This window comes from Pseudomonas sp. RA_15y_Pfl2_54 (assembly GCF_963971015.1).
GTDB lineage: Bacteria > Pseudomonadota > Gammaproteobacteria > Pseudomonadales > Pseudomonadaceae > Aquipseudomonas > Aquipseudomonas baetica_A.
In genome coordinates, this window is sequence record NZ_CAXAPN010000003.1 from 55,284 (window position 1) to 112,182 (window position 56,899).

The window sequence follows — 56,899 nt, forward strand, 5'->3', positions numbered from 1 at the left end:
GGCGTTGCCCGGATCGATGCTGACCTGCTGCTCGCCACTGAGCACCAGCACCGCCGCCCGAGCGACGATCAACGGCCACAAGGCTTGCAGCTCTTCGTGTTGCAGCGGATTGACCGCGTGATAGGCCTGAACCGCCGGCAGAATGACAAACGGATCGCCACCGGCGTGATGCAGCAACGCCGCACAGGTCACCGACAAATCGGTGATGCGCCAGGTGCGGACCAGATCACCGAAATCGATCACCCCCTGCAACTGCCAATGACGCTGGGCGTCGCGTGCCCACACCGCGTTGTCATCGGTGATGTCCATGTGGATCGCCTGCACCGGCAGCTTGTCTGCCAGCGGCTGCAAACGGCGCTCGGCCTGTTCGGCGGCGTCGGCGATCAAGGTGCGCTGCTGATCGTCCCTGATCACTGGCAGCAAATGGCTGATCAAAGCGCTGGCATGGCGCGCGTCCCACTGCAACGTGCGTTCCAGGCCCGGATGGTCGAAGCCTGCCAGCGCCAGGTCCATCTCGCCACAAAGCCTGCCAAACCCGGCGACCACGTCATGGCCCAGGTGATCGAGATGCGTGAGCGGCTGGCCTTCGATGTAATCGAGCAGCCGCACATGCACTGCTTCACCGTCGACATCCAGCGTCAGCAAGTCCTGACCGTTATGGGCGGCAATTACTCGGGGCACGCTCACGTCACAGTGTTCGGCCAGATGTTTCAGGCCGGCGTGCTGGGCTTGTAGCTCCACGAGGGCGTAATCGCCACGGCAGATTTTCAGGACAAACCGCCCCCGCTCAGTGTCGACGCGGTAGTTGAGGTCTTGCTGGCTGCCGAGGGCCTGCAACGTGCCGCTGAGCCCGTAGTGCTCGGCCAGCCATTGCAGGGCCTGCGCCTGCGAAACCTGCGGGCTGGGCAAACTGGCGCGATGAATCAACGTGGCGAGCGACATGAAACGACCCCTGAAATTTTATTAGGCGCCTATATCGCCACTGCAGCAGAGGATGCGCAACCCCTGATCGTGGTTATTCGAGCGCTCGCATCTGTCGGCACTTTGCGCAAGAATGTCGGCCATTCACATCTGCCTATGGAAATTCTCATGAATGTCATCACCACCGATCTGCCCGGTGTTCTGATCATCGAACCCAAGGTGTTCGGTGACGAGCGCGGTTTCTTCTACGAGAGTTTCAACGCCAAGGCGTTCCAGGACGCCACCGGTCTGGACACCCAATTCGTCCAGGACAACCACTCGCGCTCGCAAAAAGGCGTACTGCGTGGCCTGCATTACCAACTGCAAAACACCCAGGGCAAACTGGTTCGCGTCACGGTCGGTGAAGTGCTCGATGTGGCCGTGGACATCCGCCGCAGCTCGCCGCACTTCGGCAAGTCGGTAGCGGTGCGCCTGTCGGCTGAAAACCATCGTCAGCTCTGGGTGCCGGAAGGTTTCGCCCATGGTTTCGTGGTGCTGAGCGAGTTCGCCGAGTTCCTCTACAAGACCACCAACTACTACGATCCTTCTTCCGAACGCAGCATTCGCTGGGACGACCCTGCTCTGGGCATCGACTGGCAACTGGACGAGGCGCCAAAACTGTCCGCCAAGGATCAGGCAGCAGCGCTGCTCAAGGACGCTGACGTCTTTTCCTGAGGCCGGGCATAATGCGCCTGTTCACTCAGGCGCATCCGGCTTATGAAACCCTCTCTCCCTCGCAGACCCCGCTGGCGCAGCCTCGCCCTTCTGGCCCTGTGCCTGGCGCCACTGCTGTGGCCGCTGGAGCATCTGGCTGAGCGCTATTACCGCAGCGAACTGGCCGGCCAGAACCGCCAGACCCTCGACCTGTACGTCGCCAACCTGTTGGGCACCCTGCACCGCTATGAAGTGTTGCCGCAGATCCTCGGCCAACTGCCGGCCCTGCGCGCTGTGCTCGGGGCGCCAGACGATGGGGTGACCCAAGGCAACGCCAACCGCCTGTTGAAAAACATCAGTGCGCAGACCGGTGCCGAAGTCATGTACCTGATGGACACAACCGGGAAGACGCTGGCCGCGTCGAACTGGGACAAGCACGACAGCTTTGTCGGCCGTAATTTTTCCTTCCGCCCCTATTTCAGCGAAGCCATGGCCGGACGTCTCGGGCGCTTCTTCGGTCTGGGCACCACATCGGCCAAGCGCGGCTACTTTTTCGCCGCCGCCGTGCACGATGGCGAGAGAATCCTGGGGGTGCTGGTGATCAAGGTCGATCTCGATCACACCGAAAGCCTGTGGGGCAAAACCCCGGAACAACTGCTGGTGACCGACCACAACGGCGTGGTCATCCTCACGTCGCGCCCGCAATGGCGCTTCCGCTCGACCCGCGCGTTGAGCGACGCCGAACGTGCCGCCATCAGCGCGATCCAGCCCTACCCGACCCGAGAACCGCGCCCGCTTAACCTCAGCCCCACCGCCTGGCTGACCCAGACTCACGACATCGCCGAAACCGGCTGGAGCGTCAGCATCCTCGCCCCGCGCACCCTGATCGACCGCCCGGTGCGCACGGTGGTGGCCATTGGCGGCGCCACGCTGTTGGTGTTGATGCTGTTGCTCGGTCTGATGATGCAGCGCCGTCGCCACTATCTTGAGCGCATCGCGTTTGAAGCCAAGGCGCGGCGAGAACTGGAAGGTCGCGTCGCCGAACGCACCAGCGATCTGGAAGGCCTCAACCGTCGTTTGAAGCAGGAAGTGCTGGAGCGGGAAACGGCCCAGCAGGAACTGGTACGTGCCCAGGACGATCTGGTCCAGGCCGGCAAACTGTCGGCGCTGGGCACCATGTCGGCGAGCATCAGTCACGAACTCAACCAACCCCTGGCGGCCATTCGCAGCTACGCCGAAAACGCCGAAGTGCTGCTTGATCATCAACGCACCGACGACGCACGCGGCAATCTCAAACTGATCAGCGAGCTGACCGGGCGCATGGCCTCGATCATCGCCCACTTGCGTGCCTTCGCCCGTCGCGACCGCCATGCGCCGGAAAGCGTGGCCCTGCAACCGGCGCTGGACGATGCGCTGGCCTTGCTGGCCAAACGTCGGCGCAGCATGGAGGTTGAGCTGATCCGCGACCTGCCCGCCGCCACGCTGTGGGTCGAGGCCGGGGAAACGCGCTTGCGTCAGGTGCTCGGCAACCTGTTGGCCAACGCCCTCGACGCGCTCACCGAAAAAGGCCCGCCACGCAAATTGTGGCTGAGTGCCGAATCAACCGCCGAGGGCGTCAATCTGTACATTCGCGACAACGGCCCGGGGTTCTGCATGGAAGCCCTCGGCCGCGCCAGTGAGCCCTTCTACACCACCAAGACCCGCACTCAGGGCCTGGGGCTGGGCTTGGCGATCTGTGAAACCCTGATGCGCGCCTTCGGTGGAGAACTGTCGTTCGCCAACCACAAGCAAGGTGGCGCCTTGATAACCCTGCGCCTGCGCGCCGGCGCGCCCGGGGTCAGCCTGCAACCGTCCGAGGATCGAAGTGCATGAGCATCGACAATCGCATTCAGGTGGTGTTGATCGACGACGATCCGCACCTGCGTCAGGCCCTTGGCCAGACGCTGGATCTGGCGGGGCTGAAAATCCTGCCGCTGTCCGAAGCCAAAGGTTTGGCCGCACAACTGGAGCGCGACTGGCCGGGCGTTGTCGTCAGCGACATTCGTATGCCCGGCATGGATGGTCTGGAATTGTTGAGCGAGTTGCACGCCCAGGACCCGGAATTGCCCGTGCTGCTGATCACCGGCCACGGCGACGTGCCTCTGGCGGTGCAAGCGATGCGCGCCGGCGCGTATGACTTCCTCGAAAAACCCTTCGCCAGCGACGCCCTGCTCGACAGCGTGCGCCGCGCCTTGGCCCTGCGCCGACTGGTGCTGGACAACCGCAGCCTGCGTCTGGCCCTCAGCGACCGCAACGAGTTGAGCGCGCGTCTGGTCGGCCACTCAAAACCGATGCTGCGCTTGCGTGAACAGATCGGGGCATTGGCAGCGACCAAGGCTGACGTGTTGATCCTCGGCGAAACCGGCGCCGGCAAAGAAGTCGTCGCCCGCGCGCTGCACGATTTGTCGAGCCGCCGTAACGGCCCGTTCGTGGCGATCAACGCCGGGGCATTGGCCGAGTCCGTGGTGGAAAGTGAACTGTTCGGCCACGAACCCGGCGCCTTCACCGGCGCGCAAAAACGCCGGATCGGCAAGTTCGAATTCGCCAACGGCGGCACGCTGTTCCTTGATGAAATCGAAAGCATGAGCATGGACGTGCAGGTCAAACTGCTGCGCATGTTGCAGGAGCGCGTGGTCGAGCGCCTGGGTGGCAACCAACTGATCCCGCTGGATATCCGCGTCATCGCCGCGACCAAGGAAGACCTGCGTCAGGCCGCTGATCAGGGGCGTTTCCGCGCCGACTTGTATTACCGCCTCAACGTCGCGCCGCTGCGCATCCCACCGCTGCGCGAGCGTGACGAAGATGCTCTGGTGCTGTTCCAGCACTACGCCGATGAAGCCAGCACTCGCCACGGTTTGCCGCCTCACGAACTGCAACCGGCACACCGCGCCTTGCTGCTGCGCCACACGTGGCCCGGCAACGTGCGTGAACTGCAGAACGCCGCCGAGCGGTTCGCTCTCGGTCTTGAATTGGCACTGGATGACACCGGCGTCGAGGGCGGCGGCACGACCGTGAAAGTCATCAGCGGAGGGCTCAGCGAGCAAGTGGAAAACTTCGAAAAATCGTTGATCGCCGCCGAACTGGCGCGCTCCCACAGCTCGGTACGCAGCCTTGCCGAAGCCCTCGGCGTTCCCCGCAAGACCTTGCACGACAAACTGCGCAAACACGGCTTGAGTTTTGCCGACAGTGGCGCCCAAGGAGACGAAACCGAATGAACCGTGACAGCCGCTATCTGCAATCGGTCCTGCATCACGACATTCCCCTGACCCAGGCGATGGGCCTCAAAGTGCTCGACTGGCAGGCGCAGCAGTTGCGCCTGCACTTGCCGCTGGACGCCAACGTCAACCACAAGAGCACCATGTTCGGCGGCAGCCTCTACTGCGGCGCGGTGTTGGCCGGCTGGGGCTGGTTGCATTTGCGGCTGAAGGAAGCAGGGATCGAAGACGGGCACATCGTCATTCAGGAAGGGCAGATCAGTTATCCGCTGCCAGTGACGGGGGATGCCACGGCGATCTGCCTGGCGCCGGATGCGGCGGTGTGGAAGAGGTTCGTGGCGATGTATCAGCGTTATGGCCGGGCGCGATTGACCTTGAATACGCGGATCGTCAATGCCGGCAGTGATGAGGATGCGGTGACATTCAGCGGGCAGTACGTCCTGCACCGCTAACCCGCAGGAACTCACCATGCGGTTGCGGCGAGGGAGGGCTCGCCACAACGGTTCGTTCACCGCTCAGGAACGGGCGAGCTCCAGCAATTTTGAACGCCACGCGGCCTTCGCCGGCAGGGCCAGAAACGACGTATTGAGCAGCGATTCGCGCGCCGGGTAACAGAACGCCTCACCCTGCAAGTCCAGCACCTCACCGCCCGCGCCTTCGAGCACGCCTTGCGCCGCCGCCGTGTCCCATTGCGAAGTCGGCGCCAGGCGCGGATAGCAATCCGCCGCGCCTTCGGCCAACAGGCAGAACTTCAGCGAACTGCCGATATTGGCCAATTGCAGCTCACCCAGACTGGCGCTCAACCCGGCCAGCAAGCGTTCCTGCTCAGGACTCGAATGCCTGCGGCTGGCCACCACCGTGAACGCCTCACCCGGTCCCGGCACATCACGCACCTGAATCGAAACCGGCGTACCGCCCTTGTCACAACGCCAGGCACCGAGCCCGGCACCGCCGACATAGAAACGACCGTTGGTTGGCATCGACACCACGCCAAACACCACCCGACCGTTGTCGATCAGCGCAATGTTGACGGTAAATTCTTCACTGCCGCTGATGAACTCTTTGGTGCCATCGAGCGGGTCCACCAGCCACCAGCGCTGCCACCCGGCGCGAACGCCTTGCGCGATGTCGGCGTCCTCTTCGGACAATACCGGGATGCTTGGATCGAGCGCCTTCAGCCCGGCGACGATCAGGTGGTGTGCGGCCAGGTCGGCCGCCGTAACCGGCGAATCATCCGACTTGGCGGTGACTTCAACACCTGATCGCCAAAACGGCAAAATCGCCTCACCGGCCTGCAATGCCAACTCGACCACCGGCGCCATCAACGGATGGGGAAAATTCATCGACACTTCACTCATGATTGAAAGGATCCACGCTGGGTCAGCAGGTCACGGGTCAGATACAGCGCGGCCAACGCGCGGCCTTCGGAAAACTGCGGATTCATTGCCAATGCCGACAACTCGCGCAGATTGACCTTGTCGACCCGCATCAGCTCGGGCTCGTCGCCCTCAAGCCGCTCCTCGTAAAGATCAGTGGCCAGCACCACTTGAATCTTCTGGCTCATGTAACCGGGCGACAGCGACAACTCGGTCAGATGTTCCAGTTGCCGCGCGCCAAAACCGGCCTCTTCCTTAAGCTCACGCTCAGCCGCCGCCAGCACATCTTCGCCCGGCTCGATCAAACCTTTGGGCAAGGACAATTCGTATTCATCAGTACCGCCGCAATACTCCTCGACCAACACCGCGTGTTCGGCGTCGAGCATGGCCACGATCATCACCGCGCCGTAACCCGCGCCCTTGCCGACCAGCCGCTCATAAGTGCGCTCCACGCCATTGGAAAAACGCAACTTCAATTCTTCGACGCAAAACAGGCGACTGGTGGCGACGATCTCGCGGGCGAGTACGGTGGGTTTCTGGCGCATGCAAAGCTCCTTGGCGTGAACGCGCTACTATAACGCGGCTTTCCCGATTGTTTACGTCGGATATCTTTCTACCGCTCGAGACGTTGCCATGCCTTCTTTACCGTGGTCTGACATCGATACCGTTCTGCTGGACATGGACGGCACGTTGCTGGATCTGCACTTCGACAACCATTTCTGGCTGGAACACCTGCCCCAGCGCTACGCCGAACTGCACGGCGTGAGCCGCGCCATGGCCGAGATGGAGTTGCAGCCGCTGTTCGAGCGACATGCCGGCCAATTGCAGTGGTATTGCCTGGATTTCTGGAGTGCCGAGCTGAAACTGTCAGTGCGTGAACTGAAACAGGAAACCGCGCACTTGATCGCCCTGCGCCCGGATGCCGATACCTTTCTGGCGGCGATAAAGCAGGCGGGAAAACGGGTGATCATGATCACCAACGCGCACCGCGATTCGTTGTCACTGAAACTGGAACGGGTCGAACTGGCGCCGTACTTCGAGCGGCTGATCAGCTCGCACAATTACGGTTACCCCAAGGAGAATCCGCAGTTCTGGGACGCCTTGCAGGCCGATATCGGCTTTGATCCGGCGCGCAGCCTGTTTATCGACGACACCTTGCCAATCCTGCGCAGTGCGCGTGATTTCGGCGTGACACATTTACTGGCGGTGAAGGAACCAGACAGCCGCAAGGGGCCTAAGGACACCGCTGAGTTTGCGGCGGTCGAGGACTACCGCGATTTGCTTGCAGGGCTATAGAGCGAGTCGCCTGCTTCGCGAGTTCAAGCCCGCTGCCATATTGGAATACGTTCCTCTGTGGGCGCGGGCTTGCTCGCGAAAGCGGCCTTGAGTCTTACTCGGGAATACGCAGCACCTGCCCCGGATAGATCTTGTCCGGGTGTGTGAGCTGAGGCTTGTTCGCCTCGAAAATCTTGTTGTACTTGTTGGCATCGCCGTACTCACGCTTGGAAATCGCGCTCAGCGTGTCACCCTTCTTGACGGTGACAAATTTCGCGGCGGTTGCAACACCACCGGTCACGGTGATCTGGTCGTCTACGCCACTGACGCCGTCGACGTTGCCAAGCGCCAGGAGGATTTTTTCTTTTTCTTCCTGGCTGGCCGCTTCACCCGTGGCAATGACTTTCTCGCCTTCAACCTTGACCTGAATCTTCGACGTGTCGATTCCCGTCAGCGCGTCCTGCACATGCTTGGTCAGCGCCTCGCCATTGGCTTGGGCCTTGTCCGGCGTGAGCGCATCAAGGATTTTTTCACCGGCATCTTTCAAAAAGCTGAATAGGCTCATCGTGTTTCACTCCATGGAATAAAAGGGGTCAGACGTCAAAGCCTAGACCACCTTCGCCAAATACGGTTCCACGCCGACCAATGACCCACCCCAGCCACAAGCGTTAGAATCGTCCACCCCTGCCAACACCCTTCGGAGCGAAGATGGACATCAAGCAACTGAAATTCCTCATCGCCCTCGACGAAACCCGCCACTTCGGCCAGGCCGCCGCGCGTTGCCACATCACCCAGCCGACCCTGTCGATGCGTCTGCGCAGCCTTGAAGAAGAACTCGATTTGCCGCTGGTCAACCGGGGGCAACGCTTCGAAGGCTTCACCGCGCCGGGGGAGCGCGTGCTGGCGTGGGCGCGCACGGTGCTGGCGGCTTATGACGGCTTGCAGGCGGAAGCGGCGGCCTGTCGCGGCAACCTCATCGGTACGTTGCGTTTAGGCATCGTGCCGCTGTCGAGCTTCGATCCACTGCCGCTGATACAGCGTTTGCACAGTGCGCACCCGAACCTGCGTTTCGAAATGTCGGCGTTGAGTTCCGAGCAGATCCTCGAACAGTTGGCGAACAACCGTATCGACCTTGGCGTGTCCTATCTCGATCGTCTGGATAATGAGCGTTTCGACTCCCTGGCCTTCAGCGAAACCCACATGGGCCTGCTCTACGATCAGCGCTCCTTCACCTTCGGCGAAGCGCCGTTGAGTTGGGAGGCGTTGATCGAACTGCCGTTGGGGATGCTCACCAGCGGCATGCATTTCCGCCAGTCCATCGACCACAACTTCCACAGTCGGAACCTGACCCCACAGCCGTTGTTGCAAACCGACGCCGTGCATCAATTGTTACAAGCGGTGCACGGCGGGTTTTGCTGCGCGATCATGCCGCTCGACGCCGGCCTGGAAAAACTCACCGACCACCTGCGCCTGCAACCGATCGAAAGCGCCCAGACCCTCGCCCCGCTGGGCCTGATCATGCGACGCGGCGCCCCGCGATCGGCGCTGGCAGAAGCCTGTTTCGCGCTGTATCAGAAATCACCAGTTACCTCTTGATCGACGTCATCTATCGGTAGATCGAAAGTAGCGATTAGACGCGACATCTTGCCGCGCCTAGTCTTAGCGTTGATCAATCCGTTGGTGATGCCATGAACGCCAAGCGCCCAGCCTGCGCGGCGCCTGCACTCGAAACGCCCGCGCCCGCAGCCAGCCAGACCTACAGCTACAGCGATCTGCCCCTACAGGAATCGGCCAGCACCGCGCTGGCCGAGGAAGTGGCGTTGGCGATTGCCTACAACGGCATCAGTCAGGCAGTCATGCTGGTGACGCCGACCGACCTTGAGGACTTCATCGTCGGTTTCAGCCTCGGCAGCGGCATCATCGAAGACGCCAACGACATTTATGACCTGCAACTGACCGGCGCTGGTTCTGCGCAATATGCACAGGTGACCATCGCCAACCGCGCCTTCTGGAACCTCAAGCAACAGCGGCGCCAGTTGGCCGGCACCAGTGGTTGCGGCCTGTGCGGCGTCGAAGCGGTGGAACAGGCGCTGCCTGACCTGAAGGTGTTGCCCGGCGCACCGTTGCCGCCGAGTGCATGGCTCGACGGTCTGCGCCAGCGCATCGGCGCGTTCCAGCCGCTGGGTCAGCACTGCGGTGCGGTGCATGCGGCGGTGTTCATGAATGCCAGCGGCGAGCTGCTGCTCGGTCGCGAAGACATCGGCCGGCACAACGCCCTCGACAAACTGATCGGCGGGCTGATCCGCCAGCAGATATCCACAGAAGGCGGGCTGGCGATTGTCACCAGCCGTTGCAGCCTCGAATTGATCCAGAAAGTGTTGCGCGCCGGCATCCAGACCCTGGTCAGCCTGTCCGCCCCCACGGGCCTTGCCGTGCAATGGGCCCGTCGGCACAACCTCAATCTCATCCACCTGCCGCACAAAAGTGCGCCGCGGGTGTATAGCCCCGCGATGGAGAATCAAGCGTGAGCCAACATCATCAAGCCGACCAGAAACCTGTCCCGCGCTACAAGCCCTATAAAGGCGCTGCCGGCGGCTGGGGTGCCCTGATCAGTGTGGCTCAGGCCTGGTTGACCAGCGACAACGCGCTGAAAAACCTGCGCATGATGCTCAAGACCAACCAGAACGGCGGCTTCGACTGCCCGGGTTGCGCCTGGGGTGATTCGCCGGAAAGCGGCATGGTCAAGTTCTGCGAGAACGGCGCCAAAGCGGTGAACTGGGAAGCGACCAAGCGTCGCGTGGATGCCAAGTTCTTCGCCAAACACAGCGTGACTTCGCTGCTGGAACAGAGCGATTACTGGCTTGAGTATCAGGGCCGCCTGACCGAGCCGATGGTCTACGACGCCCAGACCGATCGCTACAAACCGATCAGTTGGGACGACGCCTACGCGCTCATCGCCAAACACCTGCAGAATCTGCCAAGCCCGGATCTGGCCGAGTTCTACACCTCGGGTCGTGCGAGTAACGAAGCCGCCTACTTGTATCAGTTGTTCGTGCGCGCCTTCGGTACCAATAATTTCCCTGACTGTTCGAACATGTGCCACGAAGCCAGCGGCGTGGCGTTGGCGCAAAGTGTCGGCGTCGGCAAAGGCACCGTGACCTTCGATGACTTCGAACACGCCGACGCGATTTTCGTCTGGGGCCAGAACCCCGGCACCAACCATCCACGAATGCTCGAACCCCTGCGTGAAGCGGTGAAACGCGGCGCGCAAGTGGTGTGCATCAACCCGCTGAAAGAGCGCGGTCTGGAACGTTTCCAACACCCACAGCACCCGATCGAAATGCTCACCAACGGTGACAAGCCGACCAACACCGCGTACTTCCGTCCGGCCTTGGGCGGTGACATGGCGGTGCTACGCGGCATGGCCAAGTTCCTGCTGCAATGGGAGCGCGACGCGCAGAAGGCTGGCGCGCCTGCGGTGTTCGATCACGACTTCCTCAATGCACACAGCGCCAACGTGCTGGAATACCTGGGCGTTGTCGACGACACGCCGTGGGAGCAGATCGTCGAGCAGTCCGGCCTGACCCTGGTCGAGATCGAGCAAGCGGCGCGCATGTACGCCAAAGGCAAGAACGTGATCATGTGCTGGGCGATGGGCATCACCCAACACCGTCATTCGGTACCGACCATCCAGGAAATCGCCAACCTGATGCTGCTGCGCGGCAACATCGGCAAGCCCGGCGCAGGCCTGTGCCCGGTGCGCGGTCACAGTAACGTGCAGGGCGACCGCACGATGGGCATCAACGAGCGCCCGCCCGTGGCGTTCCTCGACTCCCTTGAGCGGCGTTTCCAGTTCAAGGTGCCGCGTGAAAACGGCCACAACGTGGTCGAGGCGATCCATGCCATGGCCGAAGGTCGCGCCAAGGTCTTTATCGGTCTGGGCGGCAACTTCGCCCAAGCCACACCGGACAGCCCTCGCACGTTCGCGGCGCTGAGCAATTGCGACCTGACCGTGCAGATCAGCACCAAACTCAACCGCAGCCATTTGGCCCACGGTAAAGACGCGCTGATCCTGCCGTGCCTGGGCCGCACCGACATCGACATCCAGACCGAAGGCCCACAAGCCGTCACCGTGGAAGACTCGTTCAGCATGGTTCACGCCTCCAACGGCCAATTGCAGCCGCTGTCGAACCAGATGCGTTCGGAACCGTCGATCATCGCCGGCATCGCCGCTGCCACGCTGGGCAGCAAACCGGTGGACTGGAACTGGCTGGTGGCCGATTACGGGCGCATTCGCGAGCTGATCGCCGACACCATCCCGAACTTCAAAGACTTCAATGAGAAGATCAAAAACCCGGGCGGCTTCTACCTCGGTAACAGCGCCGGTGCACGTAAGTGGAGCACCCCGTCGGGCCGCGCCAACTTCCGCGCCAACATGCTGCCCAAGGATCTGGTCCACGAACGCACCCGCGCCACCGGGCAACTGCCGGATCTGATCCTGCAGTCGATGCGTTCCCACGATCAGTACAACACCACGATTTATGGTCTCGACGACCGTTATCGCGGGGTGAAAGGCCAGCGCGACGTGCTGTTCGTCAATGAAGCCGACATCATTCGCCTGGGCTTCCGGCCGGGGCAGAAGGCCGACATCGTTTCGATCTGGGACGATGGTCGTGAGCGTCGGGTGAAGGGCTTTACGCTGCTGGCGTTTGATATTCCGGCCGGCCAGGCCGCCGCGTATTACCCGGAAGTGAATCCGCTGGTGCCGCTGGAAAGCACTGGGGATGGCAGCCATACGCCGACGTCGAAGTTCATTGCGATTCGCCTGGAAGCGGCGAGCGAGACCGGGTTGATCATGGCCAAGTCGGCTTGATACGGCGTCTGTTCCGGCCTCTTCGCGAGCAAGCCCATATTGGAATGCACTCCAATGCGCGGGCTTGCTTGCGAAGGCGTCGGTTCAGTCAATGCATTTCTTAAGCTCAAACACTTTTCCAGCGCCCACAAAAAAGGCCGCTTTTTCACAAAAGCGGCCAGTCCGAAGTAGCTAAAGACCGGCGAAAATCGGTTAAGTTCCGCATAAAAAACAGTAACTTGCACAATTGCATACAAGTCGTGTTATTCGTCGGATTTCGATTGTCACGCTTGTTACAGAGCCTCAGGATCGCGCCGTCATCCCTTTGAGGCTCACCTATGAAGTTCTCCTCGATTCTCTTGTTGTCCCTTGGCCTGGTCAGTGGCTTCGCGTCTGCTGGCGGCACCACCGAAGCAGGTGTGGGCGGCGCATTGGGCGGGGTTCTTGGCTCGGTCGTCGGTCAGTCGTTAGGCGGCAATACAGGTTCCACCATTGGCGCGGCCCTGGGCGGCGCGGGTGGTAGCGCCGTTGGCGCAAACAAACACAGCCGTGGCGAAGCGGCCATCGGTGGTGCGCTGGGCGCAGCCGGCGGTAACGTGGTTGGCCGCAGCGTGGGCGGCTCCACCGGCAGCCTGATTGGCGCCGCGGCGGGTGGCGGTGCCGGTGGCGCGCTGGGCAACTACATGGGCAACAAAAGCAATGACGATGATCGTCGTTATGATCGCGGTCGTGACGACCGTCGCTACTACCGCGACGACCGCCGTGGTCGCGGCCATGCCTACGGTCATCGCAAGCATCACAAGTACTATCGTCACCACTAAGGCGAATGCTTGAACAAAAATCGCAGCCCTGGGGCTGCGATTTTTTTTGCGTTTTTCACACCACCAGGCTTTCCAGTGCCCCGCGCAACCCGGCAGGAATCGGCACGGGCTGATTGCTTGCCCGATCAACAAACACATGCACGAAACGCCCGGCCGCACACGCCTCGCTTTCACCGACCTTGAACACTGCCAATTCGTATTGCACCGAACTGTTGCCCAGTTTGCCCACCCGCAGACCGATCTCGATCAAGTCCGGGAAAGCGATGGAAGCGAAGTAATCACACGCCGAACTGACCACAAAGCCCACCACCTCACCGTCATGGATATCCAGCCCACCGACCTGAATCAGGTAAGTGTTCACGGCAGTGTCGAAGAAGCTGTAATAGGTGACGTTGTTGACGTGGCCGTAGGCGTCGTTGTCGTGCCAGCGCGTGGTGATAGGCTGGAAATGCCGGTAGTCGGTGCGTTGGTTCATGCGCAGTTCTCGTCTTGATCGACCTCACACTGACAGCGAGGACGAGCACTATACCTGTGGGAGCGGGCTTGCCCGCGAAGGCGCCAGCACTGGCGCCCCATCACTCAACGGTCAGCAAACCCCTTCCCCTGCGCTGCCAACTCACCGATCAACCGCGCCGGTTTCCACTGATCGCCCTGCCGTGTCTCCAGCGCCAGCAAGCGCTGATGAATATCCGCCAGCCCTTGCTGATCCGCCCAGGCCATCGGCCCGCCCTTGTCCGCCGGGAAGCCATAGCCGTTCAGATAGACCAGATCAATGTCATGCGCCGACTCGGCAATGCCTTCCTGCAAAATCTTCGCCCCTTCGTTGACCAACGCGAGCAAACACCGCTCAAGGATCTCTTGCGGGCCAATCTCACGGCGCTGGAAACCCAATGCGTCACTGACCCGCAACACCAGCGCATCGACCTCGGGATCATGCTCAGCCTGACGACTGCCCGGCTCGTAATGGTAATAACCGTTGCCGGATTTCTGACCAAACCGGCCCATCTCGCACAAGCGGTTGTCCACCTGAACTTCTGGAGCCTCCTGGCCCTTGCCGGCCAACTCACGCGCACGCCACTCCAGATCGATGCCGACCACGTCGTACATGCGAAACGGCCCCATGGCAAAACCAAAGCCCTGCAAGGCTGCGTCGACCTGCTGTGGGTAAGCCCCTTCCAGCAGCATCTTGCGTGCTTCAAGCACATACGGATGGAGCATGCGATTGCCGATAAAACCGTGGCAGTTGCCCGATACCACACTGACCTTGCCCATGCGCTCGCCCAGCGCCAGCGCGGCTTGCACCACGGCCGGTGATGTCTTCGCGCCACGGACGATTTCAAGCAGTTTCATGATGTGCGCCGGGCTGAAGAAATGCAGGCCCAGAACTTGCTCAGGGCGTCGGGTGGCGGCAGCAATCGCATCGATATCCAGCGCCGACGTATTACTCGCCAGCAGCGCCTCGGGCTTGAGCAGACCATCGAGTTCGCGAAAGATCTTCTGCTTGAGTTCAAGGTTTTCGTACACCGCTTCGATCACCAGATCGACATTGCGGATTGCCGCGTAATCCGCCGCCGCACTGACCCGGGAGAGCCGCGCATCTGCCTCAGCCTGATCAATGCGCCCCTGACGCACGTTGTGTGCATAAGTGTCGGCCACCGTGGCGAGCGCCTGCTCAAGCATCTGTGGATTGTTGTCGACCCACTGCACCGTCACCCCAGCGTTGGCCAGGCACATGACAATGCCGCGCCCCATGGTCCCCGCACCGATCACGGCAGCCTGCTGAATATCGAATGTCTGGCTCATGTTGTTCTCTTGTTGGCGATCCATAGACGGGTCTCACCATAGTCAGCCCGCGACGGTTTTTGAAGTTTATTCCCGTGATGATCGACATTCAGCGGATGGATGCAGCCGCGCAAAGACTGTGCACTCTCCCACGGGGCGGGGCTTAATCGAGCAGGTGATTGTCAGCCCAATGGCGGACTTCAGCGTAGGGATACGCCTCCAACGCCGCATACCCGGAAATCGTCCGCGCCTTGAGCTTGGTGAACAGCGGCACACTGATCCCGCACAGAAACCGCGTCAGCCGTTCCGCCGTCGGCGCATGGCCCGTGTGCTGCTCATGCTTGTGGATAAAATCACCGCACAGTGCCGCAAAACTTTTATCCACAAGCGCAGGCAATTCCGGTGGCGCCGGCAACCGGGCAATGTGCCCATGGCACACCGAACAATGCCCACAGCGCTCCGGGGCATTGTGATCGCCGAAGTACTCGGCCAGGCGATACCCCAGGCAACGATCGGTGGCGAACACATCCAGCATGGTGTGAATCCGCGCGACTTCGGTTTGCTCGTGGCGAGTGAAGTCATCGTGCAGTTCTGCGCTCAGAACATCGCTGTCGACGTCGCTGTGCAACAAGCTGTAGACCTCGGTCATCTGCTTGCTCTCAAGCTCGATCCAGGCCTTTTCCTGGAAGTAATCCAGCGCCTTCACCACCCGATTACGCTCGGCCGAATACTGCGTATACATCGCCTCGAAATCCACCGTAGCCCAGGTGCGCGCCCGGCTTGAGGTGTGGATGATCGCCGCGACGAAATCCCGGCGCTCGCCCTCGAAACGCTCAAGCAACGCCTCGGGTTCCAGCAAATATTTGAAACGGTATTCGGCGTAATAGGCGTAACGCGGTGCGATCAAGCCACGCAACTCCAATTGCACCAGCAAAGTCTTCAGGGGCAACGCCCGGATGTTGCTGTGATCGGCCAATGGCCCGAGTAGAAACTCCCACTGCCCTTGCGGTGCCGAAGCTTTCAATTCATCGAGGACATAACGAATGCCTTCGCGTTCCGGCGTGTCGCCGTAGACGAAGTTTTCCAGGACATTGAGGCTGTCGCGATTGGCCAGCACCAGACAGTCCGAAGGCTGCCCGTCACGTCCGGCGCGGCCGATTTCCTGGCTGTAGTTTTCGATGGATTTGGGCAGGTCGAAGTGCACCACATTGCGGATGTCGCTTTTGTCGATACCCATACCGAAGGCGATGGTCGCGACGATGCAATTGGACTGCCCGGCCATGAAGCGTTTCTGGATGCCCTCGCGCTGATCGTGGGGCAGACCGGCGTGATAGGCCTCGGCCTGAATACCGTTGCGCTCGAGGTGTTCGGCGATGTGTTCGGCGGTTTTCTGCAAAGTCACATAGACGATGCTCGGCTGGCCCGGACGCTCGGCCATCCACTCCACCAGACGCCGGCGCTTGTCCTGCCCGCGCACCGGTTCCACCAGCAAATTGAGATTGGGCCGGTAGAAACCGGTGGTCACCACATCGTCAGCGGCAATGGCAAATTTTGCCTGCATGTCGGCGATGACTTTCGGCGTGGCGGTGGCCGTCAGCAGCAAGGCTTGCGGGATGTTGAACTGGCGCTGGTAGTCCGGCAGTTTGAGGTAGTCGGGGCGAAAGTTGTGGCCCCACTCCGAGATGCAGTGCGCCTCATCCACCACCAGCAAAGAGATCGGCACCTGCTGCAGGAAATTGCGGAAGCGCTCGTTTTTCAGACGCTCGACCGAAATCATCAGAATCTTCAACTCACCCGAACGGGCGCGGCCCATCACGTCATTGGCATCGTCTCGACTCTGCGCAGAATCGATGCTCCCCGCCGAAATGCCATGGCGTTGCAGGAACGCCAATTGATCCTGCATCAGCGCCAGCAAAGGCGAAACCACCAGGGTCAGATTCGGCAGCATCAGCGCCGGTAGTTGATAGCAGAGGGACTTGCCGGATCCGGTGGGAAAGATCGCCGCCGCCGAGCGCCCGGCCAGCACCGCGCTGATGGCGGCCTCTTGTCCGGGTCGAAACTGTGGATAACCAAAAACCTGTTCCAGGGTGTTGTGCATTCGCTGTCACTCCTTTGACCGCTGCCATGCCAACAGCCTAGCGGGCGATCGCAGCGAGTCGAGAAAAGGTCGGGGCCAAATCGATACGCAATGATACAGCGAAAGGCGCGGACAACTCAGGGCCCGCGAGACGGCCTGCCAAAGCCATACAACATCCAGAACTCAGGGCCGCAACACCGCCACGCGCAACTGCTCGTTCAGCATTTGCTCATGCACATCCAGGCTCTTGCTCGCCCACAGCGCATGAGCCGGGCTGATGTCTGCGGTGAACGCCGCCGCCAGTTGGCGCAGATCGGAGATGCTACGCACCTGTGGACAAAAGGGTTGCCCGTCACAGTCCTGACTGGCGTTGCGATAGGTGCTCAGCAAACGATCCCAGAGATCATTGCGCACTTGCCTGATCGACTTGAGCTGCACTTGCGGCACGCCCAGCCGTTGCTTCAAACCTGACTCGTCCAGCGCTTCGCTGGCGAGCAAGGCTTTGGCGAACATCAGCACTTCGGCGCGAGAGGCCGTGTCGACATTCGCCTGGTTGGTAAGCGCGCCTGGCCAACCGGTTCGATCCAGATGATCCAGTACCAGCGCATTGCCAATATCGGCTGCCAACGTCAAACGGTAGCCAATAGCCCACAGCAATATGATCGAGGCCATTCGTAGCCACTGCATACCTAATTCCCTTTAAGCGCGTATCAGAAGTTTGGAAACGTCCCACAGATTCTGGCGCGCACAATACAGATGTTTACCCAGAAGCGCCTGATAAAGCCGTGGGAAATTTCCTGTCTAAGGGTTTTGCCTTAAAAAGGTCATGAAAAACTGTAGGGCGAATACCCGCCCCCCCGGAAAACCCCCTACAAACGCTGTCCATCCTGGCCGTCTTGTCCCGCTGCGCAGCACCCTCCTATAGTGGCCGGCGCGACTGAACCTCGCCGTAGCGACTTCTCAAAGGACAGACTTCATCCATGAACTCACTGCATCCACCCATCAACCGCTATCGCCGCTTGAAAACTGTCTACAGCGACAATCCGGTACTGGTTATCGACACTGACGCCAGCCATGAAGACTTGCTGAATGCCGCTCAACAAAGACTGTGCGCCGCCAACAATCTGCTGGAAACGCTTTACTGCATGTGTTTTCAACAAGCGGATGTCAAAGACATCCCCAACATCGTCAATGCGCTTTACTTATTGACTCAGGATGGTTGCGAACTGCTGGAAGTGGCGAAGTTCAAAGCGAATAATAAAAACTGAAAAACAATACGCAACAAACTTGGCAACAACCCATTGCTTCACCACAAAAAACAACCGCACTAGATTGATTGCTCTTCCATTAACAGAGCAACAAACATGACGACTTTAACTGTCTTTTTTTGCGGTACCGGCTCCACCAGATTTGATACGAACAACCCGAACTACTGGAACGGCGAACTGGTTTCCACACTGGCTTCGCACCACAGCGGCCGGGAGTTTGCCGAATGGGTCATCGTCGACGGCCCGGGCACCAGCAATTTGCAGACCGATGAACTGTTTACCGAATCCGGCGATTACGACCTGAGCGGTACGCTGTTCGGAAAAGGTTGGGAGGAGAATGTCCAACATGCCGTGAACATTATCAAAGGCCAGTGCGACTGGCAGCGTGAACAACTGACCGAAGCAGAATACAACCGACTGAAAGCTGCCGGTATTCCCATCGAAGACGTAAAAATAGAAGGCTCGTGGATGTGGCGAAAATATAACTACGGAAAGCGAAGCGTTACTCAGCAAAAGTTACAGGAACAAATCATCAAGACGTTCCGTAAGGATGGCGTCATTCCCACTCAAGTCAACCTGGTGGGATGGAGTCGTGGCGGCGTCAGTTGCCACATGTTGGCCAACGCCTTGTACGCCGACGACGCGCTGAAGAATATTCCGGTCAGGATCTTCGCCATTGACCCGGTTCCGGGTATCGGCAACTTTCAGGAACACCGGGTGAAACTCAACGCCAACGTCAAAGAATACGTCGGCTTTTATGCCCGGAACGAGCGCTCCAAAGGCTTCAGTTGCGTCATCCCGCAAACCGCCACCGGCACCAGAACCAGCGTTTTCCCAATGCCCGGCCGCCACGCCACACTGGTGGGCAACGCCGCCGTTGACGGCGACAGAGGCCCTAACGTGCTGGCCGAACCCGGCCTGATCGTCCGCCACTTCGCCGAAGTGTGCCTGCAGCGCTGGGGCACGCCGCTGAGCAAAACCCTGAACCTGAGTGACGCTGACCTGCGCCAGCACACCGACGCCATCGTGAGGGCCGCCGCGAAATACCAGGCCATGGAAAAGTGTTCGTACACCTACTTCACCGAACTGGATCAAGACGAACGGTGTGTGTCGCTGGGCAGCAAAGGTGTGCCGTTTTCAGCGGTGAAAGGTTCGATTTACACACCCGAAACCGGGCTGACGACCAGTGTGCTGGATACGGCGGCGTACAAGAATCTTGGTTGACGGTGAACCGACGAAAAAACCTACAACAATCTCCTATCTGATCTTCGTACCGATCCTACAGGTCTGGACTCCGTTGCCGCCTATCGGCGCCTGGTAGTTCAAACCTATAGTCGTGACTGTCGCTGCCAAATCAGCGGTTCGGGCTTGGTCACCCGTATGAGTTGTGCACTCGCACTCGTTGTATGCTGCTGGCGCTTTTTGTGTCGGCACGCTTTATGGCGGCTGAGTTCGGGACGCCTTCGGGCGTGCCGGTTGTGAGTGCCTCACCGGTTGACCAACCCGAACGCAGTCCGCCACCTATCCCTTGTGGTCACGGTGGGTGCGAATTCTCATGACATATTTCGAGGCCAAAAATAATGAAAACATGGAACCCGCTCACCCCTGATCGCTACCGCCCACTCGAATCCAACCTCACCGACACCAAGCCCCTGATCATCGACGCTGCAGCCAACCCGCAAGACATCCTCGAATGCGCCGTCCAGCGCCTGCGCGCCTCCAGCGACCTGCTTAAAACCCTCTACTGCCTCAGCTTCAAACAAGCCGACGTCGAAGACATCCCCCACATCACCCACGCCCTCTATCTGCTGACGCAGGATGGCTGTGACCTGCTGCAAGTCGCGCAGCAGCAAATGCTCAACTGGAAAGCGCCAGTCTGAAAAATCTCAGGCAGGTGTGCTCCCAATAAGTGGCGCCTGCCTCACCAAAGAACATGGATGCGGGACACCCGGCGCCCAGTGCAGGAGTTGAATTTTGCAAACTACTATTGATTGCGTACGATGGCAGCCATTGTTCAGCCAAGAGCTCGCCGTCATGACCACTGAAACCATCGATCACAGCATCCTGACGCGCCTGATTGAAAACGGTTCGGTCAGCAGCACACGTATCATCGCCAAGCCTGGTGGCTGGTCGATTCAAATTCATCAGGGAAGCAAAGAATGTTCGCTCGCAGCGCAACGCAGTGGTCAGGTGCGCCTGTTCAAACGCCTTGAAACACTAGTGGCCTATTTGCAAGAACTGGGTATCACTCACTTCGATGTGGATGCATCCAGCTATGACCCGCTGCAAATGAAAACCTACACACGTCCTGATCGCGCTGAAGCAATGAAGCAAGCACATGAGGCGGCGGCGTATGAAGAGTGGTTCAAGCGGCAGGTGCAAATCAGCATTGATGATCCAAGACCCAGCGTGAGCGATGAAGACGCTCGACGAATATTTGCTGCCAAGCGCGATGCCCTGCGTCAACGCGTGCGTTGATGAGGTTGGTCTGGCGCCAAGAGGCGCTTGATGACCGAGACCGAATCATGGAGCACATCAGTGAGGACAACCCTGAAGCGGCTGCGGATCTCGACGATATGTTCGAATCAAAAGGGGAAGTCGCCCGAAAGCGCCCGACCTTATACAGAAGGGGCAGCGTTGAAGGCACACGAGAAATCGTCGCAGCGTCCAACTATGTCATCGTCTACACGATCAAAGATGAATGTGTGGAGGTGCTTCGAATAATGCATGCCCGACAGCAATGGCTATGACAGATCACGAGGATTCGACAGGGCAAACCCATTCCCCGGGTCGACCAGCCAAGTGCAATTATTCTGGCGTTATCACTACCCAAGTGAAGGAATACTAGCGTTATGGCCAGAAAGACTGCGGCTCTGCTTCCTAAAACTGCGCGACTCCTGAAGAACCTTGGCGAACGCTTGAAACTGGCTCGGTTACGCAGGAGGCTGACGGCCAAACAACTCGCACAAAAAAGCCGCCCCTAAAGGGCGGCTTCTTCATTCACCACAAACCAACGCTTACAACTTCGGCCCAGCAGCCTTGATCGCGTCGCTCACTTCGAACTTCTTGAAGTTCTCGATGAACAGACCGGCCAGCGCCTTGGCAGCCTCGTCGTACGCAGCCTGGTCAGCCCAGGTGTTGCGTGGGTTGAGCAGGTTGGTTTCAACGCCCGGTACGGCCAATGGCACGTCGAGGTTGATGGTGTCCAGGTGCTCGGTGGTGGCGCCGATCAGTGCGCCGCTCTGGATAGCGGCGATCACTGCGCGGGTGGTCGGGATGTTGAAGCGTTTGCCGACGCCGTAGCCACCGCCGGTCCAGCCGGTGTTGACCAGGTAGACCTTGGAGCCGAAGCCGCGGATGCGCTTGATCAGCAGCTCTGCGTATTCGCCGGCCGGGCGCGGGAAGAACGGTGCGCCGAAGCAGGTGGAGAAGGTCGACTTGATGCCGCTGCCCGAACCCATTTCAGTCGAGCCCACCAGTGCGGTGTAGCCGGACAGGAAGTGGTAGGCCGCTTGTTCTTCGTTGAGGATCGACACTGGCGGCAGCACGCCGGTCAGGTCGCAGGTCAGGAAGATCACAGCGTTCGGCTCGCCACCGAGGTTGTGCTCGGAGCGCTTGGCAACGTGCTCCAGCGGGTACGCGGCGCGGCTGTTCTGGGTCAGGCTGACATCGGCGTAGTCGGCGTGCTTGGCGTCATCGATGACGACGTTTTCCAGCACAGCGCCGTGCTTGATGGCTTTCCAGATGACCGGCTCGTTCTTCTCGGACAAGTCGATGCACTTGGCGTAGCAGCCGCCTTCGATGTTGAAGACAACGCCTTCGCCCCAGCCGTGTTCGTCGTCACCGATCAGGTAACGGCTTTCGTCGGCCGACAGGGTGGTTTTACCGGTGCCCGACAGACCGAAGAACAGGGTCACGTCGCCTTCTTCGCCGATGTTGGCGGCGCAGTGCATTGGCAGCACGTCAGCGGCCGGCAGCAGGAAGTTCTGCACGGAGAACATGGCTTTCTTCATTTCACCGGCGTAACGCATGCCGGCGATCAGCACTTTCTTCTGGGCGAAGTTGAGGATCACGCAACCATCGGAGTTGGTGCCGTCACGCTCAGGCACGCACTCGAAGTTGGCCACGTTGAGCACTTGCCACTCGTCACGACCAGCCGGGTTGTACTGGGCCGGGTTGATGAACAGGCAACGACCGAACAGGTTCTGCCAGGCCGTCTGGGTGGTCATTTTCACGGCCAGGTAGTGATCTTCAGCCGCGCCGACATGCACATGGGAAACAAAGTGCTCTTGCGCGTTGTTGAACGCCTCGACGCGAGCCCACAAGGCATCGAACTTGTCGGCCGGGAACTTGCGGTTGATCGGGCCCCAGGCGATAGCGGCCTGGGTGGAAGGCTCTTCAACGATGAAACGGTCGACTGGCGAACGGCCGGTACGATGACCGGTGCGAACAACCAGAGCGCCGGTATCGGCAAGCTCGCCTTCACCGCGGTTCAGGGCTTCTTTTACCAGATCATCAACACTCAGATCGGTGTACACGGCGTTATTGGCTTGCGTCATGAGGTTCCCCGTCGGCCAGTGGCCGAGTGTGCTCCAAACGTTTTGTAGTAGAAAGTTGCGCACTACTACCGCGAAAAAAGTGGGCCGGATTATGCCAGAAAAGCCCAAAAAGAGTAGGGTCCTCCCGTCGTAACGGCGAAATTCCGTCGTTGAGCAGTGAATTTACCTGCGCTGAACCGTTTTAGTGCCGGGTATCTGACGGCGTGTCGACGCCCGCACCAGCGAACAATTGAGCGATGTCGGCCGCATCGAACAAGTAGCGTTCGTTGCAGAACTGGCAATCGATCTCGACGTTGCCGCCCTGTTCGGCAACCAGCGCCTGCGCATCTTCCAGACCCAGACTGACCAGCGCATTGCCCGAGCGTTCACGCGAGCAGCTGCAACGGAAACGCAGCTTCTGCACGTCGAACAGGCGCACTTGCTCTTCATGGTAGAGACGATGAAGCACGGTTTCGTTGTCCAGGCTCAATAATTCATCGGCGGTCAGCGTGCTAGCCAGCGCGGTGATGTGCTGCCAACTGGCGGCGCGGTCTTCTTCGTCTTTCAGACGATCGGCCGGCAGTTGCTGCAGCAGCAGACCACGGGCGCGGCGGCCGTCGGCGAACAACTTGAAGCGGGTGCCGACCTGTTGCGACATGACGAAATAATTGGTGAAGCAATCGGACAGGGTTTCGCCGTCGAGATCGACGATGCCCTGATAGCGCTGGCCAACCGTCGGGTCGACGGTCAGGGCCAGCACACCCTTTGGCATCAGGTCGCTGAGGGTCGCATCGGCGGCAATCTGATCGGCGTGGTAGCGCGCCAATCCTCGGATCTCGCGCTCGCTGGAGCATTCGATCATCAGCATCGGGATCGGGCCTTCAGAGCGCGCCTGCAAAATCAGCAAGCCGTCGAACTTCAGGGTGCCCACCAGCAAAGAGGCCGCCGCCATCAATTCGCCCAGCAATTGCGCGACCGGCTCGGGGTATGGGTGTTTGGCGAGCACTTCAGCGTAGCTGCGCTCAAGCGCCACCAGTTCGCCACGGGTGTCGCTGTCATCGAAGATGAAGCGTTGGGTGAAATCGGTATCCGTTAGGTCGGTCATAGGTCCGCTATCTGAAAGTGATGACAAAATGATTACAAAGAATGAAAATTCGCGTTTCTTGGCACCCTCTTTGGTGCCGACTGCTACGCCATGGGAGGCATTTTATGAACAATCCGGGTTTGTTCCAATCAAGGTGGAACCTCGGCCGGCTGGTTCTGTGCAACGTGGTGCCGTTAGCGCTACTGGCTTTCTGGTTATGGCCTACGGGTAACTCGCTGTGTGTGATTTTCGACGAGTGGCTGTTCCGCTCGCTCAATGCACCACTGGCCAGCAACCCCATATGGCTCCACATCTGGGCAATTGCAAGTATGCGTCCGTTCGACATCGTCGTCGGGCTGATTCTGCTGACGCTGTTGATCAAAGGTGACTGGGTATTCAAGGCGATTGATGCGCGCCGTGCTTTTTTCGGTTTTTTATCGATTCTGCTGTTGATGGTGGTGATCCGTACGCTGTTTTCCAAGTTCGCCGATTTCATGGACTGGCAGCACAGCAGTCCGTCGATGGTGCTTGAAGGCGCGGTACACCTCAGCGATTACTTCCCGCATCTGGAAAAGACCTGGGAGTTGAAAGATCGCTCGAGCCAGAGCTTCCCGGGCGACCATGCTTCGGTGTTGCTGATCTGGGCATTATTCATGGGGGTGTTCAGCCGCTCGGTTGGCCAGTTCCTGACGATCTGGGGCCTGGCGGTGCTGTTCATGCTGCCGCGGCTGGTGGCCGGGGCGCATTGGGGTCAGGACGATTACATCGGCGGCGTGTTGCTGGCGGTGCTGGCGTTGGGCTGGGGCTACTACACGCCATTTGCGTATCACGCCGCGAATTTCTGGCTGAAAGTGACGGCGCCGATTTTCAGTTTGCTGGGCAAGCTGCCGCTGATTTCGCGGATGAGTGTGGTGCGTAGCGCCTGATATCGCGGCGTCCATGGCGAGTGCTGTGCACTCGATTCGCCAACAGGCTAGCTCCCACATTGGAATGCAATCTTGTGTGGGAGCTTGCTCGCGAAGAGGCAGTGACGCCCTACTCGCTGCCGCTACCCCGAAACTTGAACAGATCCCGCCGCTGCTTCTTGCTCGGCTTGCCATCGGTGCTCACGCCCAACGCACCGGCCTTGCGCATCGCCGCAGCCGCTTCGCGCTTGGCGATACTCGCCTCGGTCTCCGCATACAGCGTTTGCGCTTCGGGCGCGCCACGACGCACGATAGACAGTGCCTCGACCCTCACTATGCGCACTTCGAAACCGGTGCGAATCTCAAATTCGTCGCCAATGCGTGGCTCTTTGCCAGGCTTGCAGCGCTCGCCTCGACAATGCACCTTGCCACTCTCGATCGCTGCTTTGGCCAAGGCCCGGGTTTTGTAGAAACGCGCGGCCCATAGCCACTTATCGAGACGGACCTTGTCGTCGTCTTCGTTTTTTTGTGCCATGGAATGTCCTCATTCTGAAATATTGGTGAACTGTACTACCGTTTCTGTCGTGCCATGAATGACCCCATCCCGGATTACAATGCACACATTCCGGCGCCTGCTTCAGGCGCCGGTAATCCGGGCTGTAGATATCTGTCGCCTTTTAACCATTATTCTGCGTGAATACCGCGAATCCGGCCCCTGCGGACTGAGCGGTTGTCACGGTTGAGCATTTTTTTGAAGACATTTGACCATTTGACCGTTGTCGGTCTGCGCGAGTGGGTGGCGCTCCCTGATTTGGGAGTCGCGGGCCTGCGGGCAAAAATCGACACCGGTGCCAGCACCTCCAGCCTGCACGCCACTGACATCGAGCCGTTCGAACGCGACGGCGCGAAGTGGGTGCGCTTCACTGCGCACCTGGGCACAGTGGTGCAGTTGCGTCACCGGCGTTGCGAAGCGCCTTTGGTGGCGCGCAAGACCATTAAAAGCTCCAACGGTCAGGCTCAGGTGCGCTATGTGATCAGCACCACCCTGGCCCTCGGTGATCGGGTCTGGTCGGTCGAGTTCACCCTCGCTTGCCGCAAGTCCATGCGTTATCGCCTGCTACTCGGTTCCAAAGCTTTGATTGACGGCCAACTGGTGGTCAATCCGGGCATCAAATATGTACAAGACAAGCCGGTGTTCCCGGTATCTACCTCCTCCACAGGTGTTGCATGAAGATCGCTGTGCTGTCGCGGAACCCGCGTCTGTATTCCACCCGTCGCCTGGTCGAAGCCGGCACCGAGCGCGGGCATGAAATGGTGGTGATCGACACCTTGCGCGCCTATATGAACATCGCCAGCCACAAGCCGCAGATCCACTATCGCGGCAAACCGCTGGAAGGTTTCGATGCGGTGATTCCACGGATCGGCGCGTCGGTAACGTTCTATGGCTGCGCGGTGTTGCGTCAGTTCGAAATGATGGGGGTGTTCCCGCTCAACGAATCGGTGGCCATTGCCCGTTCCCGGGACAAGTTGCGCTCGTTGCAACTGCTGTCGCGCCGGGGCATCGGCTTGCCGGTGACCGGGTTCGCTCACTCACCGGATGACATTCCGGACCTGATCGACATGGTCGACGGTGCTCCGCTGGTGATCAAAGTGCTGGAAGGCACTCAGGGCATTGGTGTGGTGCTGTGTGAAACCGCGACGGCGGCGGAGTCGGTGATCGAAGCGTTCATGGGCCTGAAGCAGAACATCATGGTCCAGGAATACATCAAGGAGGCTGGCGGTGCGGACATCCGCTGTTTCGTGGTCGGCGACAAGGTGATCGCGGCCATGAAACGTCAGGCCAAACCGGGCGAGTTCCGCTCCAACCTGCATCGTGGCGGTAGCGCCAGCCTGATCAAGATCACCCCGGAAGAACGCATGACAGCGCTGCGGGCGGCCAAGGTCATGGGCCTGGCGGTGGCGGGGGTGGATATCCTGCGTTCCAATCACGGGCCGCTGGTGATGGAAGTGAACTCGTCGCCGGGGCTTGAAGGGATCGAGACCACCACCGGGAAGAATGTGGCGGGGATCATCATTGAGCATCTTGAGAAGAATGGCGGGCCGAATATGACTCGCACCAAAGGCAAGGGCTAAACCCGGAAATATGTGGCGGCTCAGAGGCCGCCTTCGCGGGCAAGCCCGCGAAGGGGCCATCAGCCTCACCCTGGATGTCAGTGTTTAAACAGCATCGCGAGGCAGCATCAACCCCAACGGCAACCTGACCCGCGCCTCCAGTCCACCCCCGGACCGATTACGCAACTCAACATTGCCGCCATGCATCGAAGCGATCCGCTTCACGATCGCCAACCCCAAACCGGTGCCTTTGCCGCCACGAGCGCGGTCACCACGGGTGAACGGGTTGAAGATCGCCTCAAGCTCCGAAGGATCGATCCCCGCCCCACGGTCCATCACACTCAGCACCACATACGGGGCACTGGTGTCGCCAGACACATACGCGGCGACTTCAACGCCGCTGCCGGCATGATTCAAAGCGTTGCCAATCAGGTTGTTCAACAAGCGCTTCATTGAAACCCGACGCAGCGGAAACGGCTGGATCGGTTCCAGACGCAACCGAACCTTCTCTTCACTCTGGTTGTACGGCGCCACGACTTCACGTACCAGATCGCTGAGATCCACTTCCTCCACAGACTCGTCCCGACCGTCGCGAATGAACGCCAGGAACTGGTCGAGAATCGCATCCATGTCCTCGATGTCGCGCACCATGTCGTCGGTCAGGTCGTTACGGTCGCCCATCAATTCAAGCGACAGCCGCAACCGGGTCAACGGCGTGCGTAAATCGTGGGAAACCCCGGCCAGCATCAACTCGCGCTCACGTCCGGCCTGTTCGACGTCCTCGGCCATCTGGTTGAAGGCGCGATAGACCTCGGTCATCTCGCTTGGCGTGTCGCTGATCGGCAGGCGCACGCTGCGGCCCTGACCGAGTTGCCGGGCGGCATACACCAGTCGCTTCAAGGGTTGGTTGAGCTGGCTGACGAAAATCCATGCCGACGCGGTCGACAGCAAACCAATGGCGAGGAACCAGCCGAGGACGTTCCAGATTTTCTGGCCACGCAATGGATGCGGGTACAGTGGGACTTTCAGCCAGCCATCACCCAGGCTCGGTGCACGGACCCAGAGCGCCGGCGGTGAGTGCATGCGTAATCGCACCTCGGTGTCGGGGCCCAGCTCGGTCTGCATCTGCCGCTGATAGATTTCGCTATAAGGCCAATGTTGTTCGCCTTCCGGCACACCCGCCCCGACCACCCTGATCAGGGGCACCTTATCGGCGATCTTCGCGCGGTTTTCTTCGTCTGCGGCCCAATAGGCGCGCAGCGTCAGAGCGACGCCGTGACTGTATTGACGATCCACCAGCACGTCCTCGTTCATCAACAGATAAACCAGGGTCAGCGCCTTGGAAAACAGCACGACGATGAGCACCAGCCAGAGGGTGCGGGAGAAAAAACTTTGGGGAAACCAGACGGGGGTTTTCATCTTTAACCGCTACACACTTGCAGGAGCGAGCCATGCTCGCATATTGCGGATTGCGAGTCTGTGAGATGGGTCATTCGACCCGCCCCCGACAGACTCGCTCCTACAAATCACCGATCACTTGGTGGCGGTGCCATCCGGTACAAACACATAGCCCACGCCCCAGACCGTCTGGATGTAGCGCGGTTTGGACGGATCGGGCTCGATCATCCGGCGCAGACGGGAAATCTGCACATCGATGGAACGCTCGAGGGCATCCCACTCGCGGCCACGGGCCAGGTTCATCAGTTTATCGCGGGTCAGTGGCTGACGCGCGTTCATGACGAGGGCCTTGAGTACCGCAAACTCACCGGTGGTGAGCATGTGTACTTCGTCGCCGCGCTTCAGTTCGCGAGTGGCCAGCGACAACACGTAATCACCGAAGGTGACGTTTTCGTCTTCGCTGCCCGGTGCGCCCGGCACCGGTGCGGCCTGACGGCGCAGCACTGCTTTGACCCGTGCCATCAGCTCGTCCGGGTTGAACGGCTTGGCCAGATAGTCGTCGGCACCCAGTTCCAGGCCCTTGATGCGGCTCATCTCATCGCCCTTGGCGGTGAGCATGATGATCGGAATCTGGTTGTTCGCCGCCCGCAGACGGCGGCAGGCGGTCAGACCGTCTTCGCCAGGCAGCATCAGGTCGAGGACGACCAGATTGAAAACTTCACGCGAGAGCAGACGATCCATCTGCTCGGTGTTCGGTACGGTACGGGCACGATAGCCCTTGCTGACGAAAAAGCGTTCCAGCAGGCTACTCAGCCCTGGATCGTCGTCAACGATAAGAATTTTTTCGCCTTCAGCAGGTTGTGCAGTGCTGCTCATTGGATGCTCCTTTTAGCTCGGCGCGCATTATGGCGTAGCTGCCGTTATACGCACCGTGTGCATTGTTAGCAGATTTTTCCTTCACTGCCAGAAAACCGGGGTTTATGCCTACAGACTGCAACGCCCCCGAATGACAGAACGCTGGTTATAATGCGCGGCGTTTTGTGCCAGGCAACGTCTGAATCGTTACCGGAGTTGGCCGGGCTTTTTTCCCGGTGGCCGCAGTAATTGTTCGATTTCACGGGTCAATGGGGTGCCTTTTGACCCAGGCAGCGGCAATCCTCTAGCCGTTCAACCAGACTCCGGGCCTTTGTTTCCGTGCCTGCGAGCCTGCTTTCACACTATGTCAGGTGGTTTTATGGACAGCATCAACAGCCGCATTGCCGAGGAACTCGGAGTACGCCCACAACAGGTCGAAGCGGCCGTCGCGCTACTCGATGAAGGCTCTACCGTTCCCTTCATCGCCCGTTACCGGAAAGAAGTGACCGGCAGCCTTGATGACACGCAACTGCGTCATCTGGAAGAGCGTTTGCGCTACCTGCGAGAACTCGACGAACGGCGTATCAGCATCCTCGCCAGCATCGAGGAGCAAGGCAAACTCACCCCCGCCCTTGAACGCGATATCAAACTCGCCGACACCAAGACCCGCCTTGAAGACTTGTACCTGCCGTACAAGCAAAAGCGCCGCACCAAGGGCCAGATTGCCCTGGAAGCCGGCCTTGGCGACCTGGCTGACGGCCTGTTCAACGACCCGAATCTCGCTCCGGAAACCGAAGCCGCACGCTTCGTCGACGCCGAAAAAGGCGTGGCCGATGTGAAGGCTGCGTTGGAAGGCGCCAAATACATCCTGATGGAACGCTTCGCCGAAGACGCCAGCCTGCTGGAAAAACTGCGCAGCTACCTCAAACAGGAAGCAACCCTCAGTGCCCGCGTGATCGCAGGCAAGGAAGAAGAAGGCGCCAAGTTCCGCGACTACTTCGAACACGACGAGCCGCTCAAAAGCATGCCGTCGCACCGCGCACTGGCGATTTTCCGCGGCCGCAACGAAGGCATCCTCAGCTCCGCACTGAAGGTCGGCGACGAACTGCCGGGCACCATGCACCCGTGCGAGGGCATGATCGGCCAGCAATTCAACATCCAGAATCAGAACCGTCCCGCCGACAAATGGCTTGGCGAGGTGGTGCGCTGGACCTGGAAGGTCAAGCTCTACACCCACCTGGAAACCGATCTGCTGGGCGAGCTGCGCGACGGCGCCGAAACCGAGGCGATCAACGTGTTCGCCCACAACCTGCACGACCTGCTGCTGGCCGCACCGGCCGGCCCGCGTGCGACCCTGGGCCTCGACCCGGGCCTGCGTACCGGTTGCAAGGTGGCCGTGGTCGACTCCACCGGCAAGCTGCTGGATCACGCCACGGTTTACCCGCACGTTCCACACAACAAGTGGGATCAGACCATCGCCATCCTGGCCGCGCTGTGTGCCAAGCACTCGGTTGACCTGATCGCCATCGGCAACGGCACCGCCAGCCGTGAAACCGATAAACTGGCGATCGAGCTGATCAAAAAATACCCAGCCATGAAGATGACCAAGGTCATGGTCTCCGAGGCCGGCGCATCGGTGTACTCGGCGTCGGAACTGGCGGCCAAGGAATTCCCCGATCTGGACGTGTCGATCCGTGGCGCGGTGTCCATCGCCCGTCGTTTGCAGGATCCGCTGGCCGAGCTGGTGAAAATCGACCCGAAATCCATCGGGGTCGGCCAGTACCAGCACGACGTGTCGCAGCTGAAACTGGCACGAGGCCTGGACGCGGTGGTCGAGGACTGCGTGAACGCCGTCGGTGTCGACGTCAACACCGCTTCGGTAGCGCTGCTGGCACGGATCTCCGGCCTCAACGCCACACTGGCGCAGAACATCGTGGCGCACCGCGACGAACACGGCGCATTCAAAACCCGTGCAGCGCTGAAGAAAGTCGCACGCCTGGGCGAAAAAACCTTCGAACAGGCCGCCGGTTTCTTGCGCGTGATGAACGGTGACAACCCGCTGGATTCCTCGGCGGTTCACCCGGAAGCCTATCCGCTGGTGCAGCGTATTGCCGCTGAAACCGACCGCGACATCCGCTCGCTGATCGGCGACGCCGGGTTCCTCAAGCGTCTGGATCCGAAGAAGTTCACCGACGAGACCTTCGGTCTGCCGACCGTGACCGACATCCTCCAGGAGCTGGAAAAACCGGGCCGCGACCCGCGTCCCGAGTTCAAGACTGCCGAGTTCCAGGAAGGCGTCGAAGACCTCAAAGACCTGCAACTGGGGATGATCCTCGAAGGCGTCGTCACCAACGTGACCGCGTTCGGTGCCTTCGTCGACATCGGCGTGCATCAGGACGGTCTGGTGCACATCTCGGCGCTGTCGGAGAAGTTCATCAAGGACCCGCGTGAAGCGGTGAAAGCCGGTGACGTGGTGAAAGTAAAGGTCATGGAAGTCGACATTCCTCGCAAACGCGTGGGCCTGTCGATGCGCATGGGCGACACCCCGGGCGAGAAGATTGATGGCGCCCGTGGCTCGCGTCCGGGCTCGGCGCAACGCCAGCCGTCGAACAATGCGCCACGCAAGGAAACCGCAACAGCGACGCCCGTGAACAATGCGATGGCCTCGCTGTTCGCCAACGCCAAGCAGTTGAAGAAACGCTGATGGACATTCCGGCCGGGCTCGTCGAGAGCGCGTTTTTCAAGCTGTTGGGCTGCCGCCTGCACAGCCTGGAAACCGGGGTGGCGCAAGTCGCCCTGGTGCTGGAACCGGAACTGCGCAATCGCGGCGGCAAATTGCACGGTGGCGCGCTGTTCAGCCTGGTCGACATCGCCATGGGTCTGGCCTGTTCCAGCACCCACGGTTTCGATCAGCAGAGCGCGACCATCGAATGCAAGATCAACTATATCCGCGCCGTTTCCGACGGCGAGGTGCTGTGCACGGCGCGGGTCATCCACCCGGGCCGCCGCACGCTGGTGGTCGAAGCCGACGTGATGCAGGGCGAAAAACTGGTCGCAAAAGCGCAAGGCACGTTCGCTGTCCTGTAGATGTTGTTCATCATTTTGAGTTAATTTCGGCGCAGTGATCGCCGCGTCGAGCTTTTCTGTGAGAGCGGGCTTGCTCGCCAAGGCTGTGTGTCAGTTTGCATGTCTGTGACTGATACACCGCCTTGGCGAGCAAGCCCGCTCCCACAAGGATCGCGTTTACTTCGCGTGCATCTGCCAGATTCAGGGATTGAAGTCGGCGGTTCGAAAGGGGCTTCGTGAGCCCAAAAAACCAGGCGAAAACGCCAGTTTCAACTTCACCCTTGTAGACCGTCTTGCCCACCCCCATATTGGGGCGACTGACGCGTGAAGGAATCCAAATTGAGCGAACTTCTCAACCGCCGCCTGGCTCTGCTCGGCGAGCGCGCTAACCTCTCTCTGCTCGAACAGTGCCTCCACGGTATCGAACGTGAATGCCTGCGCGTGACCAGCGAAGGTCGTCTGGCGCAAACGCCGCACCCCGAAGCCTTGGGTTCCGCGCTGACCAACGAAAAAATCACCACCGACTATTCCGAGTCGCTGCTGGAATTCATCACGCCCGCCCTGCCCGACCCGGCAGATACACTGGCGAGCCTGGACAGGATTCACCGTTTTGCCTACAGCAAACTCGGCAACGAGTACCTGTGGAGTCCATCGATGCCGTGCCCATTGCCGGCCGAGGAAGACATCCCGATTGCCTATTACGGCACGTCCAATATCGGTCAGCTCAAGTACGTCTATCGCAAGGGCCTGGCCCTGCGGTACGGCAAGACCATGCAGTGCATCGCCGGGATTCACTACAATTTTTCCCTGCCGGAAAAACTCTGGCCGTTGCTGCGCGAAACCGAGGGTTTTGTCGGCACTGACCGGGATTTCCAGTCGTCGTCCTATATCGCGCTGATCCGCAACTTCCGGCGCTACAGCTGGTTGCTGATGTACCTGTTCGGCGCCTCACCGGCGCTCGACGCGGGCTTCCTGCGCGGTCGTTCGCATCAGTTGGAACAGCTCGATCCAGACACGCTCTACCTGCCGTACGCCACCAGCCTGCGCATGAGCGACCTCGGTTACCAGAGCAACGCCCAGGCCGGCCTGACGCCGTGCTACAACGATCTGACGAGCTACACCGACAGCCTGCGCAAGGCCGTGGCTACGCCGTACGCACCGTATGTGGAAGTCGGCACGCACAAGGATGGCGAGTGGGTTCAGTTGAACACCAACATCCTGCAGATCGAAAACGAGTACTACTCCAACATCCGCCCAAAACGCGTGACCTACAGCGGCGAGCGGCCGATTCAGGCGCTGGTGGCCCGTGGCATTCAGTACGTCGAAGTGCGCTGCCTGGACATCAACCCGTTCCTGCCGATGGGCATCGACCTCACTGAATCGCGCTTCATTGATGCGTTCCTGCTGTATTGCGCACTCAACGACAGCCCACTGCTGACCAACACCAGTTGCAGCAACGCGACCTCGAACTTCCTCAGCGTGGTCAAGGAAGGTCGCCGTCCGGGTCTGCAATTGCAGCGCGACGGTGAGCCGGTCGAGATGAAGGCATGGGCGGTAGAGTTGCTGGAAAAGATTGCCCCACTCGCTGCGCTGCTCGATCAAAGCCATGGCGGCGATGCCCACAGCAAGGCACTGGATGCGCAACTGGCAAAAGTCCGCGACCCGTCGCTAACGCCTTCTGCCCAAGTGCTGGCAGCGATGGCCGAGCACAAGGAAAGCTTCGCGCAGTTTTCCCTGCGTCAGAGTCAGGCACATGCCGAGTTTTTCCGCAGCGAGTCGTTGACAGCTGACGAGCAGGCGAAGTTTGAGGAACTGGCGCGCTCTTCCCTGGTGGCGCAGGCTGAGCTGGAGCAGAACGAGGTGGGCGATTTCGATGTGTTTGTCGGGTCGTACCAGGCGAGCATTCTGGCGATCAGCAACTGAAAAAAACCTCACCCTGATCCTCTCCCGCAGGGAGAGGACTGGGTTGAAGGATGCTCACTGCGCCATCGAGGGCTTCTCCCAAAGATTGATCCCGCCCTCTTGGGCAAACCGGTCAATCTCTGCCAGTTCTTCAGCACTGAAGCTCAGATTCTTCAACGCCCCGACGTTCTCGATAATCTGCTCCGGTCGGCTTGCGCCGATCAGCGCCGAGGTCACGCGCGGGTCACGTAGCGTCCAGGCCAGTGCCAGTTGCGCCAGGCTCTGGCCACGACGCTTGGCGATCTCGTTCAGCGCACGGACGTGGGCGATGTTGGCTTCGGACAAATGCGAAGCCTGCAGCGAACCACCGCCCGGACGATTGACCCGCGCATCCGCCGGCACGCCGTTGAGGTATTTGTCGGTCAGCAGACCTTGCGCCAACGGCGTGAAGGCGATGACGCCAGTGCCGAGTTCATCGGTGGTGTCGAGCAGGTCTTTTTCCACCCAGCGGTTGAGCAGGTTGTACGCCGGCTGGTGAATCAGCAGCGGCACCTTCCACTCTTTGAGCAGCGCGGCGATCTCGCGGGTTTTCACCCCGGAGTACGACGAGATGCCGATGTACAACGCCTTGCCCTGTTGCACGGCGCTGGCGAGGGCGCTGGCGGTTTCCTCCAGCGGGGTGTCCGGATCGAAGCGATGCGAATAGAAGATGTCCACATAGTCCAGGCCCAGGCGCTGCAGGCTCTGATCAAGGCTGGCCAGCACATATTTACGCGAGCCACCGCCCTGACCGTAAGGGCCAGGCCACATGTCCCAACCGGCCTTGCTGGAGATGATCAACTCATCGCGGTATGGCTTGAAGTCTTCGCGCAGCAGGCGACCGAAATTGATCTCGGCGCTACCGTACGGAGGGCCGTAGTTGTTGGCCAGGTCGAAGTGGTTGATCCCCAGGTCGAACGCAGTGCGCAGCAGGGCGCGCTGGGTGTCGATCGGCGTGCTGTCGCCAAAGTTGTGCCACAGGCCCAGCGATAGCGCCGGCAGCACCAGACCGCTGCGCCCGACGCGGCGGTAAGGGATGGACTCATAGCGGTTTTCGGCAGCGGTGTAAGTCATCGAATCCTCTCTTGTTTGATGAACAGCTAATGGACGATTGACGTAACCCCTGTGGGAGCGGGCTTGCTCGCGAAGGCGTCAGAACCGTCGATGATTATCCACCCTGCACACCCCAATCATCCTCTTCGGCCTGATCCTGGCAGGGTGCTTGAGCACCGAGTCTTGATCCGACTCGGCGCTCAACCCACGATCAACGCACCAGATGCAGGAACTGCATGTGCCGTTCGTACTGGTCGAGGATGTCGTTGATGATCTGCTCTTTGGTGTAGCCGACCATATCGTAGTCCTGACTGCCCTCGCTCAGGTGCACTTCGGCGCGGTAGTAGCGGCGATTGTTGAGCTGCTTGGAGCCCATGCCACCCCGGGCGAATGATGGCGTGAAGTAGCCGCGCATCTGCACTTGGTAGATGAACGCATGCTGCTCGCCATGGCCGATTTCCAGGCTGACGCTGTCGTTGGCCGGGTCCGGCTGGGTGACCACGTTCAGGCCTTTTTCGACAAACACCGCCGTCACTTCTTCAATTGCCGGGCGCACGGTGGTGTCCATGAAACGGTACACCTCGTCACGCGACGGGAAGTGCACGGCCTGGCTCAGACGCTGTCGCCAGCCCCCTGAACCACGCCGCGAGCCGGACACCGGCGCCAGCGAGTGCAGTTGCGCGATCTGCTTCTGCGACTCCAGATAGAACGCCTTGTGCAGGCCCCACATCATCAAAAGCAGGATCAGCGAGAACGGCAACGAGGTCAGCACCACCGCCGACTTCAGTGCATCGATGCTGCCGGAGAATAGCAGCGAGCTGGTGATCAGCGCCGTCATCACGCCCCAGAACACCCGCAGCCATTTCGGCCCGTCTTCGTCCGGGTTGCCGCCCTTGGCCGACAGTGTCGAGAGCACCACGGTACCGGAGTCGGCTGAGGTGACGAAGAACACGAAGCTGATGAACACCGTCACAGCGATGACGGTTTTGCTCCACGGGTAGGTTTCCAGCAACAGATAAATGCTCATCGACGGGTTGTCGAGGGCCGACATGCCGAGCGCGCTCATGCCGTGATTGAGCACCTGATCGAGGGCGCTGTTGCCGAAGATCGACATCCACGCCAAGGTGAAGCCGAGCGGGATCAGCAGCACGCCGAAGACGAACTCACGAATGGTGCGGCCACGGGAAATCCGTGCGATGAACAAGCCCACGAAGGGCGACCATGCGATCCACCAGGCCCAGTAGAACACCGTCCAGCCGCCAAGCCAGTCGCTCGGTGTGTCATAGGCGTAGAGGTCAAAACTCTTCATCGGCAAGGCACCGAGGTAGTCGCCAACGTTCTGGATCAAGGTATTGAGCAGATGCTGGGTGGGGCCGGCGAACAGCACGAACAGCAGCAGCGCGCAGGCCAGCAGCATGTTGATGTCGGACATCACCCGCACGCCTTTATCCACACCGGCGACAGCCACGATGATCGCCGCGCCCATCATCAGGGTAATCAAACCGACTTGAATCCACTGGGTGTGCGCGATGCCGAACAAGTAGTCCAGGCCCGAGTTCAGGTGCAGCACGCCAAAGCCCATATCGGCGCCGAGGCCGAACACGGTAGCGATGATGCCGAAGCCGTCCACCGCGTAACCGATGGGGCCGTTGATGCGTTTGCCGATCAGTGGATACAGCGCCGAACGCAGGGCCAGCGGCAGGTTGTGACGGTAGGCAAAGTAGGCCAGCGCCATGCCGACGAAGGCGAACACCCCCCAGCCGTGCAAGCCCCAGTGCAGAAACAGAATCTGCATCGCCTGGCGCGCCGCGTCCGCCGTGCCGGCCTCGCCTTGCGGCGGTTGCAGCATGTGGGTCAGCGGTTCGGACACGCAGAAGAAAAACAACGTGATGCTGATCCCGGCAGCGAACAGCATGCCGGCCCAGGACAGGTAACTGAATTCGGGTTCGTCGTGGTCGGCACCGAGTTTGATCTTGCCGTAGCCGGATAACGCGGTGACCACCACGAAGACCAGATACAGGCTCATCGCGAGCATGTAGTACCAGCCGACCGTATTGGCCGCCCAGTTCTGCGCAGCCAGCAGCCAGGCACCGGCCTGTTGTGGCATGGCGATGACCACAAGACCAAAGAGCAGAATGACCGTCGCGGCGAAGTAGAACACCGGCGGATTCATGCGTACCAGGCCGCTGGCGGGGGTTGACGATGCACTCATGAAACGCGCACCTCGATGGATTGAGACGTGGCTGAAATGATCGGACTCAGCAAAGGCAAGCCTCCTGTTGTGAGCGGGCAGCGAACCACCGGTTTAACTTGAATGAACGTTCAAGTTAAACATGGATAGGACGCTAACGACTAATCGTACGGCCAGCCGGTCGTGTTCCTACGCTAGCTCAAGGTGAGGTATGACGTGGAGTTGGAGAGATTGGTTCAGTGGAGAATTGGCGCAGGGACATTATCTGGATTCGCCCCAAGACCCATTCGTGAGCAAGCCCCCTCATTCCAGCTATGGGAGCGGGCTTGCTCGCGAAGAGGCTGGATGCCGCAACAAAAATCAGAGGCTACTTCTGCGTCCCGTCATCATGCTGCAAATTGGCCTGGGTCAAATTGCACCCCGCCGGCACGCTGCGGGTCAGCCACACGTTGCCGCCGATGGTCGACCCCTTGCCGATGGTGATCCGCCCAAGAATCGTCGCCCCGGCATAAATCACCACGTCGTCCTCGACAATAGGATGGCGTGGATGGCCCTTCTGCAATTGCCCGTCTTCATCGGCCGGGAAGCGCTTGGCGCCTAACGTTACCGCCTGATAGATCCGCACACGCTCACCAATGATCGCCGTCTCGCCAATCACCACACCCGTGCCGTGATCAATAAAGAAACTACGGCCGATCTGCGCGCCCGGATGGATATCAATGCCGGTGGCCGAGTGCGCAATTTCTGCGCTGATCCGCGCCAGCAACGGCAGCCCTGCACGATACAAATGGTGGGCGAGACGATGGTGAATCACCGCCAGAATCCCCGGGTAGCACAGCAGTACTTCATCCACACTGCGCGCCGCCGGATCGCCGTGATAGGCCGCCAGCACATCGGTGTCGAGCAACGTGCGCAAGCCCGGCAATGCCAAGGCAAAATCCTGAATGATCTGGAGCGCCCGGGTCTCCACTTCGCTGTCGTCCTGGGCGCTGTGGCGGGCGACGTAGCGCAGTTCCAGACGTGTCTGGGCGAGCAACGCATTCAGCGCGACATCGAGGGTGTGGCCGACGTAGAAGTCTTCGCTTTCCTCACGCAAATCCACCGGCCCCAGACGCATCGGGAACAATGCCCCACACAGCGCTTCAAGAATCTGCGCCATCGCGGCGCGGGACGGCAGTTCGCGCCCACCCTGCTCGCCGGATGCCCGGCCATTCTGGGCGCGCCACTGATCCCGCGCGCTGCGCAGTTGACTGACGATGGTCTGTAATTGCCAATGGCTGGAACGCTCGCTCACGATAAAGACTCCTCACGGGCGGCCGGAGTGCCTGGCCGCGTCAACGGCGACTACTTTAAGGCATGCCTGTGAGGGCGAATTAAGAACCGATAGTGCTGGGCTCAGTCCATTTGGCTATAAGCGATTGATGGTTGCCCGTGCAAAAGCGCGTGCCTATAGTCCCTTCATCTTTCTCCTCCAGTACGCAACCATGATTAAACAACAGCTGGATCGCTTTACTCGCCTGGAACTGCTTGGCCAGCCGACCCCACTGGAAAAACTTGAGCGCCTGTCCACCTGGCTCGGCCGTGACGTCTACATCAAACGCGATGACCTGACGCCGCTGGCCATGGGCGGCAACAAGCTGCGCAAACTCGAGTACCTCGCCGCCGACGCCCTCGCCCAGGGCGCCGACACGCTGATCACCGCCGGTGCGCTGCAATCGAACCACGTTCGCCAGACGGCGGCGCTGGCCGCCAAACTCGGCCTGAGTTGCGTGGCGTTGCTGGAAAATCCGCTGGGCACCGAAGACAGCAACTACACCGGCAATGGCAATCGCCTGCTGCTGGATCTGTTCGACACAAAAGTTGAGCTGGTCGACAACCTCGACAACGCCGATGAACAACTCGCGGCCCTCGCCGTGCGTCTGCGCAGCAACGGAAAAAAACCGTATCTGGTACCGATTGGCGGCTCCAACGCCCTCGGTGCCTTGGGTTATGTGCGTGCCGGGCTTGAGCTGGCCGAACAGATCAAAGACACCGGGCTCGACTTCGCCGCCGTGGTACTGGCATCGGGTAGCGCCGGGAGCCACAGCGGCCTGGCGCTGGCGTTGAGTGAGGCATTGCCGCAACTGCCGGTGATCGGCGTGACCGTGTCGCGCACTGAAGAAGAGCAGCGCCCGAAAGTGCAGGGGCTGGCGCAACGTACTGCTGAGCTGCTCGGCGTTGAGCTGCCGGCCAGCTTCAAGATTGAGCTGTGGGACGAATATTTCGGCCCGCGTTATGGCGAACCCAATGCCGGGACGCTGGCAGCGGTGAAGTTGCTGGCCAGTCAGGAAGCGGTGTTGCTCGACCCGGTATACACCGGCAAGGCCATGGCCGGGTTGCTTGATGGCATCGGTCGGCAGCGCTTCGAAGAAGGCCCGATCATCTTCCTGCATACCGGCGGGGCGCCGGCGTTGTTTGCCTATAAGGACTTCTTGTAAGCGGAAGACGAGACCGTTCCCACGCAGAGCGTGGGAAGGTTTTATATTCAAATAAGGAATATCAATTTAAATATTAAGTATTTTCAAGTCTAACCAAGTCGTCATATAGTCTCGCCGCAGGCGAATTTCGCGCGAGACGCTTAAGCTGCTTTAAGGCAGGATAGCGCTGTCGTCCAATTCCCGAATTCGCCAACTTTCCTTAAGCGTCTTCCATAAGAAAACACAGGGGCTTGTCATGAATTTTTCCGCACTACGTCGCAATCTGCTGGTCGGTTCGCTGGGCCTGGCGCTGAGCGCCGGTCTGATCAGCCAGGCGGTTGCCGGTGAGCAACTGCAACAGATCAAGGACAAAGGCGTAATCAACGTCGGCCTGGAAGGCACTTACCCACCGTTCAGCTTCGTCGATGCCGACGGCAAGCTGTCCGGTTTCGAAGTCGAGCTCTCCCAAGCGCTGGCGCAGAAACTGGGCGTCAAAGCCAAGATTCAGCCGACCAAGTGGGACGGTATTCTCGCGGCGCTGGAATCCAAGCGCCTGGACATAGTGGTCAACCAAGTGACCATCTCCGAGGACCGCAAGAAGAAGTATGACTTCTCCCAGCCGTACACCATCTCCGGGATTCAGGCGTTGGTGCTCAAAAGCAAAGAAGCCGCGCTGAACATCAAGACCGCAGCTGACCTGTCCGGCAAGAAAGTCGGCGTAGGCCTGGGCACCAACTACGAACAATGGGTTCGTGCCAACGTGCCTGGCGCTGACGTGCGCACCTACGATGATGATCCGACCAAGTTCGCCGACCTGAACAACGGCCGTACCGACGCCATCCTGATCGACCGCCTGGCCGCGCTTGAATACGCCAAGAAAGCCCCGAAAACCGTGGCGGCCGGTCAAGCGTTCTCCCGTCAGGAGTCCGGCATTGCCTTGCGCAAAGGTGAACCGGAACTGCTGGCTGCCGTGAACAAAGCCCTCGACGAGCTGCGTGCCGACGGCACTCTGGCCAAGATCTCGGAAAAATACTTCCAAGCTGACGTCACTCAATAATGGAAGAAGCTTTCCAACTCGCACTCGACTCCGCGCCCTTCCTGCTCAAGGGCGCGTACTACACGGTCGTCCTCAGCCTTGGCGGGATGTTCTTCGGCCTGCTGCTGGGCTTTGGCCTGGCGTTGATGCGTCTGTCGCGTTTCAAAACAGTCAACTGGCTGGCCCGTATCTACGTGTCGTTCTTTCGCGGCACGCCGTTGCTGGTGCAACTGTTCGTGATCTATTACGGCTTGCCGCAAATGGGTGTGGAACTCGACCCCCTGCCCGCCGCGCTGATTGGCTTCTCGCTGAACATGGCCGCTTACGCCTGTGAAATCCTGCGCGCGGCGATCGGTTCGATCGAACGTGGCCAGTGGGAAGCTGCGGCGAGTATCGGTATGACCCGCGCGCAGACTTTGCGCCGGGCCATCCTGCCGCAAGCGATGCGCACGGCACTGCCGCCGCTGGGCAACAGCTTCATTTCGCTGGTCAAGGACACCGCGCTGGCCGCCACCATCCAGGTGCCGGAACTGTTCCGTCAGGCGCAGTTGATCACCGCCCGGACTTTCGAAGTCTTCACCATGTATCTTGCCGCCGCGCTGATCTACTGGATTCTGGCCACAGTGCTCTCGCACTTGCAGAACAAGTTGGAAGAGCGGGTCAACCGGCACGACCAGGAGTCCTGACCCCATGATTGTCGTGGAAAAACTGACCAAGCAATTCAAGCATCAAGTCGTGCTCAACGGCATCGATCTTGAAGTCAAGGAAGGCGAGGTCGTGGCAATCATCGGCCCCAGCGGCTCGGGTAAAACCACGTTCCTGCGCTGCCTGAACTTCCTTGAACAACCCACCAGCGGCCGGATCAAGGTCGGCGATATCGAGATCGATACCAGCCGCCCGCTGAACCAGCAGCAAAGCCTGGTGCGCAACCTGCGCCAGCATGTGGGTTTCGTGTTCCAGAACTTCAACCTGTTTCCCCATCGCACTGCCCTGGAAAACGTCATCGAAGGCCCGGTCGTGGTCAAGAAGATGCCGCGCGAGCAAGCCATTGCCCTGGGCATGAAGCTGTTGGCCAAGGTCGGCCTCGCCGGTAAGGAAGACGCCTATCCGCGTCGTCTCTCCGGTGGCCAGCAACAGCGCGTGGCGATTGCCCGGGCGCTGGCAATGGAGCCGGAAGTGATCCTGTTCGACGAGCCGACTTCGGCCCTCGATCCGGAACTGGTGGGCGAAGTACTGGCGACCATCCGCGGCCTCGCCGAGGAGAAACGCACCATGGTCATCGTCACCCACGAAATGGGCTTCGCCCGCGACGTGGCCAACCGCGTGGTGTTTTTCGACAAGGGCGTGATCGTCGAACAAGGTGAAGCCAAAGCATTGTTTGCCGACCCCAAAGAAGAGCGCACCAAACAGTTTCTCAGCAAGTTTTTGAATCACACCTGAAAACCCTTGCTGTGCGAGACGTCAACTTCCATGGATGGAAGTTACCTTTTTCGCTGCGTAAAACTTTCCTGAATATATACAACCTGCCTGGAACCGATGCGATACATGTATATATTCTGAAACCACTATTGCGTGTATAAAATCCGCCCCGCCTTTCATCACAGCTACCAAATAACGCTGCGCCAAAACTGGCAAAAAGCCCGGAGTTCTGTGGTCTCGTTCACCATACACCCTAGGCACACGGCTTCAACAACGTAGGAATATTCTGATTAGTTCGTAATTCATTGATTAACTAACGCCGTCTATTGACACCCCTTCCCGCACACTCTTATCTAGTCGCCAACCGGCGCTACTTAGTTCAATCAACCCGCACTAACTTGAACATCAGTTCACAGATTTATTGCCCGTTGATTCACGCCTTTTGTTCTTTCAGAAACGGACTTCGCTGCAAGGCTTCAAGGAGAGAAATCGATGACTCGCACTTCGCATACCCCCGAACTGGCAGCGCCGACCCTGGCGTCAGCGCAAAAAAACGGCATCAATCTGGCTGCTGCCGCTCATCTGTTGATCGAGGTGTCGCCCTACCCCGACATGGACTGCGGCGACCTGATCGAACTGTTCTGGAACAAATGCTATGTCGCCTCCAAGGTACTGACGACCGAGGACGTTGGCGCGACAGTCAACCTGCGGGTGCCGGAAAGTTTTATTGTCAATGGCACCGCCCGCATTCACTACCGGGTGATGCAGGTCGGCCAAGGCCCGGCGCTGTCGGCGGCAAGCCGTGTGCAGGTCAAACTCGATTGCCCGGGCGGCCAACCGTCGGCATTGTGCGGTGACGAAAACCAGCAACTGGCGCCGGTAACGATCCCTGACACCATTCGCCGCCAGGGCGTGAACCCGAACCAGATCAAACGCGGTGTGCCGTTGACCATCGAGCCTTACACGAACATGGCCGAGGATGACGCCATTACTGTGCGCTGGGGTGATGTTCGCATGGATCTGGCGCCCATCACGGCAGCGGATGTCGGCCTGCCGATTCAGGTCTGGGTACCGCCGGCAGTGATTGTCGAAGCCGGCGAGGATCTGCGCCTGGACGTGACCTATTGCATCCTCGACCGGGTCGGCAACAACTCGCGCTGGGCGCCGCCAAGGACGCTGAAGATCGGTTGCGTGAATCCTTATCTGAAAGTGCCGTTGAAGCCCACCTGCAAGGCGGCTGAATCCCGCAAAAAATAAAGCCTAAGGCGGAGTGAGGAGCCTTGGCCCCTCACCGCAAAGGGCTTGAGCATCCCGACCATCACATCTTCATATGCATATTCCTAAAAGTTAGTTCATTTAATTTTTATACACGCTTAGGGTATATAAACCGGACCACCGGACATTCTTTCGTTCGCCGCACTTCGCGGCGTTATTCATGAGATGTGAGGTAGGTCGTATGGTCCGGAACACAATCACCCCAGTGCAGATCGCCAGGGCATTGCGTGCAGCCAGGGAGTGGCGCTGATGTCCAGTCTGGCAGACGCGAACGTCCAGTCTGATCTGGACATCGCCCCCTTGTTGTTGCCCGCGCAGGTCCTGCGCAACGACGCCCAAGCCATTGAGGCCGCCCATGAGCTGGCGCAAGTCGCGCTCGTGCAAGCCGCCAATCGCGACCGCCAGCGCCAGTTGCCTTGGTTACTGATCGAACAGTTCACCCGCAGCGGTCTGGGCAGCATTGCAATCGCGCGCCAATACGGTGGCCCGCAGGTTTCGTTCGTCACGCTGGCCGAGGTGTTCGCGATCATTTCCGCCGCCGATCCGGCGTTGGGACAGATCCCGCAGAACCAGTTCGGCATCATCCATCTGCTGCTCGGCAGTGCCACCGACGCGCAAAAACAACAGTTGTTCCAGAGTGTTCTCGAAGGCTGGCGCATCGGCAATGGCGGCCCTGAGCGTGGCACCAGAAACACCCTCCAATTGAAAGCGCGAATCACCGCCGACGGCGACGATTACCTGCTCAATGGCCAGAAGTTCTATTCCACTGGCGCGCTGTTTGCGCACTGGGTTGCGGTCAAAGCGCTCAACGATGATGGCAAGCAAGTGCTGGCGTTCGTCCGACGTGGCACGCCAGGTTTGCGCATTGTTGATGACTGGTCGGGCTTCGGTCAGCGCACCACCGCCAGCGGCACGATCGTGCTCAACAACGTGCGCGTCGAAGCGGCTCTTGTCGTTGATAACTGGAAGATCAACGAAACCCCGAACACCCAAGGCGCAATCTCGCAATTGATTCAGGCGGCGATCGACGCCGGCATTGCCCGTGGCGCTATCGAAGACACCATCGAATTCGTCAAAACCCGTTCGCGACCATGGATCGACGCCAAGGTCGAACGCGCCAGCGATGACCTCTACGTGATCGCCGACATCGGCAAACTGAAAATCGAACTGCACGCCGCCCAGGCGCTGCTGCGCAAGGCCGGGCAAGTGCTCGATCAAGTGCACGCCGCGCCGATAACGGCCGAGTCCGCCGCCCGCGCTTCAATTGCCGTGGCCGAAGCCAAAGTGCTGACCACCGAGATCTCGCTGCTGGCCAGCGAAAAGCTTTTCGAACTGGCCGGCAGCCGCGCGACCCTCGCCGAATTCAACCTCGACCGTCACTGGCGCAATGCCCGGGTGCACACCCTGCACGACCCGGTGCGCTGGAAATATCACGCGGTCGGCGCCTATCACCTCAATGGCAAGCTACCGGCTCGCCACTCCTGGATCTGACGACCGCACACCTTCTCAAGAGCCTTGGAGAAACCTATGCCTCTTTCCCATCCCGTCGCGGTCATCACCAGCGATGAGCAAGCCCTGATCATCGCCAGCGACCTGGCCGAAGATTTCAAACGCGACAGCGCCGTGCGGGACCGTGAGCGGCGACTGCCGCTGCCGGAACTCGACGTGTTTTCCCGCTCCGGCCTGTGGGGCATCAGCGTGCCGAAAGAATACGGCGGCGCCGGTGTGTCCAACGTGACGCTGGCCAACGTCATCGCCCTGATCGCTGAGGCCGATGGCTCTCTCGGGCAGATTCCGCAGAACCATTTCTACGCCCTCGAAGTGCTGCGAGTGAACGGCAGCCACGAACAGAAACAACGGTTGTACGCCGAGGTTTTAGCCGGTCAGCGCTTCGGCAATGCGCTGGCGGAACTGGGCACCCAAACCGCCCACCATCGCGTCAGCAGCCTCAAGCGTGAAGGCGAGGGCTATCGCATCAATGGCCGCAAGTTCTATGCGACCGGCGCGATTTACGCGCAACGCATTCCAACGTCCGTCGTCGATGAAAACGGCGTGCAGCAACTGGCCTTCGTGCCTCGCGACAGCCAGGGCCTGAGCGTGATCGACGATTGGAGCGGCTTCGGCCAGCGCACCACCGGCAGCGGTTCGGTGCTCTTCGAAGACGTGTATGTCGCCGCCGAAGACGTGATCCCGTTCCAGAGCGCCTTCGAACGTCCGACCACCGTCGGTCCGCTGGCGCAGATTCTTCACGCCGCTATCGACACCGGCATCGCCCGCGCCGCTTACGAAGATGCGTTGCACTTTGTGCGTAGCAAGACGCGCCCATGGATCGACGCCGGCAACGACAACGCCACCGAAGACCCGCTGACGTTGAAGAGCTTCGGCCACTTGAGCATTCGCCTGCACGCCACCGAGGCGCTGCTGGAACGCGCCGGTGAGTTCCTCGACAAGGCTCAGGCCCAGACCAGCGCCGAAACGGTCGCCGCCGCCTCGATTGCCGTCGCCGAAGCACGGGCGATCAGCACAGAAATCTCCCTCACCGCCGCCAGCACCTTGTTCGAACTGGCCGGCAGTCAGGCCACCCTGATCGAGCACGGCCTCGACCGCCACTGGCGCAACGCCCGCGTGCACACGCTGCACGATCCGGTGCGCTGGAAGTACCACGCGGTGGGCAATTACTACCTCAACGATGAAAACCCGCCATTGCGGGGCACGATCTGATGAGCAAGAAAAAGATCCTGCTCAACGCGTTCAACATGAACTGCATCGGCCACATCAACCACGGCTTATGGACGCATCCACGCGACAACTCAACCCAGTTCAACAGCATTGAATACTGGACCGAACTGGCGCAGTTGCTGGAGCGTGGCTTGTTCGACGGTTTGTTCATCGCCGACATCGTCGGCGTGTACGACGTCTACCAGAACTCGGTGGACGTCACGCTGAAAGAGTCGATCCAGTTGCCGGTCAACGATCCGTTGCTGCTGGTGTCGGCGATGGCGGCGGTGACGAAAAACCTCGGTTTCGGCCTGACCGCCAACCTCACCTATGAGCCGCCGTATCTGTTCGCCCGACGCCTGTCGACCCTCGATCATTTGAGCCGTGGCCGCGTCGGCTGGAACATCGTCACCGGTTACCTCGACAGCGCCGCAAAAGCCATGGGCCTGCGCGAGCAGGTCGAGCATGACCGTCGTTACGATCAGGCTGACGAGTACCTGGAGGTGCTCTACAAACTCTGGGAAGGCAGTTGGGAAAACGGCGCGGTGCTCAATGATCGCGAGCAGCGGATCTACGCCCAACCGGAGAAAGTGCACAAGGTCGAGCACAAGGGCGAGTTCTATCAGGTCGAGGGTTATCACCTCTGCGAGCCTTCACCGCAGCGCACGCCGGTGCTGTTCCAGGCCGGCAGTTCCGATCGCGGCTTGCTGTTCGCCGGGCGTCACGCCGAGTGCGTGTTCATCAGCGGCCAGAACAAACCGTCGACCAAGGTGCAGGTGGACAAAATCCGCGCCAGCGCCGTCGAGGCCGGGCGCAATCCCGAGGACATCAAGGTGTTCATGGGCCTCAACGTCATCGTCGGCGAAACCGAAGAAGCGGCGTGGGCCAAGCACGCCGAGTACCGGAGCTACGCCAGTGCCGAGGCCGGCGTGGCACATTTTTCGGCGTCCACCGGCGTCGACTTTTCCCGGTACGCGATCGACGAACCGATCCAGTACGTGAAGAGCAACGCCATCCAGTCCGCGACCAAGAATCTGCAGAACAACGACTGGACCCGACGCAAATTGCTCGAACAGCACGCTCTGGGCGGTCGCTACATCACCGTGGTCGGCTCGCCTGCGCAAGTGGCGGATGAGCTGCAATCGTGGATCACCGAAACCGGGCTGGACGGCTTCAACCTCACGCGCATCGTTACCCCGGAAAGCTATGTCGATTTTATCGAGCTGGTGATTCCGGAGTTGCAACGGCGTGGGTCGTACAAAACCGCGTATGACAGCGGCAGCTTGCGCGAGAAGCTGTTTCACGCAGGGGCGCAGTTGCCCGAGCAACACATCGGATCTTCATTTCGTCGCTAAAAGCTTCGCGAGCAAGCCCGCTTCCAAAGGGGAACGCATTCCAAATGTGAGAGCGGGCTTGCTCGCGAAGAGGCCCTACCAGACACCCATATTCATGCACTGACTGGAAACCACACCATGACCCAGAAATTCCTGACCCACCCAGTCAAAGCACTGGCCCTGACCTTCGGCCTGTTCAGCTCGGCGGTATTCGCCGCCGATGCACCACTGAAAATCGGCACCACCGCCGCGTTCGCGATTCCGCTGGAAGCCGCCGTCGAGGAGGCCTCCAAACAAGGCCTGAAAGTCGAGCTGGTGGAGTTCACCGACTGGATCGCACCGAACGTCAGCCTCGCGGCCGGCGACATCGATGTGAACTACTTTCAGCACATCCCGTTCCTTGAAAACGCCAAGGCCGCCGCCGGTTTTGACCTGGTGCCGTTCGCCCCGGGGATCATCAACAACGTCGGCCTCTATTCGAAAAAATACAAAAGCTTCGACGAGTTGCCTGAAGGCGCCAGCGTCGCCATCGCCAACGACCCGATCAACAGCGGTCGCGGTCTGCAACTGCTGGCCAAGGCCGGGTTGATCACGCTGAAACCGGGCGTTGGCTACAAGGCCACCGAAGACGACATCGTCGCCAACCCGAAGAAAATCAAAATCCTTCAGGTCGAAGCCGTGCAACTGGTGCGCGCCTATGACGACGCCGATCTGGTCCAGGGCTACCCGGCCTATATTCGTCTGGCCAAGACCTTCGATGCCGGCTCCGCGCTGCTGTTCGACGGTCTCGACCACAAGGAATACGTGATCCAGTTCGTCATCCGGCCCAAGAGCAAGGACGATCCGCGTCTGATCAAATTGGTCGACATCTACCAGCACTCGCCGGCCGTGCGTGCCGCGCTGGATAAGGCCCACGGCAAGCTGTACCAGGCCGGTTGGGAAAGCTGAACATGACGGCCGCGATCCAACGGCGACTGGAGATTCCAGAGCCCAACAATGCTGAAAAAACCGAACTGCATCCCGAGCTGAATCGCGCCCACATACGCTTCATCGGCCTGGGCAAAACCTATAACGGCCGGCAAGGTCCGGTCGCGGCCCTGCAAGGCATTGATCTGGCGATCCAGCGCGGCGAGGTGTTCGGCATCATCGGCCGCAGCGGCGCGGGCAAATCGTCGCTGATCCGCACGATCAATCGTCTGGAGCAACCGACGTCGGGGCGTGTGCTGATCGATCAGGTCGACATCGGCGAGTTCGATGAAGATCGCCTCGTCGCCCTGCGCCGACGCATCGGCATGATCTTTCAGCACTTCAATCTGATGTCGGCCAAGACCGTTTGGCAGAACGTCGAATTGCCGCTGAAAGTCGCCGGGGTGCCGAAAGAACAGCGCGAGAAAAAGGTTCGCGAACTGCTTGAACTGGTCGGTCTGCAAGCCAAACACAAGGCCTATCCGGCACAGCTTTCCGGCGGCCAGAAACAGCGCGTCGGCATCGCCCGGGCCTTGGTTCACGACCCGGACATTCTGCTCTGCGACGAAGCCACTTCGGCACTCGACCCGGAGACCACTCAATCGATCCTCGGCCTGCTGCGCGAGATCAATAAACGTCTGGGCCTGACCATCGTGCTGATCACCCACGAGATGGCGGTGATCCGCGAAATCTGCGACCGCGTCGTGGTGCTGGAGCACGGGCGGATCGTCGAGCAAGGCCCGGTCTGGGAAGTGTTCGGCGACCCACAGCACGCGGTCAGCCAGACGTTGCTCGCACCGCTGCAACACGCTTTGCCACAAGAATTGCAGAGCCGTTTGCACACGCTACCGCCCTCGCCCGGCGCCGCTGTGGTGCTGCGTTTGCAATTCACTGGGGCGGCCGGCGATGAGCCGGACCTGGCGGCCTTGTTCGCCGCACTCGACGGACGGGTGAAATTGCTTCAGGGCGGTGTGGAACGGATTCAGGGCCACGCGCTGGGGCAACTGCTGCTGGCCGTCAGTGGATCATCGCTGAGCACCGAGCAGTTGCGTCAGCGCGCGGGTGATTGGGCGCAACGGGTGGAGGTGTCGGGTTATGTGGTTTGAGCGCTTGCTACAGGGGTTTATCGACACGTTTGTGATGGTCGGTGTGTCGTCGCTGATCGCCCTGCTGGTGGGGATTCCCATGGCGGTGATTCTGGTCACCAGCGACAAGGGCGGGATCTACCAGGCGCCGGTGCTGAATCGCGCCTTGGGTGCGTTCGTGAACCTGTTCCGCTCGGTCCCGTTTCTGATTCTGATGGTGGCGCTGATTCCGTTTACCCGGTTGATCGTCGGCACCACCTACGGCGTGTGGGCGGCGGTGGTGCCGCTGACGATTGCAGCGACGCCGTTCTTTGCGCGGATTGCCGAAGTCAGCCTGCGCGAAGTCGATCATGGTCTGATCGAAGCCGCGCAAGCCATGGGCTGCCGGCGCTGGCACATCGTCTGGCATGTGCTGTTGCCCGAAGCGCTGCCGGGAATTGTCGGCGGTTTCACCATCACCTTGGTGACGATGATCAACTCCTCGGCCATGGCCGGGGCGATTGGTGCCGGTGGCCTGGGCGACATCGCTTATCGCTACGGCTATCAACGCTTTGACAGCCAGGTCATGTTGACGGTGATCGTGCTGCTGGTGGCGTTGGTGGCGGTGATTCAGTTGGGTGGCGATCGGTTGGCGCGGGGGTTGAACAAGCGTTGAGTGGGTTGTTCTTGTTCATTGTGGCTTGGGGTACGCCCCCCAAGTCACTCAACCTTTTGTTGGAGTGTAGCTATCGAGTCACCCGCATCGAATTTCAACCATAAAGCAAATTGTTGAATAAATTGTTGTCTTCCTGCCTGGATCGATACAGATCACTCATACTTTTTGCTGCGTAAACAAGACTATCCGCGTTATTAGCCGCCATTTCCGCACGCAGATGAGGAGCCTGATTAAACATTTCAATCGACGTTTCAAGATCCAATATATCCGGCATCCCCATATAGTTACCAACCGAGGTAATGAAATCACGATGAGACGCCGTGTACTGTTGTGAAAAAACAAGATTCAAACCGCCGTGCATGATGGCTTCGGACAGACCTCGAGCAGGCAAATCATATTGCATCACTGGGTAATTCAAAAGCTCCGGCGAATTAGAGTTCAGGTAGAAATTATCTAACGCACCAGGCCCGACCGCGCTAACCCGGCTAACCCTGTTCAAGTGCATTAATTCATGCCCCAATACCAGACCTGAGTTGCCATTAACTCTGTCTAGATTAATAGCAATACGCCCATAAAAATCGCCAGGTCTGACCTCTGCAGTTGAGTGCCTCGCTGTTCCTGGGCCCGCTATAAAACCTAAAAACTTTCCTCTCGCCGCTGGCCTACCGTAGGCATTTGCCAGTTCCCTTCCACGCGTCCAAATTCCCGGAAGCCTGTTTTCTACCGCGCTGTATTGCGGACCAAAGTAACTCTGCAAGATTCCTGAGGTTTCTGCGTACCCTTGCGTTAACACATAAGTTGCCTCTGCGAAAACCTTCTCCACTTCAGACAACTGCGAGCTTATTACAGACGCTTGGTCCATAGGAAACGCATCAAGTCCTCGTGCAGCAATCAGTTTCTCCGAGCCGATGAGTGCTGTTTCCACAAAATCATCTTTACCTTCGTAAAAAAACCTGCCATCCACGTCTTTCCTAGCGACAGGATTATTTGCAACAAGCAACAAAACAGAAAATGTTCAAGCCATTGATTTCTCCAGCTGGATCCGGACTAATCCAGCGCTGCAACCATGGCGCGTAATACCGATGTCCATAGTAATAGAGCCCGGTCGCATCCCTCTCCTTGCCCGAATAACGAATGGTTTTGTCATTCGCCACCCCTGCACTTTTACCCGCCCAGCACGCCGTACCGCCAAAGGGATAATAGTGTTCCTGCGTTAGCACAGTCGCTTGCTCATTCAGTTCCAATGTGCTGGAACCGAGATGATCGCTGAGGCTGTACCTCTGTTGGTCGACGTAATTACCTTCGGGCCAGTGCAACACTCGAACGCTGCAAGGTCCGGCTTCGACGCGGACGACATGGCGTACTTCGCCACTGGCCTGTCGATGGATTTCCAGGCCAGGGAGATAACGGATTTCACTGTGCAAAGTCCGGCGATTGGATTGGCTGAAAATTGCCTTGCGCAACCGATGGCCTGGTCGGTCATAGGCATACGACTCATAGTCGTCAGCTTCGCCCTCGCGTTTGACCAACGTCACCTGACTCAACTGATTGCGGATGTCCCAGAGCATAGCCTGTCCGCGTTGCAGCTCCAGTTGATTGCCGCAGGCATCAAAGCCCAGCGTTATTTGTGGCTCTCCCGGCAAAGTACCGTCATCCCGTTGCCCCAAACCTCGATTGCTGTGCGCGGAGGTGAACATCGAAAACCCCGGCGCACCACTGTGGTGTCGGGTGATCAGGTTGCCCGCCGTGTCGTAGTCGAATGTCTGGGTGTAGTTGCGCCGTTGATTAGGGTCCAGCGGTGTGGGCAGCAGATCCGGTAACGCCGGGCCATGGCTCGGCTGACTGACTTCCCAGCCCTTGGCCTCAACCAGTTGATACAGGCTGTCGTAGCGATAACGGCTGATCGGCTCGATGCGCTGGTGATTGAAGTACGTGACGGCCTGGGTTTTATCTTCCAGGCTGACGATGTTGCCCACCGGGTCGTAGCCGTAATGCAAATTCTGCAATGGAGGTTGCTCACCGAGACCGGCGATCAGGCTGAGCAACCGGCCGTCATCTGGGCTGTATTCAGCGCGGCTGACGACGCCGTTTCCGGCGGTCTCACGTTCGATCTGTTCTTGAGCGTTGTATTGGATATCACTGAACAGACACTGCGACGGCTTACCTTCACCGGCCAGTAGAAGCCAGGTCGCGGAGGGTTTGCCCGATACGTTGTAATGAACGGTTTGGGTATTGCCCATGGCATCGATCTGGCGCTGCAGTTCGCCCGTCGGGTAGAAAGCGTGACGGGTTATGTACGACTTTTCTTCAAGATACTCGTCACGAACGTCGGGATCGGTGGGCCAGTCAGGCAGGTCGAGCGCTGTCAGAAAGCGCCGGGATTCGGCCAGCTCGGCACCGGTCAGACCGTAGTCGTTGATGATGCGGTTACCGGCCGGATCGTCATGGCGGATCAGGCGACCGCACTGGTTGTGCTGCGCGAACGCATCGCTGGCAGCGGCATAGGTCAATCGCTCGACCACACGAGATGGCTCGCCACGGGCCTGCTCCTTCAGTGCCACCGGACGCTGCTGTTCGTCGAATTCGGTGTGACGCTGGCTACCTCGTGCATCCCAGAACGAACAGGTCAAACCCGCCTGGTTCAGCAAACTCAACTGCCAACCCGCATCGACACTGTCCGTCAGCAAGGCCTGACCGCTCAGCCCATAAGCCGTGGCCAGATTCGGTTTCGGTGCCGTTCCCCACAATCGCGGGTCCCACGACGCCACCTGACGTCCAGCCGCATCGAACATTTGCCGAGTGATGCGCGGGTCGATGTCGGGCTGGTCCGGATGTCGGCAATAGCCGACGCGGCGGATCACCTGCGAGCGAGAGTCCATGACAGACAGCGTCGGCGTGGCAGTGTCGTGGTGAACAATCATGGTCGGCGGCGTCCGTCATACACATGGGTGAAGACTGAACGCTTTTGACTCGCGCCGATACTGTAAGAACTAACAGGTGCAGAGTCGGCGCCGCCCAATTCAACTCAAAGATCCTCGATCAGGCTGTCGAGCCATGCATATTCAGTTTTGCTTCGATGCAACTCTTGCATGCTTTTTGTCGCGCAGATAATGCTGTCAGCATTATTGGCGGCCATGTGCGCGCGCATCTGCGGGTTTGCATTGAAGAGATCAACGGCCGTCTGAAGATCCGGAACGTCGCGCATTCCCAGGTAATGGCTGACCCCCGACAGGAACTCACTGTGGTCGTTCATAAAGACATTCAAATATTCGGCTGTCAGTCCACCGCGCATGATGACCTCGGAAACACCGCGCTCCGGAACGTCGTAAACGGTTAGCGGTTCCGACGTCAGAAAACCACGCGCCTCGACGCCCAGGTAGAAATAATCCGACGCGTTGGGTCCGATGGCCGCGAACCGATCGATTCTGTTGGTGTGCAACATTTCATGGCCCAGCGTCAGGCTCAACGCCCCGGCACGCAGGTATTTGCGATTGATGAACACCCGGCCATGGAAATCACCTTTGTACATCCAGGCCAAGTGATTGCCGGCAGTATCAACCCCCAGGAATTTATCGTCCCCCCAAAACCCTTGATACTCTTTGGAAACTGCCAATCCTCGCGAGACGCACTCAGAGAATCGCGGCGAAACGGTTTGGTGGTCGGTCCCAAAGTAGCTTTCGTAGACGGCATCGGCTTCCTGGTATTTCAGCGCGATTGCCCGACTGGCATCAGAGAACGTGCTTTGGACCACTCGCAACTCCGAGCGGATAATGGCTGCCTGCTCCGCAGGAAATTGCCGCAACCCACGCGCCACCAGAGTGGTGCCCGCGTCGAGTCCGAGCTCAAACACGTCATCCTTGCCGGTATGAATGCGGTCGCGTTCCAGTTTCCAGGTTTTGCTTTGCGGCTCGAAAAACAGTACCGGTCCCGAGGGCTCCAGTTCAGACAACAGGGTCGCTCGATACTCTCCGCTCGTCCGGTCTCGCCTGACCTGGGCGATCTTGCCGGGCGCGATATCGACGTACAGCCGCCCCTTGACCACCCTGAAGCCTTGAGCATTGGCCTCAGCCAGTTTCTCCGGAGGTTTCAACAGATAGTGTTCAAGTGTTTTAACCTCGGGGCGAATAGGCAAAATCCCGGCAGACAGCAACGGGGTAATCGTAACGGCCGGGACTGCAGGAACCGACGCGCCAGGGTCGCGGGCAACCTCCATGTGTGCTTGCTCCGCATCAGGGCGAAAATTCTTTATCGCAGGCCCATCTCCGTCCAGCGGATTGCCGGGTCTTCTGCGGGGTGAATCTACGTCTGCCGGGCTACGGATGGTCGACGAGGTAGTAGCGGGTTTGCGAACAATGCTCATGAAAAAATCCTTTTTTCTAAGTGAATCTCCCCTTAAAAAAAACCGGGCAGACATCGCGACAGTCGTCTATCGCGCAGGCGTCATTACATCCCGAAGCGGACAACGCGGTGCGGTACATATGTATTGCACAGACGTTGGGGGTTTATGCTTTGCCGTGAGTAGCGATTCACACCGAAAAGGAAAAATTTCGCACAGGAAAATCAGAGAACCTACAGGCCTGTTCCCTTTCCTTTGTCATCTGAAAGGCGCGGACCGGGCCAGGGCTTTTTCGGTCTGGCATTTGCTGAAGATGGCCAAGACGATGGTGGATCGTTCGATTGATTGTCTGGGGATGAAACCTTCTGGCTGAAGTACTTTGTCGCCAGTAAAACCGCTTTCGCGGGCAGGCTCGCACAGTCGGAATGCGTGCTCCTGTGTGTGGCGATGAGTTGCGCAGCAGCCCCCAGCCTGATGGCGTATATTCGCCAAACCTCCATCGCCCCACGCAGCCCAGCCATGAAGCAGACGCCCTCCGACCTTCAACAGATCACCGCCACCACCCTCGGCCACTACAACTCGGTGGCCGAAGACTTTCGCGAAGGCACGCGCGATCACGATGTCAGCCAGAACATTGATGCGCTGTTGCGGCACATTCAGGGTGCCGCGCCGTTCACCATTCTTGATTTCGGCTGCGGCCCAGGGCGGGATTTGCAGACGTTCACACGTTTGGGCCACGTCGCGGTCGGCCTCGACGGCTCGCAGGAGTTTGCGCGCATGGCCCGCGAGGACAGCGGTTGCGAGGTCTTGCAGCAGGACTTTTTGAAACTCGATCTGCCTTCAGAGCGCTTCGACGGTGTTTTCGCCAACGCCGTGCTCTTTCATGTGCCCTTGCAGGAGTTGCCACGGGTATTGCAGCAGTTGCGCAACGCACTGAAACCCGGTGGCGTGCTGTTCAGCTCCAATCCACGCGGGGATAACAGCGAGGGCTGGAACGGGCCGCGGTATGGCGCGTATCACGACCTTGAGGCGTGGCGCCGGTTGCTTACCACGGCCGGGTTCGTCGAACTGGAACATTACTTCCGCCCGGCCGGGCTGCCACGCGAGCAACAACCCTGGCTGGCCAGCGTCTGGCGCAAGGCCTGAGTCAGGGAGCAGCCTGCACCCGGTAGTGGCTGACGGCGCCGTCGGGCGTCAACACCGTGATGCTCTCGCCGGGCAAGGTCTGCCCCTGCACTTCACGCGATGCCTGATCAAAATTGGCCAGCAGTCGAGTGCCGTCTTCAAATGAAGTCTGCTGCACCTGCCGATCCTCGCTCAGCCATTGGAAACCGGTGAGTGCCTGAGTGGCCAGCCGCTCATGCAGCGGGCGGAAAAACGCATCCTGCCGCGCAATCAAAGGTAAGCGCTGCGCCAGCGTCGCCGCACTCAGGTGATACAGCGGCGGCACGTTGTAGAGCAACTGCGTGAGTTCGTTTTCTACCCGTACGTTGCTCAGCTTCAGGCTGTCGAACAACCAGTGATGCGTGGTGATGACCGAGCCGTGAAACACCGCCTGGTACAGCGGCAAACGGCTGGCCGGATCAAAGTGAATGCGTCGATACGGCGCTTTAATCGGCACCGGTTTGAAGAACACCGCCGGTTGCTCGGGTGGATACCATTGGCCCGTGAAGTATTCGGAGTCGCGGTTCTTGCTCATGTCGACATCACCCCATCCGATCACGGGCGTCTGCATACCATGGGCGAACAACACGCCCTGCGCCGTCGTCGCGTTGCCGTCCTCGGAACCGCTGGGCAGTTGCAGCGTTTCATTGATCCAGCGTGATGCCTGGACGTTACCTTCAGCGTTTTGCGCCTGGGTCATCGTCGAGCCCGGCCGATAGCTGTCGAACACCATGCCCGTGGCATAGGCGTCGAGGAACCAGCTGTTGAAACCAGCGGCAGCGCTGACCGCTTTGACTCGCTGCTCCAGCAACGGGCGCACGCAACGAGGATCGGTGTAATGGCCCGACTGCTGAAAGCCGGTTTTCGGCTCACCGCTTTGCAGCACGATGGCGCAGTCCACGTTGGCTTTGTCCCCCAGGTGCGCCGTCGTCCAGTCCGGGTTCTCGTCACGGCTCAGCGCCGTCTCGTAGGAGTCGTACGGTGCCATCAGAT

The 56,899-nt window shown here is 59.7% G+C and carries 52 protein-coding genes and 2 pseudogenes (2 of these 54 only partly in view); 34 read left to right on the forward strand and 20 right to left on the reverse strand.

All coding sequences use genetic code 11. The annotated features are described in order from the left end of the window. Positions 1 to 942: the 5' end (the start) of an aminotransferase gene (locus tag AACY50_RS03155; RefSeq protein WP_339463967.1), read on the reverse strand. 1,971 nt of this gene lie to the left of the window's left edge; 942 of the gene's 2,913 nt are visible here — the first part of the coding sequence; the start codon lies at positions 940 to 942; the stop codon falls past the left edge of the window. Positions 943 to 1,089: 147 nt separating this feature from the next. On the opposite strand from AACY50_RS03155, the gene rfbC reads away from it, so the two are divergent. From rfbC to AACY50_RS03175, 4 genes are read left to right on the forward strand one after another with little or no spacing between them, the layout of a single operon-like run. Continuing rightward, a complete protein-coding gene (rfbC, locus tag AACY50_RS03160) occupies positions 1,090 to 1,635 on the forward strand; it encodes a dTDP-4-dehydrorhamnose 3,5-epimerase (protein WP_221731050.1) in 546 nt (181 codons plus the stop codon). Positions 1,636 to 1,677: 42 nt separating this feature from the next. Beyond that, positions 1,678 to 3,486, forward strand: coding sequence for a sensor histidine kinase (locus tag AACY50_RS03165; protein ID WP_339463966.1), 1,809 nt, complete (start codon positions 1,678 to 1,680; stop codon positions 3,484 to 3,486). Then, positions 3,483 to 4,868, forward strand: a complete 1,386-nt coding sequence (locus AACY50_RS03170) for a sigma-54-dependent transcriptional regulator (protein WP_339538133.1) — start codon at positions 3,483 to 3,485, stop codon at positions 4,866 to 4,868. Before AACY50_RS03165 ends, AACY50_RS03170 begins: the two co-directional genes overlap by 4 nt. After that, positions 4,865 to 5,320: a thioesterase domain-containing protein gene (locus tag AACY50_RS03175; protein ID WP_339431545.1), complete on the forward strand. Its 456-nt coding sequence runs from the start codon at positions 4,865 to 4,867 to the stop codon at positions 5,318 to 5,320. The genes AACY50_RS03170 and AACY50_RS03175 overlap by 4 nt, the downstream gene beginning before the upstream one ends. Before the next feature lie 63 nt (positions 5,321 to 5,383). On the opposite strand, the gene cysQ is transcribed toward AACY50_RS03175, so the two are convergent. Together cysQ and nudE are read right to left on the reverse strand one after the other, a co-directional pair. Further along, complete coding sequence (gene cysQ, locus AACY50_RS03180; RefSeq protein WP_339431663.1) at positions 5,384 to 6,211, reverse strand: 3'(2'),5'-bisphosphate nucleotidase CysQ; 828 nt, start codon at positions 6,209 to 6,211, stop codon at positions 5,384 to 5,386. An 11-nt stretch (positions 6,212 to 6,222) separates the two neighbouring features. After that, positions 6,223 to 6,789 (reverse strand): ADP compounds hydrolase NudE, encoded by a 567-nt coding sequence (gene nudE, locus AACY50_RS03185; protein ID WP_339431546.1) that lies wholly within the window; start codon positions 6,787 to 6,789, stop codon positions 6,223 to 6,225. A gap of 88 nt (positions 6,790 to 6,877) precedes the next feature. On the opposite strand from nudE, the gene yrfG reads away from it, so the two are divergent. Beyond that, positions 6,878 to 7,540 (forward strand): GMP/IMP nucleotidase, encoded by a 663-nt coding sequence (yrfG, locus tag AACY50_RS03190; RefSeq protein WP_339538134.1) that lies wholly within the window; start codon positions 6,878 to 6,880, stop codon positions 7,538 to 7,540. 94 nt (positions 7,541 to 7,634) lie between these two features. Here yrfG and lysM read toward each other — a convergent pair whose 3' ends face one another. Then, positions 7,635 to 8,084 carry a peptidoglycan-binding protein LysM gene (gene lysM / locus AACY50_RS03195; RefSeq protein WP_339431548.1) on the reverse strand — a complete coding sequence of 150 codons (450 nt, stop codon included), beginning with the start codon at positions 8,082 to 8,084 and terminating at the stop codon, positions 7,635 to 7,637. A gap of 143 nt (positions 8,085 to 8,227) precedes the next feature. Between lysM and AACY50_RS03200 the strand changes: the two genes are divergently transcribed. The 4 genes from AACY50_RS03200 to AACY50_RS03215 all read left to right on the forward strand — a co-directional run bounded on the left by AACY50_RS03200 (position 8,228) and on the right by AACY50_RS03215 (position 13,192). Next, positions 8,228 to 9,115 (forward strand): LysR family transcriptional regulator, encoded by an 888-nt coding sequence (locus AACY50_RS03200; protein WP_339538135.1) that lies wholly within the window; start codon positions 8,228 to 8,230, stop codon positions 9,113 to 9,115. 92 nt (positions 9,116 to 9,207) lie between these two features. After that, positions 9,208 to 10,047, forward strand: a complete 840-nt coding sequence (fdhD, locus tag AACY50_RS03205; RefSeq protein WP_339431550.1) for a formate dehydrogenase accessory sulfurtransferase FdhD — start codon at positions 9,208 to 9,210, stop codon at positions 10,045 to 10,047. Continuing rightward, positions 10,044 to 12,392 carry an FdhF/YdeP family oxidoreductase gene (locus AACY50_RS03210; protein WP_339431551.1) on the forward strand — a complete coding sequence of 783 codons (2,349 nt, stop codon included), beginning with the start codon at positions 10,044 to 10,046 and terminating at the stop codon, positions 12,390 to 12,392. The genes fdhD and AACY50_RS03210 overlap by 4 nt, the downstream gene beginning before the upstream one ends. Positions 12,393 to 12,709: 317 nt before the next feature. Further along, complete coding sequence (locus AACY50_RS03215; RefSeq protein WP_339431552.1) at positions 12,710 to 13,192, forward strand: glycine zipper domain-containing protein; 483 nt, start codon at positions 12,710 to 12,712, stop codon at positions 13,190 to 13,192. A 55-nt stretch (positions 13,193 to 13,247) separates the two neighbouring features. Here the strand turns inward: AACY50_RS03215 and AACY50_RS03220 are convergent, their stop codons facing one another. From AACY50_RS03220 to AACY50_RS03235, 4 genes are all read right to left on the reverse strand, one after another. After that, entirely contained in the window at positions 13,248 to 13,667 is a 420-nt protein-coding gene (locus tag AACY50_RS03220) for an acyl-CoA thioesterase (protein ID WP_339431553.1), read from the reverse strand. Positions 13,668 to 13,771: 104 nt separating this feature from the next. Next, a complete protein-coding gene (locus tag AACY50_RS03225) occupies positions 13,772 to 14,995 on the reverse strand; it encodes a 3-hydroxyacyl-CoA dehydrogenase (protein ID WP_339463963.1) in 1,224 nt (407 codons plus the stop codon). A 142-nt stretch (positions 14,996 to 15,137) separates the two neighbouring features. After that, entirely contained in the window at positions 15,138 to 17,072 is a 1,935-nt protein-coding gene (locus AACY50_RS03230; protein ID WP_339431555.1) for a RecQ family ATP-dependent DNA helicase, read from the reverse strand. A gap of 162 nt (positions 17,073 to 17,234) precedes the next feature. After that, positions 17,235 to 17,738, reverse strand: a complete 504-nt coding sequence (locus tag AACY50_RS03235) for a polysaccharide deacetylase (protein WP_339431556.1) — start codon at positions 17,736 to 17,738, stop codon at positions 17,235 to 17,237. 293 nt (positions 17,739 to 18,031) lie between these two features. On the opposite strand from AACY50_RS03235, the gene AACY50_RS03240 reads away from it, so the two are divergent. From AACY50_RS03240 to AACY50_RS03265, 6 genes and pseudogenes are all read left to right on the forward strand, one after another. After that, positions 18,032 to 18,319 carry a hypothetical protein gene (locus AACY50_RS03240; protein WP_339431557.1) on the forward strand — a complete coding sequence of 96 codons (288 nt, stop codon included), beginning with the start codon at positions 18,032 to 18,034 and terminating at the stop codon, positions 18,317 to 18,319. 96 nt (positions 18,320 to 18,415) lie between these two features. Next, positions 18,416 to 19,543 carry a hypothetical protein gene (locus AACY50_RS03245; protein ID WP_339431558.1) on the forward strand — a complete coding sequence of 376 codons (1,128 nt, stop codon included), beginning with the start codon at positions 18,416 to 18,418 and terminating at the stop codon, positions 19,541 to 19,543. Positions 19,544 to 19,899: 356 nt separating this feature from the next. Further along, positions 19,900 to 20,199, forward strand: coding sequence for a hypothetical protein (locus AACY50_RS03250; RefSeq protein WP_339431559.1), 300 nt, complete (start codon positions 19,900 to 19,902; stop codon positions 20,197 to 20,199). A 154-nt stretch (positions 20,200 to 20,353) separates the two neighbouring features. Beyond that, positions 20,354 to 20,797 (forward strand): hypothetical protein, encoded by a 444-nt coding sequence (locus AACY50_RS03255; protein ID WP_339431560.1) that lies wholly within the window; start codon positions 20,354 to 20,356, stop codon positions 20,795 to 20,797. Beyond that, positions 20,797 to 21,069, forward strand: coding sequence for a type II toxin-antitoxin system RelE/ParE family toxin (locus tag AACY50_RS03260; protein ID WP_339431561.1), 273 nt, complete (start codon positions 20,797 to 20,799; stop codon positions 21,067 to 21,069). Before AACY50_RS03255 ends, AACY50_RS03260 begins: the two co-directional genes overlap by 1 nt. Positions 21,070 to 21,171: 102 nt before the next feature. Then, a pseudogene (locus AACY50_RS03265) lies at positions 21,172 to 21,294 on the forward strand (helix-turn-helix domain-containing protein); the annotation flags it as partial. 42 nt (positions 21,295 to 21,336) lie between these two features. On the opposite strand, the gene AACY50_RS03270 reads toward AACY50_RS03265, so the two are convergent. After that, positions 21,337 to 22,878 carry a phosphoenolpyruvate carboxykinase gene (locus AACY50_RS03270; protein WP_339431562.1) on the reverse strand — a complete coding sequence of 514 codons (1,542 nt, stop codon included), beginning with the start codon at positions 22,876 to 22,878 and terminating at the stop codon, positions 21,337 to 21,339. Between the two features lie 181 nt (positions 22,879 to 23,059). Beyond that, positions 23,060 to 23,962 (reverse strand): Hsp33 family molecular chaperone HslO, encoded by a 903-nt coding sequence (gene hslO, locus AACY50_RS03275; protein WP_221731029.1) that lies wholly within the window; start codon positions 23,960 to 23,962, stop codon positions 23,060 to 23,062. Between the two features lie 104 nt (positions 23,963 to 24,066). On the opposite strand from hslO, the gene AACY50_RS03280 reads away from it, so the two are divergent. Then, entirely contained in the window at positions 24,067 to 24,867 is an 801-nt protein-coding gene (locus tag AACY50_RS03280) for a phosphatase PAP2 family protein (protein ID WP_339431563.1), read from the forward strand. Positions 24,868 to 24,976: 109 nt separating this feature from the next. On the opposite strand, the gene AACY50_RS03285 is transcribed toward AACY50_RS03280, so the two are convergent. After that, positions 24,977 to 25,381 (reverse strand): RNA-binding S4 domain-containing protein, encoded by a 405-nt coding sequence (locus AACY50_RS03285; RefSeq protein ID WP_339431564.1) that lies wholly within the window; start codon positions 25,379 to 25,381, stop codon positions 24,977 to 24,979. Between the two features lie 216 nt (positions 25,382 to 25,597). Between AACY50_RS03285 and rimB the strand changes: the two genes are divergently transcribed. After that, on the forward strand, positions 25,598 to 26,077 hold the full coding sequence (rimB, locus tag AACY50_RS03290; RefSeq protein ID WP_401138337.1) for a retropepsin-like aspartic endopeptidase RimB: 480 nt from the start codon (positions 25,598 to 25,600) through the stop codon (positions 26,075 to 26,077). After that, the gene (gene rimK / locus AACY50_RS03295; RefSeq protein ID WP_221731026.1) at positions 26,074 to 26,979 is read left to right on the forward strand and encodes a 30S ribosomal protein S6--L-glutamate ligase; all 906 of its coding nucleotides are present in this window, start codon (positions 26,074 to 26,076) and stop codon (positions 26,977 to 26,979) included. Before rimB ends, rimK begins: the two co-directional genes overlap by 4 nt. An 84-nt stretch (positions 26,980 to 27,063) precedes the next feature. Here the strand turns inward: rimK and AACY50_RS03300 are convergent, their stop codons facing one another. Both AACY50_RS03300 and ompR read right to left on the reverse strand, forming a co-directional pair. Further along, positions 27,064 to 28,377: an ATP-binding protein gene (locus AACY50_RS03300; protein ID WP_221731025.1), complete on the reverse strand. Its 1,314-nt coding sequence runs from the start codon at positions 28,375 to 28,377 to the stop codon at positions 27,064 to 27,066. A 114-nt stretch (positions 28,378 to 28,491) separates the two neighbouring features. Next, complete coding sequence (gene ompR, locus AACY50_RS03305; protein WP_339431565.1) at positions 28,492 to 29,232, reverse strand: osmolarity response regulator transcription factor OmpR; 741 nt, start codon at positions 29,230 to 29,232, stop codon at positions 28,492 to 28,494. Positions 29,233 to 29,590: 358 nt separating this feature from the next. Here ompR and AACY50_RS03310 point away from each other — a divergent pair, with 358 nt between their 5' ends. From AACY50_RS03310 to gshA, 3 genes are all read left to right on the forward strand, one after another. Then, positions 29,591 to 31,915: a Tex family protein gene (locus AACY50_RS03310; RefSeq protein WP_339431566.1), complete on the forward strand. Its 2,325-nt coding sequence runs from the start codon at positions 29,591 to 29,593 to the stop codon at positions 31,913 to 31,915. Beyond that, positions 31,915 to 32,298: a PaaI family thioesterase gene (locus AACY50_RS03315; protein ID WP_339431567.1), complete on the forward strand. Its 384-nt coding sequence runs from the start codon at positions 31,915 to 31,917 to the stop codon at positions 32,296 to 32,298. The genes AACY50_RS03310 and AACY50_RS03315 overlap by 1 nt, the downstream gene beginning before the upstream one ends. A gap of 318 nt (positions 32,299 to 32,616) precedes the next feature. After that, a complete protein-coding gene (gene gshA / locus AACY50_RS03320; RefSeq protein WP_339495486.1) occupies positions 32,617 to 34,200 on the forward strand; it encodes a glutamate--cysteine ligase in 1,584 nt (527 codons plus the stop codon). A gap of 54 nt (positions 34,201 to 34,254) precedes the next feature. Here gshA and mgrA read toward each other — a convergent pair whose 3' ends face one another. The 3 genes from mgrA to epsC form a co-directional block, all read right to left on the reverse strand. Continuing rightward, complete coding sequence (gene mgrA, locus AACY50_RS03325; RefSeq protein WP_339431569.1) at positions 34,255 to 35,292, reverse strand: L-glyceraldehyde 3-phosphate reductase; 1,038 nt, start codon at positions 35,290 to 35,292, stop codon at positions 34,255 to 34,257. A gap of 190 nt (positions 35,293 to 35,482) precedes the next feature. Beyond that, positions 35,483 to 37,444 carry a choline transporter BetT gene (gene betT, locus AACY50_RS03330; RefSeq protein WP_339431664.1) on the reverse strand — a complete coding sequence of 654 codons (1,962 nt, stop codon included), beginning with the start codon at positions 37,442 to 37,444 and terminating at the stop codon, positions 35,483 to 35,485. Positions 37,445 to 37,829: 385 nt separating this feature from the next. After that, on the reverse strand, positions 37,830 to 38,756 hold the full coding sequence (gene epsC, locus AACY50_RS03335) for a serine O-acetyltransferase EpsC (RefSeq protein ID WP_339431570.1): 927 nt from the start codon (positions 38,754 to 38,756) through the stop codon (positions 37,830 to 37,832). A gap of 190 nt (positions 38,757 to 38,946) precedes the next feature. Between epsC and AACY50_RS03340 the strand changes: the two genes are divergently transcribed. From AACY50_RS03340 to AACY50_RS03390, 11 genes are all read left to right on the forward strand, one after another. Next, positions 38,947 to 39,939: a D-cysteine desulfhydrase gene (locus tag AACY50_RS03340; protein ID WP_339538136.1), complete on the forward strand. Its 993-nt coding sequence runs from the start codon at positions 38,947 to 38,949 to the stop codon at positions 39,937 to 39,939. A gap of 235 nt (positions 39,940 to 40,174) precedes the next feature. Then, positions 40,175 to 40,975 (forward strand): cystine ABC transporter substrate-binding protein, encoded by an 801-nt coding sequence (gene tcyJ / locus AACY50_RS03345; RefSeq protein ID WP_339495485.1) that lies wholly within the window; start codon positions 40,175 to 40,177, stop codon positions 40,973 to 40,975. Further along, complete coding sequence (gene tcyL / locus AACY50_RS03350) at positions 40,975 to 41,640, forward strand: cystine ABC transporter permease (protein WP_339431573.1); 666 nt, start codon at positions 40,975 to 40,977, stop codon at positions 41,638 to 41,640. The genes tcyJ and tcyL overlap by 1 nt, the downstream gene beginning before the upstream one ends. A 4-nt stretch (positions 41,641 to 41,644) precedes the next feature. Continuing rightward, on the forward strand, positions 41,645 to 42,394 hold the full coding sequence (tcyN, locus tag AACY50_RS03355; protein ID WP_339431574.1) for an L-cystine ABC transporter ATP-binding protein TcyN: 750 nt from the start codon (positions 41,645 to 41,647) through the stop codon (positions 42,392 to 42,394). 471 nt (positions 42,395 to 42,865) lie between these two features. Beyond that, positions 42,866 to 43,630 (forward strand): hypothetical protein, encoded by a 765-nt coding sequence (locus tag AACY50_RS03360; protein WP_339463960.1) that lies wholly within the window; start codon positions 42,866 to 42,868, stop codon positions 43,628 to 43,630. 267 nt (positions 43,631 to 43,897) lie between these two features. Then, complete coding sequence (locus tag AACY50_RS03365) at positions 43,898 to 45,139, forward strand: SfnB family sulfur acquisition oxidoreductase (RefSeq protein WP_339538137.1); 1,242 nt, start codon at positions 43,898 to 43,900, stop codon at positions 45,137 to 45,139. Between the two features lie 36 nt (positions 45,140 to 45,175). Further along, a complete protein-coding gene (locus AACY50_RS03370) occupies positions 45,176 to 46,369 on the forward strand; it encodes an SfnB family sulfur acquisition oxidoreductase (RefSeq protein WP_339431577.1) in 1,194 nt (397 codons plus the stop codon). Beyond that, positions 46,369 to 47,721 carry an LLM class flavin-dependent oxidoreductase gene (locus AACY50_RS03375; RefSeq protein ID WP_339538138.1) on the forward strand — a complete coding sequence of 451 codons (1,353 nt, stop codon included), beginning with the start codon at positions 46,369 to 46,371 and terminating at the stop codon, positions 47,719 to 47,721. The genes AACY50_RS03370 and AACY50_RS03375 overlap by 1 nt, the downstream gene beginning before the upstream one ends. 117 nt (positions 47,722 to 47,838) lie before the next feature. Further along, positions 47,839 to 48,648, forward strand: coding sequence for a MetQ/NlpA family ABC transporter substrate-binding protein (locus tag AACY50_RS03380; protein ID WP_339495483.1), 810 nt, complete (start codon positions 47,839 to 47,841; stop codon positions 48,646 to 48,648). A gap of 2 nt (positions 48,649 to 48,650) precedes the next feature. Then, on the forward strand, positions 48,651 to 49,772 hold the full coding sequence (locus AACY50_RS03385; protein WP_339431580.1) for a methionine ABC transporter ATP-binding protein: 1,122 nt from the start codon (positions 48,651 to 48,653) through the stop codon (positions 49,770 to 49,772). Further along, the gene (locus AACY50_RS03390) at positions 49,762 to 50,406 is read left to right on the forward strand and encodes a methionine ABC transporter permease (RefSeq protein WP_339431581.1); all 645 of its coding nucleotides are present in this window, start codon (positions 49,762 to 49,764) and stop codon (positions 50,404 to 50,406) included. The genes AACY50_RS03385 and AACY50_RS03390 overlap by 11 nt, the downstream gene beginning before the upstream one ends. A 94-nt stretch (positions 50,407 to 50,500) precedes the next feature. Here the strand turns inward: AACY50_RS03390 and AACY50_RS03395 are convergent, their stop codons facing one another. The 3 genes from AACY50_RS03395 to AACY50_RS03405 form a co-directional block, all read right to left on the reverse strand. After that, positions 50,501 to 51,370, reverse strand: coding sequence for a hypothetical protein (locus tag AACY50_RS03395; RefSeq protein WP_339538139.1), 870 nt, complete (start codon positions 51,368 to 51,370; stop codon positions 50,501 to 50,503). A 19-nt stretch (positions 51,371 to 51,389) separates the two neighbouring features. Continuing rightward, positions 51,390 to 53,327, reverse strand: coding sequence for an RHS repeat domain-containing protein (locus AACY50_RS03400; protein WP_339538140.1), 1,938 nt, complete (start codon positions 53,325 to 53,327; stop codon positions 51,390 to 51,392). A gap of 104 nt (positions 53,328 to 53,431) precedes the next feature. Next, a complete protein-coding gene (locus AACY50_RS03405; protein ID WP_339431583.1) occupies positions 53,432 to 54,766 on the reverse strand; it encodes a hypothetical protein in 1,335 nt (444 codons plus the stop codon). 235 nt (positions 54,767 to 55,001) lie between these two features. Between AACY50_RS03405 and AACY50_RS28655 the strand changes: the two are divergent. Further along, positions 55,002 to 55,115: pseudogene (locus tag AACY50_RS28655) on the forward strand (DUF6124 family protein); the annotation flags it as partial. A 146-nt stretch (positions 55,116 to 55,261) separates the two neighbouring features. Then, positions 55,262 to 55,888: a class I SAM-dependent methyltransferase gene (locus tag AACY50_RS03410; RefSeq protein ID WP_339431585.1), complete on the forward strand. Its 627-nt coding sequence runs from the start codon at positions 55,262 to 55,264 to the stop codon at positions 55,886 to 55,888. Between the two features lies 1 nt (position 55,889). Here AACY50_RS03410 and AACY50_RS03415 read toward each other — a convergent pair whose 3' ends face one another. Next, positions 55,890 to 56,899, reverse strand: partial view of a glycoside hydrolase gene (locus AACY50_RS03415; protein ID WP_339495480.1) — the 3' end only. 1,243 nt of this gene lie beyond the right edge of the window; only the last 1,010 of its 2,253 coding nucleotides appear in the window; the start codon falls outside the window, past its right edge; the stop codon is at positions 55,890 to 55,892.

Excerpts from the sequence above, each read along its gene's own strand:
- rfbC (WP_221731050.1), top strand. The coding sequence starts at position 1,090 with ATGAATGTCATCACCACCGATCTGCCCGGTGTTCTGATCATCGAACCC.
- AACY50_RS03165 (WP_339463966.1), top strand. The coding sequence starts at position 1,678 with ATGAAACCCTCTCTCCCTCGCAGACCCCGCTGGCGCAGCCTCGCCCTT.
- AACY50_RS03170 (WP_339538133.1), top strand. The coding sequence starts at position 3,483 with ATGAGCATCGACAATCGCATTCAGGTGGTGTTGATCGACGACGATCCG.
- AACY50_RS03175 (WP_339431545.1), top strand. The coding sequence starts at position 4,865 with ATGAACCGTGACAGCCGCTATCTGCAATCGGTCCTGCATCACGACATT.
- cysQ (WP_339431663.1), bottom strand. The coding sequence starts at position 6,211 with ATGAATTTTCCCCATCCGTTGATGGCGCCGGTGGTCGAGTTGGCATTG.
- nudE (WP_339431546.1), bottom strand. The coding sequence starts at position 6,789 with ATGCGCCAGAAACCCACCGTACTCGCCCGCGAGATCGTCGCCACCAGT.
- yrfG (WP_339538134.1), top strand. The coding sequence starts at position 6,878 with ATGCCTTCTTTACCGTGGTCTGACATCGATACCGTTCTGCTGGACATG.
- lysM (WP_339431548.1), bottom strand. The coding sequence starts at position 8,084 with ATGAGCCTATTCAGCTTTTTGAAAGATGCCGGTGAAAAAATCCTTGAT.
- AACY50_RS03200 (WP_339538135.1), top strand. The coding sequence starts at position 8,228 with ATGGACATCAAGCAACTGAAATTCCTCATCGCCCTCGACGAAACCCGC.
- fdhD (WP_339431550.1), top strand. The coding sequence starts at position 9,208 with ATGAACGCCAAGCGCCCAGCCTGCGCGGCGCCTGCACTCGAAACGCCC.
- AACY50_RS03215 (WP_339431552.1), top strand. The coding sequence starts at position 12,710 with ATGAAGTTCTCCTCGATTCTCTTGTTGTCCCTTGGCCTGGTCAGTGGC.
- AACY50_RS03220 (WP_339431553.1), bottom strand. The coding sequence starts at position 13,667 with ATGAACCAACGCACCGACTACCGGCATTTCCAGCCTATCACCACGCGC.
- AACY50_RS03225 (WP_339463963.1), bottom strand. The coding sequence starts at position 14,995 with ATGAGCCAGACATTCGATATTCAGCAGGCTGCCGTGATCGGTGCGGGG.
- AACY50_RS03230 (WP_339431555.1), bottom strand. The coding sequence starts at position 17,072 with ATGCACAACACCCTGGAACAGGTTTTTGGTTATCCACAGTTTCGACCC.
- AACY50_RS03235 (WP_339431556.1), bottom strand. The coding sequence starts at position 17,738 with ATGCAGTGGCTACGAATGGCCTCGATCATATTGCTGTGGGCTATTGGC.
- AACY50_RS03240 (WP_339431557.1), top strand. The coding sequence starts at position 18,032 with ATGAACTCACTGCATCCACCCATCAACCGCTATCGCCGCTTGAAAACT.
- AACY50_RS03245 (WP_339431558.1), top strand. The coding sequence starts at position 18,416 with ATGACGACTTTAACTGTCTTTTTTTGCGGTACCGGCTCCACCAGATTT.
- AACY50_RS03250 (WP_339431559.1), top strand. The coding sequence starts at position 19,900 with ATGAAAACATGGAACCCGCTCACCCCTGATCGCTACCGCCCACTCGAA.
- AACY50_RS03255 (WP_339431560.1), top strand. The coding sequence starts at position 20,354 with ATGACCACTGAAACCATCGATCACAGCATCCTGACGCGCCTGATTGAA.
- AACY50_RS03260 (WP_339431561.1), top strand. The coding sequence starts at position 20,797 with ATGAGGTTGGTCTGGCGCCAAGAGGCGCTTGATGACCGAGACCGAATC.
- AACY50_RS03270 (WP_339431562.1), bottom strand. The coding sequence starts at position 22,878 with ATGACGCAAGCCAATAACGCCGTGTACACCGATCTGAGTGTTGATGAT.
- hslO (WP_221731029.1), bottom strand. The coding sequence starts at position 23,962 with ATGACCGACCTAACGGATACCGATTTCACCCAACGCTTCATCTTCGAT.
- AACY50_RS03280 (WP_339431563.1), top strand. The coding sequence starts at position 24,067 with ATGAACAATCCGGGTTTGTTCCAATCAAGGTGGAACCTCGGCCGGCTG.
- AACY50_RS03285 (WP_339431564.1), bottom strand. The coding sequence starts at position 25,381 with ATGGCACAAAAAAACGAAGACGACGACAAGGTCCGTCTCGATAAGTGG.
- rimK (WP_221731026.1), top strand. The coding sequence starts at position 26,074 with ATGAAGATCGCTGTGCTGTCGCGGAACCCGCGTCTGTATTCCACCCGT.
- AACY50_RS03300 (WP_221731025.1), bottom strand. The coding sequence starts at position 28,377 with ATGAAAACCCCCGTCTGGTTTCCCCAAAGTTTTTTCTCCCGCACCCTC.
- ompR (WP_339431565.1), bottom strand. The coding sequence starts at position 29,232 with ATGAGCAGCACTGCACAACCTGCTGAAGGCGAAAAAATTCTTATCGTT.
- AACY50_RS03310 (WP_339431566.1), top strand. The coding sequence starts at position 29,591 with ATGGACAGCATCAACAGCCGCATTGCCGAGGAACTCGGAGTACGCCCA.
- AACY50_RS03315 (WP_339431567.1), top strand. The coding sequence starts at position 31,915 with ATGGACATTCCGGCCGGGCTCGTCGAGAGCGCGTTTTTCAAGCTGTTG.
- mgrA (WP_339431569.1), bottom strand. The coding sequence starts at position 35,292 with ATGACTTACACCGCTGCCGAAAACCGCTATGAGTCCATCCCTTACCGC.
- betT (WP_339431664.1), bottom strand. The coding sequence starts at position 37,444 with ATGAATCCGCCGGTGTTCTACTTCGCCGCGACGGTCATTCTGCTCTTT.
- AACY50_RS03340 (WP_339538136.1), top strand. The coding sequence starts at position 38,947 with ATGATTAAACAACAGCTGGATCGCTTTACTCGCCTGGAACTGCTTGGC.
- tcyJ (WP_339495485.1), top strand. The coding sequence starts at position 40,175 with ATGAATTTTTCCGCACTACGTCGCAATCTGCTGGTCGGTTCGCTGGGC.
- tcyL (WP_339431573.1), top strand. The coding sequence starts at position 40,975 with ATGGAAGAAGCTTTCCAACTCGCACTCGACTCCGCGCCCTTCCTGCTC.
- tcyN (WP_339431574.1), top strand. The coding sequence starts at position 41,645 with ATGATTGTCGTGGAAAAACTGACCAAGCAATTCAAGCATCAAGTCGTG.
- AACY50_RS03360 (WP_339463960.1), top strand. The coding sequence starts at position 42,866 with ATGACTCGCACTTCGCATACCCCCGAACTGGCAGCGCCGACCCTGGCG.
- AACY50_RS03365 (WP_339538137.1), top strand. The coding sequence starts at position 43,898 with ATGTCCAGTCTGGCAGACGCGAACGTCCAGTCTGATCTGGACATCGCC.
- AACY50_RS03370 (WP_339431577.1), top strand. The coding sequence starts at position 45,176 with ATGCCTCTTTCCCATCCCGTCGCGGTCATCACCAGCGATGAGCAAGCC.
- AACY50_RS03375 (WP_339538138.1), top strand. The coding sequence starts at position 46,369 with ATGAGCAAGAAAAAGATCCTGCTCAACGCGTTCAACATGAACTGCATC.
- AACY50_RS03380 (WP_339495483.1), top strand. The coding sequence starts at position 47,839 with ATGACCCAGAAATTCCTGACCCACCCAGTCAAAGCACTGGCCCTGACC.
- AACY50_RS03385 (WP_339431580.1), top strand. The coding sequence starts at position 48,651 with ATGACGGCCGCGATCCAACGGCGACTGGAGATTCCAGAGCCCAACAAT.
- AACY50_RS03390 (WP_339431581.1), top strand. The coding sequence starts at position 49,762 with ATGTGGTTTGAGCGCTTGCTACAGGGGTTTATCGACACGTTTGTGATG.
- AACY50_RS03400 (WP_339538140.1), bottom strand. The coding sequence starts at position 53,327 with ATGATTGTTCACCACGACACTGCCACGCCGACGCTGTCTGTCATGGAC.
- AACY50_RS03405 (WP_339431583.1), bottom strand. The coding sequence starts at position 54,766 with ATGAGCATTGTTCGCAAACCCGCTACTACCTCGTCGACCATCCGTAGC.
- AACY50_RS03410 (WP_339431585.1), top strand. The coding sequence starts at position 55,262 with ATGAAGCAGACGCCCTCCGACCTTCAACAGATCACCGCCACCACCCTC.